We start from the raw sequence: 57,671 nt of genomic DNA on the forward strand, positions 1-57,671 counted from the left end.
CGATCGCCGCCACGCTGCACGAGGCGCGCAGCCGTATCCGCGCAGACCTGCAGCGCACCGGCGGCACCATCCAGCAACTGATCCAGAATGAAGCGACGAATGCCACCCCGGCCTTCGACCGCGATCTGCGCGGGCTTGACTTGTCCGCTCTCGCGGGCCTGGGCCGCCTCATTCATTTCTGCGTGCGGGTCGACGACCTGTATTCACGAACGGTTGTGCGGCGCTGTTTTGGCGACGCTTCCGGACCGCTGTTGCTGCCGGCCTCGCTGATGCAACGGCTGGTCGGCGACGATGCGGTGTTCATCGGCCACGTCGGCAAGTTCCCCGGCATCAAGGTGGGCGAACTGACGATCACGCCCAATTTCGCCAGCGAAGCGGCCTCCGTGTGGCGCGACGTGCGCAACCTGCTGTTCATCACCGGCGGCGTACTGCTGCTCAACGTGCTGGTCTATCTGCCGGTGCGCCGCGCGCTGCTGCCTACCGCCGACATCCTGAACCGGCTCGCGCGCATGGAAAGAGGCGACCTGACGGTGCGCCTGCCGTCCTTCGAACTGGTCGAACTGCAGCGCATCAGCGGGGTGTTCAACCATCTGGCCGACCGCCTGGAACAGACCGTCGCCGAACAGCGGCAACTGGCCCTGCGACTGCTCGACATCCGCGAGGAAGAACGCCGTCATCTGGCGCGCGAACTGCACGACGAACTGGGGCAGTGCCTGACGTCCATCCAGGCCGAGGCGGCCTACGTGCGCGAGTTGGCCGGCGACCGACTGCCGACGCTGCTGCCCAGCGCCGAGGCGATTTCGCGCATCACCGCCCACATGATGGAAGTGCTGCAACTGATCCTGCGCGAACTGCGCCCGGTCGGGCTGGAGGAATTCGGTCTCGCCGCCAGCCTCGAACAACTCGTCGCCAGCCGCAACCGCAGCAGCCACGGCCGCTGCCTGCATGCGCTGACGATAGTCGGCGAGGTCGACACGCTGGCCGACAACCTGAACGTGAGCCTGTACCGCATCGTCCAGGAAAGCCTGACCAACGCGGTCAGGCACGGCGACGCGCGTCACGTCGAGGTATCGCTGCGACGCGACGGCCCGGAACTGCTGTTGCGCATCGATGACGACGGCCTGTCCGACCCCGGCACGGGTTTCAGTGGCGGGCTGGGGATGCTCGGCATGAGCGAGCGCGTGCACGCGCTCGGCGGCACGCTGGTGCTGGCCCCGCTCGAGGGCCGCGGCCTGCGCGTCGAAGTCAGGCTGCGCGTACCGGGTGGGCAGGCGCCGGCCCGCCCGCCGTCGATGCCGCCGCATCCGGAATTCACGCCGGCCGCCAGCGGAGCGCCGGCATGATCCGCCTGTTGCTGGTCGATGACCACGCGGTGGTGCGCGAAGGCTACCGCCGCCTGCTCGAACAGCGCGGCGACCTGCGCATTGAGGCCGAAGCGGCGACCGCGACCGAGGCGCTGGTGGCCTTCCGCAACGTCGGGCCGGATGTCGTCGTGCTCGATCTTTCGCTGCCCGACATGGGTGGCGTCGAACTGATCCGCCGGCTGCTGCAGCGCGATGCGCGCGCCCGCATCCTGGTGTTCAGCATGCATCGCGATCCGCTGTTCGCGACCCAGGCATTGCGCGCCGGCGCCCTGGGTTACGTGACCAAGAGCTGCGCCCCCGAAGTGCTGATCAAGGCGGTGTACCAGGTCGCTGCCCGCCAGCGCGTGCTCAGCCCCGACATTGCGCCCGACATCGCGCTGGCGCTGCTGAGTGACATCGACAATCCGCTCGACGCGCTGTCGCTGCGTGAATTCGAGGTGCTGCGCCTGTTGCTCGATGGCCGTTCGGCCGAAGAGATCGGCCTGTCGCTGCACATCAGCCCGAAGACCGCGCAGAACACGCACTACCAGATCAAGGCCAAGCTCGGCGTGAAGAGCGACATCGACCTGATGCGCATGGCGATCAAGTGGAAATTGGTGCGCGACGACAACGCCGAAGCTTGAGCCGCCGTGCCGTTTCCGCTCAGGCCGATGCGGCGCGCAGCAAGGTCGAGCGCAGCGCCGCCTGCCACTGGCGGATCAGCGCGTCGGGCGCTGCATCGCGGCGCGGTTCGTACCGCTGCGCGGCTTCGTCTGCCGGGTGCATGGCGACGCCGGCGCCACGGGCGGCGAGCAGGGCCGCGCCGAGCGCGGTGGTTTCGGCGGTGGGTGCCACGCGCACCGTGCTGCCCAGCAGGTCGGCCTGCATCTGCATCAGCAGCGCGTTGGCGGTGCCGCCGCCGTCGACGCGCAGTTCGCGCAGGCGTACGCCGGCATCGGCTTCCATCGCCCGCATCACGTCCAGCGTCTGCAGCGCAATGGCTTCGAGCGCGGCGCGGGCGATGTGGGCGCGCGTGGTGCCGCGGGTCAGGCCGTAGATCGCGCCGCGCGCATCGGCCGACCAGTGCGGCGCACCCAGGCCGGTGAAGGCGGGCACGATGGTGACGCCGGCACTGTCCGGCACGCTGGCCGCCAGCGCCTCGATGTCGCCCGAGCGGGCGATCAGCCCCAGTCCGTCGCGCAGCCACTGCACCAGCGCACCGGTCACGAACACGCTGCCTTCGAGCGCGTATTCGATGCGCGCCGACGTCTGCGCCGCACAGGTGGTCAGCAGACCGTGGCGCGACACGATGGCCTGCTCACCGGTATGCATCAGCATGAAACAGCCGGTGCCGTAGGTGTTCTTGGCCAGCCCCGGCGCCGTGCAGCCCTGCCCGTAAAGTGCCGCCTGCTGGTCGCCGGCGATGCCGGTGATCGGCAGCGCGCGGCCGAACAGCGCGGCACCGGTTTCCGCCAGGGCACCGCTGGACGGCACCACGCGCGGCAGCAGCGAACGTGGAATCGAGAACAGTTCGAGCAGGCCGTCGTCCCACTGGCCGGTGTGGATGTCCAGCAACTGGGTGCGGCTGGCGTTGCTCAGGTCGGTCAGGTGCGCGCGCCCGCCGGTGAGCTGCCACACCAGCCAGCTGTCCATCGTGCCGCAGGCCAGTTCGCCGCGCCGCGCGCGTTCGCGGGCACCGGGCACGTGGTCGAGCAGCCAGGCGATCTTGCTGGCCGAGAAGTAGGGGTCGAGCACCAGGCCGGTCTTCGCGCGCACCGCGTCCTCGTGGCCATCGGCCTTGAGGCGGGCGCAGAAGTCGGCGGTGCGCCGGTCCTGCCAGACGATGGCCGGGGCCAGCGGCTCGCCGGTCGCGCGGTCCCACAGCACGACGGTTTCGCGCTGGTTCGTGATGCCGATCGCGGCGATGTCGGTCGGCGCAAGCGCGGCGCGCATCAGCGCCTCCTTCACGCAGTCGACGGTATCGGTCCAGATGCGCCGGGCGTCGTGTTCCACCCAGCCAGGCTGCGGGTAGTGCTGCGGCAGTTCGCGCTGCGCCATCGCAACGATGCCGCCGTCGGTGTCGAACACCAGTGCGCGCGAACTGGTCGTGCCCTGGTCGAGTGCGAGGATGTGGCGCATGTCTTCTCCTTGTCCGCCTGTCGTATCCACGGCAGCGCAGTCATCGGGCGCTACGGGCGGAATGCTAGAATCTGCGGCTGTTTCGCGCAGTTTAGCGCTCTCCTGATCCCCCATTGCCGACCATGACCAGCGCCGACATCCGCTCCGCCTTCCTGAATTTCTTCGCGTCCAAGGGCCACCAGATCGTGGCGTCCAGTTCGCTGGTGCCGCACGAAGACCCGACGTTGCTGTTCACCAACGCCGGCATGAACCAGTTCAAGGACGTGTTCCTCGGCTTCGACAAGCGCAGCTACAACCGCGCGACGACCTCGCAGAAATGCGTGCGCGCCGGCGGCAAGCACAACGACCTGGAAAATGTCGGCTATACCGCGCGCCACCACACCTTCTTTGAAATGCTGGGCAACTTCAGCTTCGGCGACTATTTCAAGCAGGACGCCATCGATTACGCGTGGGAACTGCTGACCGGGGTGTTCAAGCTGCCGGCGGACAAGTTGTGGGTCACGGTGTACGCCGAAGACGACGAAGCCTATGCGATCTGGCGCGACCGCATCGGCGTGCCGGTCGGGCGCATCGTGCGCATCGGCGACAACAAGGGCGCGCGCTATGCGTCCGACAACTTCTGGATGATGGGCGACACCGGCCCGTGCGGCCCGTGCACGGAAATCTTCTACGACCACGGCGAAGACATTCCGGGCGGCCCGCCGGGGTCTCCCGATGAAGACGGCGACCGCTACATCGAAATCTGGAACAACGTGTTCATGCAGTACAACCGTGACGAAGCCGGCGTGCTGCATCCGCTGCCCAAGCCCAGTGTCGACACCGGCATGGGTCTCGAGCGCATCGCCGCCGTGCTGCAGCATGTGCACAGCAATTACGAGATCGACCTGTTCGTCGCGCTGATCGCCGCCGCCGCGCGCGAAACGCACACCACCGATCTCGACAATCCGTCGTTGAAGGTGCTGGCCGACCACATCCGCGCCTGTTCATTCCTGATCGCCGACGGCGTCATCCCGGGTAACGAGGGGCGCGGCTACGTTTTGCGCCGGATCATCCGCCGCGCCATCCGCCACGGCTACAAGCTGGGCGCGCGCGCCGCGTTTTTCCACCGCATGGTGCCGGACCTGGTGGCGCAGATGGGCAGCGCCTATCCGGATCTGGCCGCGGCGCAGCAGAAGGTGATGGACGTGCTGCGGCAGGAGGAGGAGCGCTTCTTCGAAACCATTGCCAACGGCATGGACATCATCGAAGCGGCGCTGGGCGGGCTGGCCGCCAGGGGCGGGCGCGAACTGGATGGCGAAACCGCCTTCAAGCTGCACGACACCTACGGCTTCCCGCTGGACCTGACCGCCGACGTCTGCCGCGAGCGCAACGTGACGGTCGACGATGCCGGCTTCGAGCGCGCGATGGCGCATCAGCGCGAACAGGCGCGCGCCGCCGGCAAGTTCAGGATGGCCTCGGCGCTGGAATACGAGGGCACGGCGACCGTGTTCCGTGGATATGACACGCTTGCCGTCGACGACGCGCGGGTGGTGGCGCTGTACAAGGACGGAACGCCGGTCGCGTCATTGACCGAGGGCGAGCAGGGCGTTGTGGTGCTCGACCGGACACCTTTCTATGCCGAATCCGGTGGCCAGGTCGGTGATCGCGGTGTGCTGCTTTCTCCCTCTCCCGCATCAGCGGGAGAGGGCCGGGGTGAGGGCGTTTTTTCAGCGGATCAAACGCGACCGGCCCTCACCCCCGACCCCTCTCCCGCTGATGCGGGAGAGGGGGGTGTCTGTTTCACCGTCGAGGACACGCTGAAGATCCAGGCGGCGGTGTTCGGCCATCACGGCGTGGTCAGCACCGGCCGTCTGGCGGTCGGCGACACGGTCAGCGCGCGCGTCGATGTGCGCGCCCGCGCCGCGACCGCGCGCAACCACTCGGTCACCCACCTGATGCACAAGGCGTTGCGCGAGGTGCTGGGCGAACATGTGGCGCAGAAGGGTTCGCTGGTCGATGGCGACAAGACGCGCTTCGATTTCGTGCATCACGCGCCGATGACCGATGACGAAATCGCCCGCGTCGAGCGCCTCGTCAATACCGAAATCCTCGCCAACGCGGCGACGCAGGCGCGGGTCATGGGCATCGAGGACGCGCAGAAGACCGGTGCCATGATGCTGTTCGGCGAAAAGTACGGTGACGAGGTGCGCGTGCTCGACATCGGCTCCAGCCGCGAACTGTGCGGCGGCACCCATGTGGCGCGCACCGGCGACATCGGGCTGTTCAAGATCACGGTCGAAGCGGGGGTCGCGGCGGGCGTGCGCCGCGTCGAGGCCATCACCGGCGAAAACGCGGTCGGCTTCGTGCAGGGACAGGACCGGCTGGTCGCACAGGCGGCTGCGGCCTTCAAGGCGCCGCCCGCCGAACTGCCGGCCAAGATTGCGCAGACGCTGGATCACGTGCGTGCGCTGGAAAAGGAGCTGGCCCGGCTGAAGAGCAAGCTGGCATCGAGCCAGGGCGACGATCTGGCGGCGCAGGCCGTGACCATCGGCAGTGCGAAGGTGCTGGCAGCGGTGATGGAAGGTGCCGATGTGCCGGCGTTGCGCGAAACGCTGGACAAGCTGCGCGACAAGCTCGGTTCGGCTGCCATCGTGCTGGCCGCGGTCAACGACGGCAAGGTGAGTTTGATTGCCGGCGTGACGCCGGACCTGACGGCGAAGGTGAAGGCCGGCGAACTGGTCAATTTCGTTGCTGCCCAGGTCGGCGGCAAGGGCGGCGGCAAGGCCGACATGGCGCAAGCCGGCGGCACGCAGCCGGAAAATCTGCCGGCGGCGCTGGCCGGCGTCACCGCATGGGTGGAGAGCAGGCTGTGATGAAACGGATGATGTTCATGACGCTGGCGCTTGCCGCCGGCGCGCTGGTGCAGGCCGGCGAGGGCGCGATGATCGAAGCGACCACCGCGGCCGGCGAGAAGGTGCAGCTGATGCCGGACGGGCGCTGGAAGTTCGTCGATCAGGCGAAGCAGGCCGAGGCGAAGAAGATTGCCGACACCTACCCGGAAAACCATTTGCGCCCGGAAGGCGCACAGGGCGGCTGGTTCGGCACCCGCGTGCTCATGCCGGGCGACAGGGACTACAACCGCGGCACGCTGAATCCGAAGATGCGTTGACCCGGCCCGCCGGAGGCAGCGGGTCACAGCACCAGTTCTGCTCCCGTCGCGTGTTCCGCGCAATACTCGATATCGGGCAGGATGGCCGTGCGGTCGAGGCCGCACAGGTCGGTGATACTGCGGTTCAGGTGTTCGGCGATGTCTTCGGGCTTCACGTCATCATCAATTTCCATCGCGATCTGGGCGGCGACATTGGTCAGTCGCGCGAGACGCGTGGCGCTCTCGTTGTGCGGCTGGCAGTAGTACTGCATGGCCCGCGCGACGTCATCCGGAAAATTCCAGCGGGCGGCCAGTTCGGCACCCACTTCGCAGTGGTTGGTGTGGACCTTCAGCTGCTCGACGGCTGCGCGCTCGCTGACGCTGAGATGATGACAGTCGCGCGCGATTTCTTCGGCCAGCCGTGGAAAGGCGATGTGGATCATCAGCTGGCCCAGCCGGTGCATCAGGCCGGCGACGTAGGCGTTGTCGGCCTTTTCGCCAGCGTGGCGCGCCAGCATTGCGTTGGCGCTGGCGGTCATCAATGCGTGGCGCCAGAAGTCCTTCAGGTCAACACCCGGTACCTTGGGAAATGCGCTGCTCACCCCGGCCGAAATGACCAGCGTGCGCAATACCCGGGTGCCCACCAGCGTGACCGCATGTTCGATCGACCCGATCGTGCGCCGACTGCCGTAGAAGCCTGAATTGGCAATTCGCAGCACGCGTGCGCTGATCACCGGATCGAGCCGGATGTCGGCGATCAACGGCTGCAGGTCGGCATTTTCATGTTTGAGGGTGTCGATCATCTTCTGCACCACCCGTGGAATGACCGGTAGTTGCGCGGTGGCGCTGAAAATGCGTTCCATTGCGTTCATGCAGGCTTCCTTTGTGCGTTCTGGTCATTGGCCGAGCGTTGCCGCCCAGGCCATGGATTCGGAGCTTGCATTCGTGAAATCGGTCAGGCCGAGCGTCGGCAATCGGGTGAGCGTCAGCACGAATTCGTGCGGCGTGTTGTCCTCCCAGTTGCGCATCAGCGTGAGCAGCGCGCCAAGATTGCCCGACCCATCGTTCAGGGCATTGCGGATGGAAACATCGACCGCCAGGGTCTTCAGTATTTCGTCCATCCGCACGCCGAGCAGTGCTGGCAGCAGCGAAAGGATGCCGGTCAGGAACGCGCATTCGGGGTCGCAATCACGGCTGTCGCACCTTTCCGCGAGCAGCTCCATGGTGCGCGCGCGAGTGGCCACCATCGCGAGCAGCGGGCCGCCGGCCTGCTCGCCGCCTTGTGGGCAGAACAGCAACAATTGCAGCCAGCGCTGCAGCTGGGTGCGCCCGAGCAGCGTGATGGCCTCGCGCGCAGAAGATATCTGGTGCCCGCCGTTGCCGATCGAGTTCGATACCCGCATCAGATTCACCAGCAGCGCCGGTTCCTGCTTGATCAGCGGCTCCATTTCCATCGTTTCGGCGTCGCCGATGACGAGCCCAAGCAGTCGAAGCAGCGTCGTTTCACTCGATTTCAGCGCACGTGTGCTCAGCACGCTGGGACGGGCGAAAAAGTAACCCTGGAAGTAGGCAAAGCCCAATTCGTTGCAGCGCTGGGCCTGTTCGGCACTGTCGACCTTTTCTGCCAGAAGCTTCGCCTTGTAGGGTTTGAAGCTTTTGACGATGGCCGGCAGCGTGTCCGGGTCGATGCCCAGCAGGTCGATCTTCACGAAGGACGCAATCTCGATGAGGGGCCGGAAGTCGTCCTCCAGGCTGAGCACGTCGTCAAGCGCCAGGCGGAAGCCCTTGGCCACCAGGTCGCGCGCGCGCTCGATGACCAACGGCGTCGGCGGGATCGTTTCCAGCAGTTCGATGACGATCTTGTCTGGTGGCAGCAACTCGATTGTTTCGGACATCAGCATTTCCTCGCTGACATTGATGAAGCCGAAAGCGCTGCCGAGCGAGTTTTCCAGACCCAGCTCGTTGAATACCGTGGTGATCACGCGGGCGGTCGCACTGACGTCGCTGCTGAATTCCGCATGCTCCATCTGACCGGAACGGAACAGCAACTCGTAGGCGTAAAGCGCACCATTCCGGTCGAGTATGGGCTGGCGACCGACGAAGATGGGGGTTACGTTGTCATTCGACATGTACCGGTTTCGGCATGCCGTACTCAAGATTGAGGGTTTCCCGAGCTTATTTTTCCAACAGGTGCCCATCTCTGCCCACTGCGTCACGGATGGCCGGCCTTGCAGGTCGGCCATCCGCTCAGGGCGTGGCGGGTCAGAACGGCAGTTTCAGCTCCGGCCGGGCACGCAGCAGCACGCCGCGGAAATCGTCCTGGATGCGGGCCAGCGCGGCGTCGGTGTCGGCTTCGAAGCGCAGTACCACGACCGGCGTGGTGTTCGAGGCGCGCATCAGGCCGAAGCCGTCGGCGTACTCGACGCGCAGGCCGTCGATCTTGATGATTTCGCGCGCGCCGTCGAACACCGCCGACTGCTGCATCCCGGCGATCAGCGCGTGCGGTTCGCCCTCGTTCATCTTGAGGTTGAGTTCCGGCGTCGAAATCGCGGTCGGCAGGGCCTTCAGCACGACGTTGCCGTCGGGCGAGGCGGAGAGGATTTCCAGCAGGCGCGCCGCCGCGTACAGGCCGTCGTCGAAGCCGAACCAGCGCTCCTTGAAGAACATGTGGCCACTCATTTCGCCAGCCAGCGCTGCGCCGCTTTCCTTGAGCTTGGCCTTGATCAGCGCGTGACCGGTGTTCCACATGACGGGCTCGCCGCCGTGTTCGCGCACCCAGGGTGCGAGCAGGCGCGTGCATTTCACGTCGTAGACGATCTGTGCGCCGGGCTGGCGCGACAGTACGTCGGCGGCGAACAGCATGAGCTGGCGATCGGGGTAAATGATTTCGCCGTCGCGCGTGACCACGCCCAGGCGGTCGCCGTCGCCGTCGAAGGCGAGACCGATTTCGGCATCACCGGCGGCCAGCACGCGGATCAGGTCTTCCAGGTTTTCCGGCTTGGACGGATCCGGATGATGGTTCGGGAAGTGGCCATCCACTTCGCAGAACAGCGGCGTCACCTGGCAGCCCATGGCTTCGAACAGCTTGGGGCCGATGTCGCCGGCCACGCCATTGCCGCAGTCGATGACGATTTTCATCGGCCGCTTGAGCTTCACGTCGGACGTCACGCGGGCGATGTAGGCATCGCGCACGTCGGCATGGCGGGTGGTGCCCACGCCATGCACCAGATCGTTCTCGATGATGCGCCGGCGCAGGTCCTGGATCATGTCGCCGTACAGCGTCTGGCCGCCGAGCACCATTTTCAGGCCGTTGTAGTCGGGCGGGTTGTGGCTGCCGGTCACGCTGACCGCGCTGTCGGTGCCGAGATCGAAGGCGGCGAAGTACGAAAGCGGCGTCGGCACGCAGCCGATGTCCAGCACGTCGACACCGGCGGCATTGATGCCGGCGGCCAGTGCGCCCGCCAGTTCGGGTCCCGACAGCCGGCCGTCACGGCCGACCGCGATGGTGCGCTGGCCGCGTTTGACGGCTTCGGAGCCGAGCGCGTGGCCGATGGCGCGAACCGCCTCCGCGGTCAGCGTCTTGTCGACGATGCCGCGGATGTCGTAGGCCTTGAAAATTTCGGGTGCGGGGAAGGACATCTGTTTTCCTTTCTCTGGATTCGGGGGCGGCACGGTGCATCGGGTGCCATGCGGCAGCGCGGCAATTATCCGTCGCTTGCCATGACAGTGACGCGTATCAGTGCGCACTTCAGTGCGCAAACCCTCATCCGCCGGTGATCAGGCGCGCGATGAAGGCGCGCGAGGTGGCCGGGCGCAGCGCCTCGCGCTCGCCGTCCATCATGCCGAGGCCGAACACATAGGCGTACAGCAGCAGGCTGCGGCTGGCGGCATCGTCGGCGCCATGGCCGGCAGCGACGAACAGTGCGGCGGCGCATTCGAGTCGCACCGCATCGACGGCGTCGATCACGGTCTGAGCCGCCGCGTCGTGGCGCGCCCAGTCGCGGATCGCCAGTTCCACGCGCATGCCGCGCTGGTTGCGCGCCAGACTGTAGGTGTCGATCACGTGGTGAAGTTGCGCGATCTCGTGGCCGGGCGCACATTGCGTGCGCTGCGTGATGTCGTCGATGCGGCCGGCCCGCCAGTGCTCCAGCAGGGCGTCGAGCAGCGCGCGGCGGTCCTTGAAGTGCCAGTAGAAGCTGCCCTTGGTCAGCCCGAGCTGGCGCGCCAGGCTTTCCACCTTGACGCCGTCGACGCCGCTGTCGGCCAGCGTCTGGGTGGCCGCGCGCAGCCAGGTATCGCGGTCTGTCTGGAGCCGGGGCGTGAGGGGTTCGGGTTCTGGCATGAGGTTATTCCGCTTCCGGGTATTGACCATGGATTCAGGCATACGGTAGCGTACGGACCTGGACATACGCATCCGTATGGACGCGACAGCACCTATCGGCGCAGGAGGCGCGAACGATGAAAGCACTGGTTCCGGTCAAGCGGGTGATCGATTACAACGTGAAGATCCGCGTGGCGGCCGATGGCAGCGGCGTGGAAACCGCCAATGTGAAGATGTCGATGAATCCGTTCGACGAAATCGCGGTGGAAGAAGCGGTGCGGCTGCGTGAAGCCGGCACGGTGAGCGAAGTGGTTGTCGTGTCGTGCGGGACTGCGGCATGCCAGGACACCTTGCGTGCCGCGATGGCGATCGGCGCCGACCGCGCCATCCTGGTCAGCACCGAGGTCGAACTGCAGCCGCTTGCGGTGGCCAAGTTGCTCGCCGCGGTGGCGAAACGCGAAGCGCCGCAGTTGATCGTCTGCGGCAAGCAGGCGATCGACGACGACGCCAACCAGACCGGTCAGATGCTCGCGGCGCTGCTCGGCTGGGGTCAGGCGACCTTCGCGTCGAAGGTGCAGCTGGCCGACGGTCGCGCCGTGGTGACGCGCGAAATCGATGGCGGCCTCGAAACCGTCAGCGTCGCGCTGCCGGCGCTGATCAGCACCGATCTGCGCCTGAACGAGCCGCGCTACGCCAGTCTGCCCAACATCATGAAGGCGAAGAAGAAGCCGCTCGACACGCTGACGCCCGACGAACTGGGCGTGGACGTGACGCCGCGCCTGACGACGCTGCGCGTCGTCGAACCGCCGAAGCGGCAGGCCGGCGTGAAGGTGGCCGACGTCGCCGAACTCGTTGCGAAGCGTCGCACCGAAGCCAGAGTGCTGCGCTGAGGAACCCCTGACATGAACATTCTGGTCATTGCCGAACATGACAACGCCGCGCTGCGCCCGGCGACGTTGAACACGATCACCGCCGCCTTGAAGATCGGTGGTGACATCACCGTGCTGGTCGCCGGCCACGGCTGCGCCGCGGCAGCGAGCGCCGCAGCAGCCGTCGCCGGCGTCACGAAGGTGCTGACTGCCGACTCGCCCCAGTTCGAACATGCGCTGGCGGAAGACGTGGCCGCGCTGGTACTGGCGCTGGCGGCCGACTACAGTCATCTGCTCGCACCGGCCAGCAGCTTCGGCAAGAACTTCATGCCGCGCGTCGCCGCACTGCTCGATGTGGCGCAGGTGTCGGACATCGTGGCGGTCGAATCGGCCGACACCTTCGTGCGCCCGATCTACGCCGGCAATGCGCTGGCCACGGTGCAGAGCCGCGACGCGATGAAGGTCATTACGGTGCGCGCGACCGCGTTCGACCCGGCGCCGGCTGCCGGCGGCGGTGCCGCGATCGAAGCCATCCAGCCACCGGCGGCGACCGGGCTGGCCACTTTCGTGTCGCAGGAACTGTCGCAGTCGGCGCGCCCCGAACTCGGCTCGGCACGCGTCGTCGTGTCCGGCGGACGCGGGCTCGGCAGCGGCGAGGCCTACCACAGCGTGCTCGAACCGCTGGCCGACAAGCTCGGTGCCGCACTCGGCGCCAGCCGTGCCGCGGTTGATTCGGGCTATGCGCCGAACGACTATCAGGTCGGTCAGACCGGCAAGATCGTCGCCCCCGATCTCTATATTGCCGTCGGTCTTTCGGGGGCCATCCAGCACCTGGCCGGCATGAAGGAATCGAAGGTCATCGTCGCCATCAACAAGGACGCCGATGCGCCGATCTTCCAGGTCGCCGACTACGGCCTGGTGGGCGACCTGTTCGAACTGGTGCCGAAGCTGGTTGCGGAGCTGGGGTAGCCGGCGCTGGGGGCAGGTGGGAAGTCGCAGGTAAGTCTTTCGCCGCCGCGTTCGGCGGCGCAGCATCAACGGGCCGCCAGAGCCCCGGAGGAGTGAGCCATGAGTGAATACGTTGCCCCGCTGCGCGACATGCGTTTCGCGCTGGAACTGGCCGGGCTGGCCGAAGTGGTGGCGCTGCCCGGGCTGGAGGATTCGAGCCCCGACGTGGTCGATGCCGTGCTCGACGAGGCCGCGCGCTTCACCTCCGAAGTGCTGTCGCCGCTGAACTGGATCGGCGACCGCGCCGGCGCCACGCTGGGCGCCGATGGCCGCGTGACGCTGCCGGAGGGCTTCAAGGATGCCTACCGGCAGTACGCGGAGAACGGGTGGAACGGCATGGGCTGCGACCCGGCACACGGCGGAGCGGGCATGCCGCATGTAGTGGTCGCGATGATCCAGGAAATGGTGATGGGCGCGAACATGGCATTTTCGCTGTGCCCGCTGCTCACCGCCGGCGCCATCGAAGCGCTGTCGCTGTGTGGTTCGGATGAACAGAAGCACCTGTATCTGGACAGGATGGTGAGCGGCGAATGGACCGGCACCATGAACCTGACCGAGCCGCAGGCCGGCTCCGACCTCGCCGCCGTGCGCACCCGCGCCGAGCCTCAGGCAGACGGCAGTTACCGGGTATTCGGCCAGAAGATCTACATCACCTTCGGCGAACACGAACTGGCTGACAACATCGTGCATCTGGTGCTGGCGCGCACGCCGGGCGCACCCGAGGGCATGAAGGGTATTTCGCTGTTCATCGTGCCCAAATTCGTTCCGGACGCCGACGGCAAGCCGTGCGCGCGCAACGACGTGCGCTGCGTGTCGCTGGAACACAAGCTGGGCATCCACGCCAGCCCGACCTGTGTCATGGCCTACGGCGACGACGGCGGCGCGATCGGCTGGCTGTGCGGCGAGGAGAATCGCGGCATCGAGTACATGTTCATCATGATGAATGCCGCGCGCTATGCGGTCGGCCTGCAGGGCATTGCGGTTGCCGAGCGCGCGTTGCAGGCCGCGATGGACTATGCGCGCGAGCGGGTGCAGGGCACCGAAGCCGGCATGAAGTCGGGCGAGCGGGTCGCCATCATCCGCCACCCGGATGTGCGCCGCATGCTCATGCTGATGAAGTCGCAGGTCGAGGCGATGCGCGCGCTGGCCGCCGTGACGGCGGCCTCGCTGGACCGTGCCGAACATGATCCCGACTCCGAGACGCGCGTTCGCGCGCAGGCTTTCGTCGAACTGATGATTCCGCTGGTCAAGGGCTGGAGCACCGAAACGTCCATCGATATCGCCTCGCTGGGCGTGCAGGTGCACGGCGGCATGGGCTACGTCGAGGAAACCGGTGCGGCGCAGTACCTGCGCGACGCGCGCATCACCACGATCTACGAAGGTACGACCGCCATTCAGGCGAACGACCTGGTCGGCCGCAAGATCGCGCGAGACGGCGGTGCGGCCGCCCGCACGGTGATCGCCGATATGCGCGCGCAGTGCGACGCGCTGGACGCGACCGGTGACGCGGCGCTGGCCGTGATCGCCGCCGCCCTGCGCGACGCAGCGCAGGCGCTGGAGCGCGGCGTGGGTTTCGTCATCGAACATTTCCGCAGCGATGTACGCGCCGTGCTGGCCGGAGCGGTGCCGCTGCTCGGCCTGTTCGGCCGCGCCGCCGGCGGCTGGCAGATGGCGCGCGCCGCGTTGTTGTCGCACCGTCATCTGGCCGGCGGCAGCAACGACGCAGCCTTCCATCGCGCCAAGATCGCCAGCGCCCGCTTCTACGCCGACCATGTGCTGAGCCAGTGTGCCGGCCTGGCGCATGTCGTGTGTCAGGGGGCGGCCGGTACGCTGGACGAGTCGCTGGTCTGAATGACGGCTACATCGACGTCGCCCCGGTCCGCTCCTGCGGTTCCGGCGGTGCCGTGCGTCCGGCGCCCTGGCCGCGCAGTCGGCGGCCAGCATCCGGGCGCGCGATTGCGGTGTTTCGAGGCTGGCGCGGCCGATGGCGCCGTGACATGCTTTTTTCGCAGGAGCGGACCCTGTCCGCGATCAGATCTTCGCGCCTGCCATGTCGCTTGATTACGAACGCATCGCGGACAGGGTCCGCTCCTACGGTTCCGGCGATGCCGTGTCGTCCGGCGCCTTCTGTCGTGCCTTTTCTGCCCTGGCGGCGCGGTCGGCGGCCAGCATCTGTGTGCGCGATTCCGGGGTTTCGAGGCTGACGCGGCCGATGGCGCCATCGCGATAGTCCTGCAGCAGGGTGAACGACGCCTTTTCGTAATCCGGCGCGCCGCCCTTGATGCGGTAGCCGCGCCGGGCGGCGATGTGCTGGATGACCGACACACCGTCCATGTCCGGCGTGCAACCGTAGCGCGCGGTCATCAGTGCCGGGTATTTCGCCTGCAGCAGGTTGCCGAGAAAGGTGGCGACCTCTTCGTCGATGATCGCGTTGCGGCCGATGGCGTGGCTGGCCGCCAGCATCAGGCCGTCGCTTTCGTGCTCGATCTTCGGCCACATCAGGCCGGGTGTGTCGTACAGCGTGAGCCGCGGCGTCAGGTGGATGCGCTGGATGCTCTTGGTGATTGCCGGCTCGTCGCCGGTCGCGGCGACATGCTTCTTCACCAGCGCATTCATCAGCGTCGACTTGCCGACGTTCGGGATGCCCATGATGATGAGGCGCAGCGGTTTGAGGTTGTCGTCGCGGTGCGGCGCGAGCGACTGCGCAAGCTGTTCGATGCGCTTCGCGTCGCCGGGCTTGCGCGCCGAAATCGACACCGCCTTCGTGTTCGGCTGGGCGTTGAAATGCTTCAGCCAGGCTGCCGTCGCCTCCGGGTCGGCGAGGTCGGCCTTGTTCAGCAACTTCAGGCAGGGCCGGTTGCGATGCGTGCGGATGGCGTGGATCAGCGGATTGCTGCTCGCGTCGGGCAGGCGGGCGTCGAGCACCTCGACCACCACGTCGACCGACTTCATCGCGTCGGTCGCGTGCTTGCGCGCGGCGGTCATGTGACCGGGGAACCACTGGATGGACATGTGAGACGGACAACGGAATAAGGCCGCCATTCTACCGGTCGACCGGCTGCGGGCGTGGCGCTGCACAATCGTTCATCGTACGGCCGTGCGAACTGCGAGAATCCTGAAACACAAACCGGCAACGCGACCCGAGGAGAAATCGATGCTCGTCCGACTGATCCAGGCCAGCCGCGTCCAGCCCGATGTCGGTCGAAGCGCTGTTTCAGGCGCTCATCGGCGTGGCGTGCTGGACGTCAACGCGCTGAAGCTGGCGCTCCGCACAGCGCAAGCGAAGCACCGAGCAACGCAGCTCCGGAGTCGGCATCGGCCTGCAGCAGCGCCACGCCAAGATCGGCGCGTTTCCAGGCCGGGTCAAGCGCGATGTCGCGCACCAGATTGAACTGCCCCTGTGCGTCAGGCGTGAACGGGCCGATCAGGGTGCGCACGACGAAGTCGTGCTGCAATGTGCGACCCGCATTCTCGCCGCCTGAAATCTTCGATCCCAGCATGCGTTCATACACGGCGACATAGCCCACCGTGCCGCCGGGCAGCGTGGTGCGCGCGTCGACCTTGAGCAGGTTGCCGCGCACATCGAGCGACAGCATCACGTCAGCGGCCGGTGGCGGCGCCTTGCGCGCCAGCGTCGTGCGCACCGCGTCAGCCGAGCGCCAGCCGCGAAAATCCTCGCCCGACAGCCTGACCTGCGGTGTGTAGACCACGCTGCCACCCTCGGCGCGCGCCAGCCGGCGTTGTCGTGCCGAATGGGCGCCCGACGAGTACGGGTCACGCCAGCCCAGGTAGTCCCAATAGTCGACATGGAAGGCCAGCGGCACGACCTGCTGCGCGTCGGCCGCCTGTTTCAGCGAACGCAGCCAGTCGTCGGCCGGCGGGCAACTGCTGCAGCCCTGCGAGGTGTAGAGCTCGACCACCGGCACCCAGCTGCGGCTGGCCTGGCAGGCCGGCGCGCTCTGCGCGAGGACGACTGGAGCGAACGCAGCAGCCAGCAGGCCTGGCAGGACAGAACGCAGCGACATGGAAGGCCTCCGGCATGGGGACATGCGCAGATGACCGGTGTCGCTGCGCCGACCTTACGTGTCTTTCCAGGACGCCGCTGCATTGACCGGCCGCTGCGTCCTCACATCCGGCGACGACGCAGCAGCGCAAGCACGCCCATGCCGCCCAGCATCGACAGCCACGTCGACGGCTCCGGTACCGGTGCGGCAGCGAGGTTGGCAGCCGCCATCTGCGCACCGATGTAACGGCCGACTTCGCCGGCGCCCTCCGGATCTGCTTCATCGAACGGCTGCGCTTCGTGATCTTCGGGATTGTAGGCGCCCAGATATTCATAGAACTCGTAGCGCCGGATGATCGATTTCTTGCCACCCAGGTCGCCCGCGAGCGGCTTTTCCAGCAGCAGTTCGTCGCCCTCGCCGTTGTCCTTGCCCTCCGGCTTCGCCTGGAACAGCACCCACTCGATTTCCGTTTCCGACTGTTCGCGCGGCACGACTTCGTTGTCGCTCAGCAACTCGTCGAGTTCGACTTCGCGCTCGATCTCCGTCGTGTACACCTTGACCCACTGCGCCTCGCCATACTGCTCGTGCTGCTCCGCAGGTTCCGGCGCAATCACTGCCTGCACCACCGGTGCGGCAGCCGGCTGACCGGGGTCTGCCGGCACCGGATCGATGACCTGCCAGACCGGGGCCGCGATCAGCACATTGCCGCCGACCGGCGTGATCTGCCCGGTCGCCGCATCTCCCTTGAGCCAGCGATACGAGGTGCTGGTTGCGTTCTTTTTAAGGCCGAGGCCGAAGTGCTCACAGCCGCTGCCCGCGTAGCCGGCACCGCCGCCGGACCAGCAACTGTGACCGTCGGTCGGCGAAAAGCTGGTGGGGACAGGCGTCGCGGTCATGAAAGCGCCATTGGCAATATCGTAGGCACTGAGGTAGCGCACGAAGATGCCGCCGGCGAAGCTGTCGACACGTGGACTGCCGTAGCGATTGTAGGTACCGCCGAAGGTGTAGGTCACGTCCGAATCGGCTACCCCATGCAGTTCGATCTCGAAGCCATGCGTTTCCGAGCCGGTGTCGTTGTAGACGTCGAAGTTGCTCAGGCTGCCGTAGACGTTCGGGCTGGCAATGGCCGCGCCAGTACTGCCCGCCAGCAGTGCCACCGCGATCCAGCGTGTGCTGCGGGATGACCTCTTGCTCATGTTTTTATCCTTGTGTTTGACTGGATGGCGTCGGCAGCGCGCGCGGCACGACGCACGGCGCGAGTTTGCTGACGTAGATCAATCGTCGTACGCAGACAAAAACCCTGCATTAAGCAGGGGTTAACGAGCGGCGGTGGCGACGCTGGGCGCTTGCGGGTGTGCTCTGACGCCTCAGGCGTACTCGACCGAACCGTCCGAGCGCGGGTCGGCAGCACCTTCGATCCGGCCGTCGGCGTGGCGAACGATGAGGCCGGCGTGACCGGCGCTTTCGTCGAACTCGAGCAGCGACTCGACCACATGACCCCGCTTGCGCAACGCGTCGAACACCTCGGGCGCAAAGCGCGACTCCAGTTTCAGGGTGTCGCTGTCCGAGCCCCAGGTCCGGCCGAGCAGCCAGCGCGGTGCCGCGACTGCGGCGGTCACGCTGTCACCGAACAACAGGTGGCGCAGCAGCACGGCGGCCTGGAACTGCGGCTGTCCGTCGCCACCCATCGAACCGTAGACAACCGTGCGTCCGTCGGCCAGTTGCGCCATCGGCGGGTTCAGCGTGTGGAAGGGCTTGCGGCAGGGCTCCAGCGCATTGAGCGCGCCGATCGCCAGCGAAAAGCTGATGCCGCGGTTCTGCCACAGCACGCCGGTGTCACCCGCGATCACACCGCTGCCGAACTCGTGGTAGATGCTCTGGATGAAGCTCACTGCGCGGCCTTCCGCGTCAACCACGCCCATCCACACCGTATCGCCCGGCGCACCGCTGACCCAGCCACCGGCGCGCTGCAGGTCGATGCCATCGGCCAGCATGTCGAGACACTCGTCGGACAGCAGCGACTGCGCGTCCGTGCGCATACGGGCCGGATCGGTCAGGTGACGGTCGCGGATCACGAAGGCCTGGCGCGTCGCCTCGACCACGCGATGGACGAATTCGGCAGACTGCCCGTGCAGACCGTCGAGTCCGAGGCGGTCGAGCTGGCCGAGTATCAGCAGCGACAGCAGGCCCTGGGTGGGCGGCGGCGTGTTGTAGACGTGGCCCAGGCTGTGCTCGAGCTTCAACGGCGTGCGCCACTGCGCGCGATGCGTGAGGAAGTCGGACAGGCGCAACGGGCTGCCGGCGGCGCCCAGCGCGGAGGCCATGCGGCGCGCCAGGTCGCCGCGGTAGAAATCTTCGAGTCCGGCGCGCGCCAGCTGGGCGAGCGTGTCGGCCAGACGTGGCTGACACAGCACATCGCCGGCCTGCAGCACCCTTTTGTCCGGCATGAAATGCGCGGCGAAGCCGGGCTGGTGGCGCAGTTCTTCCTGTTTCATGTGCAGCCCGTGTGCCAAGCTGCGCGAAACCGGCATGCCGGTCCGCGCATGGTGTTCGGCATCGCGCAGCAGGCGCGACAGCGGCAGGCGCCCACCTGCCTGGGCCGCCGCTTCGAGTGCCAGCTGCCAGCCCGACACGGTGCCGGCCATCGTCAGTGCGGCAAGCGGACCGCGGGTCGGCAGGCGGTTGCGCACGTCGTGGTCGGCGTACCAGGTACGACTGGCGATTACCGCCGCGGCGCCGCATGCGTCGATCGCGCGCGGCGGCTGGCCCGGTTCGGCGATCAGCCAGAAACCGTCTCCGCCGAGCGCGTTCATGTGCGGATAGACGACGGCGATGGTCGCGGCGGCGGCGATCATGGCTTCGATCGCATTGCCGCCTTCGCGCAGCACGTCGCGCGCCGATTCGCTGGCCAGGTGATGGGGGGCGACCGCGATGCCGCGGGCAGTGGGTTTCATCGGGGCATCTCCATGGGCGGCCGCGCGGGCGGTTTCGAATGCCCCCGTATGGTGCATCAAGCGGCATCGCTTGCGCGGCTTTCCGGCATATTCGAGGCCAACCCGCCGCTGCAACGCGGTTACCGTCGCTTTGCAGGCGTCGCGGCTGGCGGCATGCATCTTGCGTTCTGCAGGCACCGTCGGTGCCGTGCTGCGCCTTACCCTGCTTACGGATTCAAACGATGCGTCAGAAGTCTTCGCTGCGGTTATCGCTGTCTGCCTTGCGCGCCCGAGTGCGGCTTGCCTGGCTCGAATTCAGGTACCCGGCGCTGCGCCGGCGCAACCAGGCCTATTTCAAGGTGTGGCTCGGCCGTCTCGTGCTGTGGGGCGGCGCCGTCGTGGTGGGCATGCTCGCCGTCGGCTTTGCGCAGTTGTCGGACCTGGCCATCCACCACTTCCGGGACATGGCAAGCGAGAACCCGTGGTGGCCCTTCCTGCTGACGCCGCTTGGCGGTGCACTGTGCGTGTGGGCGACGCGGCGCTGGTTTCCCGGTGCCGAAGGCAGCGGCATTCCGCAGACCATTGCCGAAATGTCGCGCCCGGAAGATCGAAGCTGGAAGCCGCTGCTGTCGCTGCGCATCATCGTCGGCAAGATTGTCATCGGCGCGGCGGCCGTTGGCAGCGGATTTTCGCTGGGCCGGGAAGGTCCGACCGTGCAGGTCGGGGCGTCGATGCTCAATGCGCTGCACCGGCTGCTGCCGGGCGGCCTGCACATTCCGCGTACCCACATGCTGGTCGCCGGCGGTGCGGCCGGCATCGCTGCGGCATTCAACACGCCGCTGGCCGGCATCGTGTTCGCCATCGAAACGCTGTCGCGCAATGTCGAGTCGCGCATGAGCGGTCTCATCATCACCGCCATCGTGCTGGCCGGCATCGTGTCGCAGGCCTTTCTCGGCAAGGCGAGCTACTTCGGCCAGATCGCCATCGCCGGTACCGACCGTGAAATGGCGCTTGCCGTGGCGATCACCGCGCTGGTGTGCGGCGTCGCGGGCGGCCTGTTCTCGCGCATGCTCATCATCAGTTCGACGTCGTGGAAGGGACGGATGGCGGATTATCGACGCGACCATCCGATCCGCTTTGCCGCCGGCTGCGGCCTGCTGGTCGCCGCACTGGGCTACGTCACCGGCGGCACCAGCTTCGGCAGCGGCTACGGCGAAACCCGTGCGCTGCTCGAAGGCGACACGTCACTGGAGTGGTACTACGGCCCGGCCAAATTCCTCGCCACGCTGATCGCCTACCTGTCCGGCCTGCCGGGCGGCATCTTTGCGCCCAGCCTTGCGATCGGTGCCGGCATCGGCCACGACCTTGCGCCGCTGATCGGCCAGCAGGACGCGCCCGGCATGCTGCTGGTGCTGTGCATGGCCGGCTTTCTCGCCGCGGTGACCCAGTCGCCGATCACCTCCTTCATCATCGTGATGGAAATGGTCGACGGCTATTCGGTGGTGATCGGCCTGATGGCGGTATCGCTGCTGTCATCGGGGGTATCTCGCATCTTCAGCCAGCCGCTGTATGAAACGGTGGCACGGCACATGGTGGCGCGCAACGGCGGACCGATCGTGGCGCAGCGGGAGGAAAAGCCGTAGATGACCCGTCCGGGTCAGTGCGCGGCGTTATTGAACTCGCGAGCACCGAAAGCCCGCCACCCTGCCGGCACGACGGAACACAGCGCAAAACGATGTCCGTTGGTCACGATGATCAGGTGCTCACGCCGGGCTGCGGAGATGACGTCAGCCACGCGATCATCGGCTGAGATGCTGCGCAGGCCGATGGCGGCTAACGGTTTGACGTCCGGGGTTGTGTCAGCGGCGGTCGTGCGGCCGTCTGCCTTGCGCCCGGGTTTTTCGATGCTGTGTGCTGCGCGTTGCGCAGGGTGGTGACGTCTTGCCTCGCGCATGTTCGACCCCGTTGAAGTCAGGCCCCCGGGCGCATGCCCGGTGAATCCGGACCTGCCGTATCAGGGCAGGCCTGATTCAATTAGCGGTCGCCATGCGTAAAGCCTGAGCGCCGATCTGCATCAATCGGCGCTGCGTGACGCTTGTTCACATGCCCTGCACCAGAGGCTGCAGCGCCGCAGACGATAGGCCATCACGCGACACACCCTGAACACCAGGCATCACACGCCACCCCTGGTCGATGCGCCGGTTTCAACCATTTTTTGCGCACCGGCCACGAAGGCCCGGGCCTTGTCGTCTTCCGGCTTCGTCAGGTCGATGTCCGATGGCGGAATCACCACGCCGCGTTGTGCCGCGGGGCGTGCGTCGATGACATCGAGCCAGCGCTTCAGGTGCGGCAGTTCGTCGATGTTCAGGCCCGACCAGGGATAGGTGCGCACCCACGCCCAGTTCGCGATGTCGGCGATCGAATAGTCGCCGGCGAGGAATTCGTGGTCTTTCAGGTGACCGTCCAGCACGCGGAACAGCCGCATCGATTCGCCCTGATAGCGGTCGATGACCGGTGGCAGCTTCTCCGGGAAGTAGCGGAAGAACACATTGGCCTGACCCATCATCGGGCCGACGCCGCCCATCTGGAACATCAGCCACTGCAGCACGCGCGAACGGCCCTTCATGTCCAACGGCATCAAGCGGCCGGTTTTTTCCGCCAGATAGATCAGGATGGCGCCGGATTCGAATACCGCGAAGTCGTCTTCCGCGCGATCGATGATGGCCGGAATGCGACCGTTCGGATTGATCGCGAGGAACCAAGGTTCCTTCTGGTCGCGCGCCGACAGCGACAGCGCATGCACCGTGTAGGGCAGCGCAAGCTCCTCCAGCGCGATGGAAACTTTGTGGCCGTTGGGTGTGGCGGCGGTGTAGAGATCGATCATGATGTTCCCTTCGTTGGAATGGCTGACCTGCGGGTGGTCTCTGCGCCGCAGTGTAGCCTCCACCTTGCGTCGGAGCGAATTGACGGACGCGCCTGCGCACCGGACAAAAAAAACGCCCCCGGCCAGGCGGCCGGAGGCGTTTTTCGCAACGAAGCCGTGAAGCTTAGTTTGCGGCGAACGGGTGCGTGGCCGAACCCTTCTTGGCAACCACTTCAGCAGCGGTCGGGGTGCCGGCGACTGCGCGAGCGATCGATTCCTTGACTGCGCGGTAGTTGTAATCCTGGATCTTTGCGTCGTCTTCGGCCATCCAGTGGATGAACACGCCAACGCAGATGAACAGGTTGTCGGCTTCGTCAGCCGGGATCGTGCCGTCAGCAACGCTGTCGGCGACGGCCATTGCAACGCCGCGCTGTGCCGGGCCAAACATCTGGACAGCCTGCTTGGCGCCCTTGATGGTGACCTTGTTGAACATGACCGTTGCCGGCTTGCACAGCAGGTTCGGTGCAACGACGGCCAGCAGGGACGTGAAACCGTCCTTGTTGTTGACCAGGGCGTTGGCGAAAGCGGATTCAGCAGCGCTGCCACGCGGGCCCATGATCAGGTCGATGTGAGCGACTTCATTGCCGTCACCGACCAGGGATTCACCAACACACAGACCATTAATCTTCGCCATATTGAATCTCCTCATTACTAGGCAAGTTATAGGGGTTTACCCCCTGTGGTAGCCCGCGTTCCGGGTTACGAAACACAGGATAAAAACTTCGTTGTGGTGCGTTTGTGGTGCATTCCTGCTTTTAGTTTCGTCGCGGCCGCTTCAGGCGCCGGAAGCGGCCTGAACATTGGCCAGAAAGGCCGTCACAACGGTCAGGTCTGCGCTCGTTCCGGGATTGATGCCTGCCGTTTTCAGACGTTCATCCCATTCCATCAGCGTGTTTTGCATCATAACCGGATCATCCGCCCGTTCAAACCTGTCCAGCAGGCGTATCGCCGTGTTGCGCACCGATAGCGCCGTTTCCGGACCATGTTTGCGCATGATGTGGGTGTCGGGAATCAATGCGAGACAGAACATGAACACTGTGGCCGCCGCCCATGCTTCACTGCACCATCGCTCACGCGCCGCCAGATGCACCGGCAGCAGGTGGCGGCGCACCAGTTCGTATCGGTTTGAGTACAGCGACGCGATGCTGTCGCGGTGTGCAGCAAGCTGCATTGCCTGCAGCAGCGTGATCCGCGCATCGCCCGCCACGTCGTGATCGTCGCGTCGGCCCAGTCCGGCCGGCTGCGCAAGACGGATTGCCTCATAGGCGTGTGACGCGTCGGTGACAGTGAGGCCGGTCAATGTGCGCTGCAGCGATGCGCACAGGCTCTCGTCCGGCTGGCGGTGCAGCGCAGCATGGGCGATCGGTGCGCAGCCCAGCACGATGCCCAGATTGGTGTTGCATCCGACCGCCTGCCAGGTTGCGCGCATCGCGCCTTCGATGCGTTCGCCGACAGTCGCGTCCGCGCGACAGATCGGTCCGGCGGCTGCTTCGGCGCTGGCGATGAAATCGGCCACCTGCATGCGATGACCGGCGCCATGACGGCCGACATTGCCCGGCTTGAGCGCCTCGACGTCCAGCCGGCACGCGTGCACGAAGGCACTTTCCAGTTCCGCCTGAAGCGCAATCCGTACGGTGTCAGGCGGCGGCGTCATCAGCATGCGATCTCGCCCGCTGCCGGGCAGCGGCGAAGCAGGTCGTCTGCCAGCGCCTGCGCGATGTTCAGGCTGGTGACGCCCTGCAGCCCCTTCCAGGCCGGGATGCTGTTCACTTCAAGCACGGTGAGACGGCCGTGGTCGTCGCGCAGGATGTCGACGCCGGCATAGTCCATGCCGGTGGCGCGGGCCGCGTCGACGGCCAGCCGGGTCAGCGCTTCGTCTGGCGGAATGGCTTCGCAGCGTCCGCCCTGCGACACATTGTTCAGCCAGCTGCGGCCCTTGCGCAGCATGCCCGCGACCGGCTTGCCGTCGATCACCATGACGCGCCAGTCGCTCCACTCGCCCAGTGCGTCGCGCGAGCGGGCGCTGTAGCGCTGCATGTACCAGACGTGGCCGACGCTTTCCGCGTCGGGCAGCGCATCGCCGGCCGTCAGGCGCACGATGCCTTCACCCTGCGAGCCGAACAGCGGCTTGACCAGCACGTCGTGGCCGGCGGCGAATTCGCGCATCAGCACCGCGCGCGCCTCGCTTTCGCTCTCGGCCACCCAGGTCGGCGGCGTCGGAATGCCGGCGTGGTGCAGCAGCACGCTGGTCATCGCCTTGTCGACGCTCTTTTCGATGGCGCGGGCGTGGTTGTAGACCGGAATGCCCAGTTCGCCCAGGTAGTGCAGGAAGTCCATGCGCAGCACCACCTGCTGCAGCGTGCCACCGGCCACCCCGCGCACGAAAACGGCCTGCGGCAGCTTCTGTTCGAAGCCGGGCATCAGCACGCCCGACACGCCGCGCTGCAGGTCGATGTGGCACTCGCCCAGACTGACATAGCGCGCCAGCAGGCCGCGCGCCCGGAAAGCCTCGACCAGGCGCTTGCCGTGCCAGCCCGGCTCGTCGGTCACGATGGCGATGTCGGCCTGCTGCGCACCCATGACGCTTACTGGCCCTCGCCGAACGAACGGGCGAGCAGTTCGGTGTTGATCTGGCCGGCACGGAAGCTTTTGCCGGTGCGCAGATTGCTGACGATGACGCGCGCCGGGGCGAACAGCATCGGGTCGATCTTGTAGAAATCGTACTTCACTTCCTTGAACACCTCGGCGAACGGACGGCCGTAGTCGCGCGACGAGGAAGAAGGCAGTTTCTGCGCCAGATCGGCCGCCGAATCGTCGTCGCTGTCTACATAGAGCTGTGCCACGCCGCCGAACAGGATGGCGTCGTTGGTGCGACCCATGGCGTTCAGGAAATCGGGCGCCGGCGGTGCGACCGGTGCGCTGGCGGAACCGTCGACCACCTGGGACAGCGGGAAGCCCAGCGCATGTACCTTGTGCAGTGCCACTTCGAGTACGCGGCCGACCACCTGCACCGTGCCGGCCAGGCTGCGCGTCGGCGTCAGGATCAGCGTGACGGCATCGTCCGCGACACCGCAGTCGCGGCGGATCTTGGCCAGCACTTCGGCCGGTGGCTGGCGATCGACTTCCAGCACCAGCACGGCGTGCTTCGCATCGTCCTTGTAGCCCAGTTCTGCAAACAGCGGCTCCTTGACCGCCAGCGCGCGACCGGGGCCGGAACCGAGCGCATGGAAGGCGTCCTTGCCTTCACCGTGCGACAGGCTCCAGCCGGCGTACTGGCTGGCCAGGCAGGCGACGACCGGATGCGTCGAATGCACGTTGATGGTCAGCGGCCAGTGTGCATCGCGGGTGTTGAATGTTGCGGTGCCCAGACCACCCATGCAGATTTCGGTGATGCGGCGACCGGCTTCGATGCCGCCGTGGCAGTGGATGCCGGCATCGATGACGCGGCCGCCGCCGGGCAGGGCATCAACCTTGACGCGCAGCGCATCGGCGTCGCGCACCAGGCCTTCGACCAGATCCATCACGTATCGGCCCACGCTGGGCTGGGCACCGGTCAGGACCGGTCCGTGTTCTGCAGTGCTCATGCGCTTCTCCTCGGAATGACAAGATCGTTGTTATGGTCTGTTGCAACTGCTCCGGCGGACGGTGCGATCCGGTGCAGCACTTCTTCATGGCGTTGCTGCAACTGCGTGCGAACGCTGTTTTCATCATGGCCCGCGGCGTGTGCCATGCAGACCGGTGTTGCCCTCGCGACAAGGCTGCCGGCAACCGGCAGGTCGGTGCAGCCGTCCGGCCACCGGATGCCGTCACCGACGATCAGGTCGTGCGGTGCATAGACCACGCGCAGGCCGCGCCGCGTGTCCGACGGTGACAGCACCACATCGATCAGTTGCCCGGCACAGGCGGCCACATGAGCTGCGAACAGGCCGCCTTCAACCCGGTTCTCGTACAGCGCGAGTGTTGCGGTCGGCCGCGGGTTGATTTCCAGCAGCACGTGACGGCCGCCCCGCAGCACCAGATCGGCACCGTTCAGTCCGCGCAGTCCGAACGCCTGCACGATGGCGTTGACATCGCGCTCCAGCGCGGCCAGCTGCGCGTCGTCGAGCGGCAGGTCACTCACCGCTTCGTACCAGGCGTACGGCCCGGCAATCGCCCCGGGAAACTGCCGGCTGACGCCGACGATGCGGCCGCGATCGCCATTGGCGAGAAACAGCACCGACGCCGGCACGCCCGCCACGTATTCCTGTGCATGCCAGCCGGGCGGAATCGCCTCGCCGGCCCACGCTGGTCGTACATGTGCGCCGCCGCAGGCACCGGTCTGTTTCATCAGCCAGCCCTCGGGCGCCCGACCTTCACTGCGCATCGCCGCAAAGCGCACGCCCGCCTGCTGCAGGCCGGCAGCCAGCGTGTCCGGCGCCTTGCAGCGCTGTACGGTCGCCGCAGCGTTGCCGATGCGCGGGGCGGATGGGTGGAGTGCGGTGTCCAGCGCGGCAAGCAGGTCGGGCCGGCGCTCGAAGCCCGATCCGGCAACGACACCGTCCCAGCGCCCGGCCAAACCGGCGATCAGCGACGGCAGGTCGTCACCGAAGGCGCCATCGCGAAAACCGGCCCTGACGGTACGTCGGGCAAGCGCCACCGTGTCGGTGTCGGCAAACGGATCCATCACGTCGCAGGTCCAGCCCGCCGTGACGCAAGACTGCGCCAGCGCGCGCGCGCTGCCCGACACGATGAGCCAGTGCGGCACCGGCGTGGCTTTCAGCGTGCGTTCAGGCCACCAGTTCGCGGGCGGTGGCAAAGGCGTCGCGGAAATCGAGATAGACCGGCTTGTCGGTATTGATCATGCGCTGGAACAATCCGCGCTGGCACAGGTACTTCACGTTGCCGATGGCCAGCGCGCCGATGCCGACCGCCTTGCCCGAACCCGCCTCCAGCGGCTTGCCGTCGTCCATCACGCCCAGGCCTTCGACGCCGGCCGGCGGCACGGCGTTCACGTCGGCGGCCACCAGCAGGGAGGTTGCGGACATCAGCTGCGCCTTGCTCAGCACCTGGATGCCGGCCTTGGCCGTGCACAGGATGATGTTGGCCTGCGGCATCAGGTTTTCCTTCTGTTCGTTCGAACCGGCCTCGACCGGCAGCACCGACGAGCCGTAGCGGGTATTCACCACTTCGGACGCGACGCGGGCGCGCATGGCGCTCGAGTGGCTGCCCACCAGCACCTTGGCGCCCGCGCTCGATGCGAGTACGGCTGCGGCGGTACCCACCGGGCCGGTGCCGCCCAGCACGAGCACGGTCTTGCCTTCGAGTTCGGTGTTGTGCGCCTTGCGCAACTGGCGTTCGACACAGGCGACCAGCGCGGCCGCGGTGGTGAACGCGCCGCTCGGATCGGCGAATACCGACACCTCGAACGGCGGCACCATCGCATTGCGGCAGGCGTCCAGCATGTCGGCCGCCAGACCGATGTCGCGGCCACCGATGAACAGGCCGGTGCGCTTCACGCCATTCGGGCCGCGCGAAAAGATCGCGTCCTGCGTCAAACCGTAGATCTGGTCGAGGCCGACGCCGGAATAGGGCATCAGAACCTGGTAGCCCGCATCACACGCCATGTTCACGTCGAACGGGCTGATGTTGTTGGTCGGGCTGAACATGTGAAGGATGTAGGGGTTTTCCATGGTCTGTCTCACTCTTTCCGCCCGAAGGCTGCGTACTCTGGTTACGTCGTTGTCAGGTGCGTGCATGCGTGGGCCACAGGTGTGCCCGGTACTTATTCACGGCTGGTTGCGGCAGCAGTTGAAGTCTGTCGCGATGTCCACTGCGCGCCTTCGTTGCGCGCAGCACAAATCATCAGTTCGAGCCCGGCTGCATCCGCGTAGCGTTCGCGCACCGCCGCGACCATGGCCTGTGCATCGGCCTCGGATGCGGCCAGCGCGAAGCCGGTCGGTCCCCACGAACTCTGGCCGATGCAGGCCGCGCCCAGTTCCTGCAGCGTGAGCGCAACCTCGCCGACCCGCTTGCTGGTGTAGCGGCCACCCTGTGCCGGCGAAAAATAGTCGCCGACGCAGTGCTGCAATTCATTGATCGCGGCGCCGAACAGGTCGATGTCTTCCTCGGCCAGCGCCGGCAGTGCGCGCATCAGCACCAACCGGCTGAGCCGGTCGGCCACCCCAGGCGCGTAGGGCGGCAGCACGCGGAAAGCTTCCTTCTCGGCGCTGCCGTGCAGGCCGCTGCACGCGTGATCGAAAATCAGCACCATGCGCCAGGTGGCGGGAAAGCGCATCTGCGCAATGATGGGCGGCGGCGCATCCACGGCGCCGCGACCGCCATCGACGATGAAGCCGCCGTCATCAAAACTGCCGATGCCGATGCCGGACCGGGCGCCCCGATCGAGCAGGCTGGCCACTTCGCGTGAATCCAGATTGAGTCCGTATAGCCGGGCCAGTGCCATGCCGACCGCGAGGGCAAGCTGGGTGCCGGAGCCCAGGCCCGAATGCGACGGAATGGCATCGGTCAGCGTGATGCGTGCCGGCGGCAGGTCGAAGCGCGTGCTCAGGTCAAGGGCGTAGCGATGGGCGCGTTCGGCGTCGTGGCCGGTCACCTGAAGCGTGTCGGCCGGCTCGATCTCGACCACGGTGTTCAGCCCGTTCAGCGTCAGGCCGACGCTGCCGAAGCGCCGCCCCATGCTGCCGTCGAGATCGATGAAGCCCAGGTGCAGACGCGCGGGGGCCCGGACGGTCAGGGCGGCGGCGGTTGCGTGTCTTGGGTTCATCGCGTCAATCATGGTCCGAAGAGCGTTGATTATCCCAAATTCGCCCGCAACACAGGGAAGGCTTGGGTCATGTGGTGCAGCGGCGGAGTCCGGTGCCGCCGGGCGACGTCGTTTTCGGATCGTGCTGTATCGCATGTGAAACAGACTGATCTCACGCGTTCGTCGTGGCTTCGATGCTGCACTGCGGCATCGGAAGGTCGGTCCGCAACGGCTTTTTGCATGTTGTATCGTGGCGAATGCTGCCTGTGACCCAACTGATGAAACGGATGATTCATGACCGATGAAGCGACTTCGACTGTCGTCACCGAGGTGGCCTGCCCGCTGTGCGGCCACGCCTGCGACGACCTGAGCGTCGATACCGCCGGCGCTGCGCTGGCGGTGGTGGCCCATGGCTGCGATCGGGCGGTCAGCGGATTTGCCCGCCTGGGCGCCGGTTCGACTGCCGCGACGCCGCGCATCGCCGGCGCTCCGGCCACGCTGGACGAAGCCTGTGCCGAAGCAGCCCGCCTGCTCGCCGCGTCGGCCCAGCCGGTGTTCGGCGGCATGGCGCTCGATGTGAGTGGCGCACGCGGTGCGATGGATCTGGTCGATCGGGCCGGCGGTGTCATCGACCACATGAACAATGAATTCGGCTGGCGCGCCAGTCGCGCGGTCCAGGACGGCGGCGGCATCAACACCACGCTGGCCGAAGTGAAGAATCGCGCCGACCTGATCCTGCTGGTCGGCACCGATGCGGTCAGCGCGCAGCCGCGCTTCTTCGAGCGCTGCGTGTGGGTGAAGGAAACGATGTTCGACCTGCAGCCGGCCAGCCGGCGCATCGTCTATCTCGGCGGCGGACTCGATACGCAGCCGGGCCACTCGCCGGACGGGCGTGCGCCCGACGTGTTCGACTTCGAGCCCGGCCGCATGCCCGAAGCGCTGTCGGTGCTCAACGCGCTGGCGGCGCAGCAGCCGGTAGCCGGCGACGCACCGCTGGGTATTGCGCTGGCGCGCTGGCAGGCACTGGCCGATGCGCTGCTTGGCGCGAAGTACAGCGTGGTCGTGTGGACCGGACCGGCATTCGAGGTGTCGCAGCTCGACCTGAATGTCGGCGCCATCGTGTCGCTGGTGCGTCGGCTCAATGTGACCACCCGCTGCAACAGCCTGCCGCTGGCCGGCAATGACGGCGACCTGTCGATGGGCGCTGTGCATACCTGGCAGACCGGCTATCCGATGCGCACCAGTTATGCCAGCGGCGCGCCGAAGTTCGACCCGCTGCACAACGGCATCGACCGCCTGCTGGCGACCGGTGAAGCGGATGCACTGGTGTGGATGTCCAGCCTGAACGACCTGCAGGCGCCGCCGGTCACCGACGTGCCGACCATCGTCATCGCTCCGCCGTCGCTGAAGCTGGCCGCCGAGCCGCAGGTGTACATTCCGGTCGCCACGCCGGGCATGCATCACACCGGTCATTTCGTGCGTACCGACAAGGTCGTGACGTTGCCGCTGCAGGCCTTGCGCAGGAGCGCGCTGCCGGCCGCCGGCGAAGTGGCGGTCGTCATCGCCACCCGTATGAAGGAGATGCAGTCGTGAGCGTCATCAAGCTGACCGGCGGCCGGGTGATCGATCCGGCAAATGGCGTCGACGATCAGGTGCGCGACCTCTACATCCGCGATGGCCGGCTGATCGCCGCGCCGGACGCGAATGACAGGATCAGCGCCGAGTACAACATTTCCGGCCGCATCGTCATGTCGGGCGCGATCGACATGCACAGTCACATCGGTGGCGGCAAGGTGAACATCGCGCGCGAAATGCTGCCGGAAGACCATCGCGGCGATCCGGTCGAGCGTACCGAACTGACGCGTTCCAGCTGCGGCCACGCCGCGCCGGGCACCCTGGCGGCCGGTTACCGTTATGCCGAAATGGGCTACACCGCGGCGTTCGAGCCGGCGTTGCTGCCGGTCAATGCGCGCCAGGCCCACATGGAAATGGGCGATACGCCGATGCTGGACACTGGCGGCTACGCCATGCTCGGCAGCGATGATTTCCTGCTGCGCATGCTGGCGGCGAAGGAAGACCAGCAGGCGATCAACGATTACGTGGCGTGGACGCTGCACGCGACGCAGACGGTCGGCATCAAGGTGGTGAACCCGGGTGCGATTTCCGCCTTCAAGTTCAACCAGCGCAAGCTCGACCTCGACGAACAGAACGCCTTCTACGGCATCACGCCGCGCGAGATCGTCAAGGTGCTGTCGCGTGCCGTACATGACCTGGGGGTGGCCAAGCCGTTGCACGTGCATGCCAGCAATCTGGGCGTGCCGGGCAATGTGGACACCACGCTGGGCACGATGGACGCGGCCGAAGGCCTGCCGGTCCACCTGACGCACATCCAGTTCCACAGCTACGGCACCGAGGGCGAGCGCAAGTTTTCGAGTGCTGCGGCCCGCATTGCCGAGGCGATCAACCAGAAGAAGAACGTGTCGGCCGACGTCGGCCAGATCCTGTTCGGCCAGACGGTGACCGCGTCCGGCGACAACATGGTGCAGTACCGCAACGCCGGTCACGGCTCGCCGAAGAAGTCGGTCATCATGGATATCGAGTGCGACGCCGGCTGCGGTGTGGTGCCGTTCAAGTACAAGGACCAGAACTTCGTCAATGCGCTGCAGTGGGCCATCGGTCTGGAAATCTTCCTGATGGTCGATGACCCGTGGCGCATCTTCCTGACCACCGACCACCCGAACGGCGCGCCGTTCACGACCTATCCGCACCTGATCAAGCTGCTGATGGACCGCAGCTTCCGCAATGCCATGCTCGACACGATCAACCCGGATGCGCGCGCGATGAGCAATCTGGCGGGTCTCGACCGCGAATACTCGCTGTACGAAATCGCGATCATGACGCGCGCCGGTCCGGCCAAGCTGATCGGCCTGGCCGATCGCGGTCATCTGGCGCCGGGCGCGGCGGCCGACATCGTGGTCTACAAGGAAGATGCCGACCGCGAGCGCATGTTCGAAAAGCCGGAACTGGTGTTCAAGGACGGCGAACTGGTGGTGCGCGACGGCCGCATCGTCAAGGTGGTGCGCGGCGGCACGCACGCCGTGAAGCCCGAATTCGACATCGGCATCGAAAAGAAGATCAAACCCTATTTCGAACGTTTCCATTCGGTGCGCATGAACAATTTCAAGATCAGTGACGACGAACTGTGCGAGTGCGGCGGCGGCTCGAAGCTGATCGCCCATGCCTGCCGGAAGCGGGGTTGAACCGATGATCATCAATGGCGTAGCAATCGACGACACCTTTGCCGAAGCATTCGGCATGCGGGGCATCCGCCTCATCATCACGGCCTACAACGAAACCTGGGCCCTGCATTCGGCCAATGCGCTGACCGGATTCGCGACCTCGGTCATCGCCTGCGGTGCCGAGGCGGGCATCGAACGCATGATGTCGCCGGACGAAACGCCGGACGGCCGTCCGGGCGTGTCCGTGCTGGTGTTTGCGGTGTCGAGCAAGGAACTGATCAAGCAGATCGAGCGGCGGGTCGGCCAGTGCGTGCTGACCAGCCCGACCAGCGCCATCTTTGCCGGACTGGACGAAGGCGACCCGGTGCCCATGGGCAAGACACTGCGCTACTTCGGCGACGGCTTCCAGACTTCGAAGCAGATCGCCGGCAAGCGCTACTGGCGCATTCCGGTGATGGATGGCGAATTCCTCGTGCAGGACACGGCGCGCATGGTGAAGGCGGTCGGCGGCGGCAACTTCCTGGTGCTCGCAGATACCCAGGTGCAGGCGCTCGAAGCGTGCGAGGCGGCCATCGTCGACATGCGCAAGCTGCGCGAAATCGTCATGCCCTTCCCGGGTGGTGTCGTGCGTTCCGGCTCCAAGGTGGGCTCCAAGTACAAGGCGCTGTCGGCTTCGACCAATGACGCCTTCTGCCCGACGCTGCGCGGCGCGACAAAGTCCGAACTCGACGAGCGCATCGGCGCGGTGCTCGAAATCGTCATCGACGGCCTGACCGACGCGTCGGTGAAAAAGGCGATGGAGGTCGGCATGCGCGCGGTGTGCCGGATCGGTGCCGCCGGCGGCATCCGCCGCCTGTCGGCCGGCAATTACGGCGGCAAGCTCGGTCAGTTCCAGTACCACCTGCGGGAGATCCTGAAATGAGCGCCCTGACATTCACGCTGCGCAGCGCACCGGCCCAGCGCGTCGATGCCGGCATGCTGACGCCCACCGCACTGGCGGGGCAGGCGGTGTCCGACATCGCGGCCATCATGCTGAAGCTCGGCAAGCGGGCGCTGCGCGCGGACGAGCTGTTCGACATCGCCGGCGACGACACGACCGACATCGTGTTCCGTGGTGACTGCAGCAAGCTCGAACGCATCGGCGCCGGCATGAAGTCCGGCCGCGTCACCGTCGACGGCGACGCCGGACCTTACGTCGGTCAGGGGCTGCTGGGCGGCACGATCACGGTCGCCGGTTCGGCCGGCGCGTTCTGCGCGACCGGCATGAAGGGCGGTCGCATCGACATCGTGGGCAATGTCGGCGAATCGGCTGGCGGCGCCATTCCGGGTGAAATGAAAGGCATGGCTGGCGGCCTGTTGCTGGTCGGCGGCAACGCCGGCGACCGTCTGGGCGACCGCATGCGGCGCGGCCAGATACTGGTCGGCGGCAATGCCGGCGACTACTGCGGCACCCGCATGATCGCCGGCACGATCGCCGTGGCCGGCACGCTGGGCGCCTATCCGGCATACGGCATGAAGCGCGGCACGCTCATCCTCAACGCGCTGCCGGCGCAGATGCTGCCCACCATCGTCGATTGCGGTGCGCACCGGCTCGGTTTCCTCAGCCTGCTGTACGCGAGCTGGAAAGGTCTGCCCGGACCGTTCGGCGCGCTCGACGCCAGCGCCTGCACGGTGCGCCGCTACATGGGCGACATGGCGGTCGGCGGACGCGGCGAACTGCTCGTGCGCGGCTGATGACGGCGGGCTGGTGGCCTGACTCGGCCTTCGGTCGGGTCAGGCGCAACGCAGCCGGGCGGCTGGTCGTGACGGATGCGCTGCTGCGCGACTGGCTGGCAAGGCCCGAACTGGCGCTCGTGGCGGACAGCTGCGACGCCGAGCGTGCGCTGGTTTCCAGCCTGCTCGGTGAGCCGGCGCGCATCGTTGATCATTCCGAAATCGCCTCGATTGCCGACGCAGACGCGCGCGACAACTGGTTCGCCTTCATCGCCTTCCGCGACCGCGTGCTCGCCCGGCCGGATATCGAGTCCGCCTGGCTGGAGTTGTTTCTCGACGGCCTGAGCGGCATCGCGCCACTGTTCGTGCCGCAGCTCACGCAGCTCATCCTGCACGGCCTGCTCGAAGACTGCACCGGCAATGACGGCGCGCTGATGTGGCGCGCAGCCGAACTGTTCTTCCGCAGCCAGCGCGCCACGCCGCACGCCGGGCGCATCCTGATGGCGGACGCCGAAGTGCTCGGCGACTACGCCGAAACCGGCGGCTTCGGCAATATCGGGCGGCTGATCCGCCAGGCCGGGGCGATTCCGCGCGCGGCCGAACTCGACGTGCTCGACGCCGGCAACGCCGCTGAACTGTATGCGCGCGCCGGGCGCCGCGCCGTGCTGCCGCTGAATTTCGGCCAGCCGGCGCTGGACGCGCTGTGTCGCGTGATGGAGCGCTGGATCGCCCACTTCTACGGCGCTGCCGTCCGCATCACGCCGCAGCAGGACATCCGCGACGACCAGTGGGCCTGGCACATCGGACTTGACCACGAGGCGATGGACCTTCTGAACACGCTGTATGAAGGCGGCGAACTGGCGCCGGACCGCCTGTCGCGCATCGTCGCACTGTTCCGGCTCGATTTTCTCGATGTGCGCGACATGCGCGCCGAACTGCGCCGTGACGGTGCGGCGCGTCCGGTCTGGCTGGCACTGGCCATGGATGAAAACGGTCTGGTACAGATGAAGCCGCAGAATCTGCTGCTCAACCTGCCGCTGACCGGCACACACTGAAGTCCATCGGGCGTGCGCTGGCGCCCTGTTTGTTCCCTCATCCCCCCGGGTTTTCAGTTTTTTTTTGATCGCCCTCAAGCTTGCCTGCAGTTTCTGAGCGCGCAAATGAAATCGTCGCGTTGCGCGTTTAGGATTGTGTCGAAACCCGAAGGAGCCTTGAAATGCGGCATCAGACGGACAATCCGGTAGGGCCGGAAAGCTGGCACGCGCTCACCGGCGCAGCGACGCTGGATTCGGTCGGCAGCGCGCGCGATGCCGGACTGACAGCCGACGAGGCGGCGCGCCGACTCGCGGCCGATGGCCCCAACAGCCTGCCCGTGCCGGCGCGGCGCAGTGTTGTGCAACGCCTGCTTTCGCAGTTCGAAAACGTGCTCATTCGCGTCCTGATCGTCGCTGCCGTGGTGACGGCGCTGCTCGGGCACCTGCTGGACAGCGCGGTCATCGCCGGCGTGGTGCTCATCAATGCACTGATCGGCTTTCTGCAGGAGGGCAAGGCCGAAGCGGCGCTCGACGCCATCCGGAAAATGCTTTCGCCGCGTGCGCAGGTGCTGCGCGGTGGGCGCCGGATCGATCTGCCTGCAACGGAACTGGTCCGGGGCGACATCGTGTTTCTCGCGTCCGGCGATCGTGTTCCTGCCGATCTGAGGCTGCTCGACGTGCGCAACCTGCGCATCGACGAGTCCGCGCTGACCGGCGAGTCGGTGGCGGTCGACAAGCACACGGAGGTCTGTGCGGGGGACGCGGCACTCGGTGATCGCCGGTCGATGGCTTTTTCCGGCACGCTGGTGACCTACGGCCAGGGAACAGGCGTTGCGGTCGCGACCGGCGCAAGCACACAGATCGGCCACATCAGCACCCTCCTTGCTGGGGTGCAGGCGCTGGCGACACCGTTGACACGCAGGATGGCGGCCTTCAGCGCCTGGCTGACCTGGACCATTCTCGGGGTGGCCACACTGGCGTTCGCCTTCGGCATCCTGGTCCATGATTTTTCGATGGCCGACATGTTCCTCGCCGCGGTCGGTATCGCCGTCGCGGCAATCCCGGAGGGGTTGCCCGCCATCATGACCGTGACGCTGGCCATCGGCGTTCAGCGCATGGCGAAGCGTCACGCGATCATCCGGCGCCTGCCGGCGGTCGAGGCGCTGGGTTCGGTCACGGTCATCTGTTCGGACAAGACGGGCACGCTGACGCGAAACGAAATGACCGTGCAGCGTGTCGTCACGGCGCGCGACACCTTCCAGGTAAGCGGTGCGGGTTATGCGCCACAGGGCGGGTTTTCGCGCGACGATGGCGAATGCGAACTTGCCGACTGCCCCGAACTGATCGAGATCGGCCGTACCGCGCTGCTGTGCAATGACGCCGCGCTGAACCCGGATGGCGAGGGCAGATGGGTGCTGGCGGGCGATCCGACCGAAGGTGCGCTGATCGCGCTGGCACTCAAGGCCGGCCTCGATGCAGGACGCGAAGCAGATATGTTGCCGCGCATCGACACCATTCCGTTCGAATCCGAACACCGCTTCATGGCCACGCTGCATCACGATCACCAGGGCCACGCTTTCATTCTGCTGAAAGGGGCGCCCGAGCGCGTGTTCGAACTTTGCCGCACACAACGCGAGGGCGGAGATGAGAAGCCGCTTCAGTTGCGCGACTGGCATGCCGGCAGCGATATCGTGGCGAGCGAGGGCATGCGTCTGCTCGCGCTGGCCATCAAGCCGATGGACACTTCGTTGAGCGCGCTGACATTTGCCGACGTCGAAGCCGGCGGCTTCACATTGCTTGCGCTGCTCGGCCTCGCCGACCCGCCGCGCGAGGAGGCGGTTGCCGCGGTGGCGCGCTGCCGCGGTGCCGGCATCGACGTGCGCATGATCACTGGCGATCATGCGGTCACGGCCCGCGCGATTGGCGAACAACCAGGGCTGGGCGACACGGTCCGCGTACTCGCCGGCCCGCAGATCGAACGCATGGATGACGCGCAATTGCGCATCGCCGTGGCCGACACCGAAATATTTGCGCGCGCCAGTCCGGAGCACAAGCTGCGTATCGTGCAGGCGCTGCAGGCCAATGGCGAGGTGGTGGCGATGACCGGCGACGGCGTCAATGACGCACCTGCCCTGAAACGTGCCGATGTCGGCGTGGCCATGGGTGACAAAGGCACCGAAGCCGCCAAGGAGGCGGCCGGAATGGTACTGGCCGACGACAATTTCGCGTCGATTGCTGCAGCGGTGGAAGAGGGCCGCACGGTATTCGACAATATCCGCAAGGCGGTCATATTCATCCTGCCGACCGGCGGCGGGCAGGCCGGCATTCTGGTCACGGCCATCCTGCTCGGCCTGACGCTGCCGATCACGCCGGCGCAGATCCTGTGGGTGAACATGGTGACTGCCGTCACCCTGTCGCTCGCACTGGCGTTCGAAACACCGGAACCGGACATCATGCGCCGCCCGCCGAGAAGCCCGGACGAACCGCTGCTGACCGGGTTCCTGCTGTGGCGCATCGCGTTCGTGTCGCTGCTGCTGGTGACCGGCGGTCTGACCCTGTTCCTGCGCACGCTCGATGAAGGTGGTTCAATGGAACTGGCGCGCACGGTCGCCGTAAACACACACGCTGGTTTTCGGTGAAATGGTCTATCTGTTCAATGTGCGCCACCTCACCGCAAGTTCGCTGACCTTCAAAGGTGTCACGGGCAACCGCTATGTGCTGCTCGCCATTCTTTTGCTGCTGGTGCTGCAGGGGCTGTTCAACTATCTGCCGGCAGCACAGATGCTGTTCGGCACCGCGCCTCCGCAGATGAGCGACTGGTGGCCGGTTCTGGTGTTCGGTGCGCTGCTGATGGTCATCCTCGAACTCGAGAAACTGGCGGTTCGCTCATGGGCACGCCGCGGACAGCAGGGAGGCTGACCTCATGGAACCGCTCTTTCACCTTCTTGGCGGTCTCGGCCTGTTCCTGCTCGGCATGGGGTTCATGACGGACGGACTCAAACTGGCTGCCGGCCCCGCGCTGGAGCGCATTCTGTCCGACTGGACGCGCACACGGCTGCGCGCACTGCTGTCCGGCGTGCTGGTGACCGGGCTGGTGCAATCGTCGAGTGCGGTGACGGTCGCCACCATCGGCTTCGTCAATGCGGGCCTGCTGACACTCGGTCAGTCCATGTGGGTCATTTTCGGCAGCAATGTGGGCACCACGATGACCGGCTGGCTGGTTGCGCTGGTCGGCTTCAAGATGCCGATCGAGCTGTTCGCGTTGCCGCTCATCGGTGTCGGCATGCTGCTGCGTCTCACCGGCGAAGGGTCGCGCCGCGGGGCGATCGGCATGACGATCGCCGGCTTCGGTGCGTTGTTCCTCGGTATCGATGTGTTGCGGGAGGCATTCGGAGGTCTCGGGTCCGCTGTCAGTTTCGACGCCTGGGCAGCCGGAGGAGCCGGCGGTGTGCTGTCCGCCGTACTCGTCGGGATCGTATTGACCACGCTCATGCAGTCATCGAGTGCCGCGATGGCCGTCGTGCTGACGGCCGTGGCGGGTGGCGTGGTGCCCTTGTCGGTGGCCGCCGCCGGCGTGATCGGCGTCAACCTCGGTACCACCATCACGGCGATCATCGCCGCACTGGGCGCGACACCGAATGCCCGTCGCACGGCTGCGGCACATGTGGCGTTCAATCTGATCACCGCGGTCGTTGCCCTGCTGTGTCTTCCGGTATTGCTTGCGCTGGTCGCGTGGATGACGGATGTGCTGGAACTCGAGCCGACGGCGACCACCGTTCTCGCGACGTTCCACACCACGTTCAATGTGCTCGGCGTGCTGCTGATGTGGCCCCTGTCCCTGCGGCTGGAGCGTGCCCTGTCGGCGCGTTTCGTTACACCCGACGAAGACGCCGGACGTCCGCAGCACCTCGACGCGAACGTACTTTCGGTACCGACGCTGGCGCTGGATGCACTGGCGCTGGAGGCGCGCCGGGTCGGCGCGATGGCCAGAGGGATGGTGCTGTCGGCGATCGATGGCGCAACGCCCGCATCGCTCGCGCACCAGCGCGAGGCGTTCGACCGACTTACGCGGGCGGTCGCCGGATTCGTCGTCAGCATCCACCGCAGCACGATGAGTGCAGCCAGCGGCGAGCGCCTGCCGCGCGTCCTGCGCGAGTTGCGGTACTACGAAACGGTGGCCCGCATGGCATCCGTGATGGCGGAGCCGGTTCCTTCGGGACCGCTTCCGGACGACGTGGTCCGCTGCGAGACGCACTTTCGTGCACAGGTACGCGACTGGCTCGCGTTGGTGCTGCCCGCGGGGGATGCGGCCAGTCTGCCAGCCGCCGCAGTGCTGCCCGATGCGCTGGTTGCCGGCTATGCCGCCCTGAAGGACGCGATTCTGCGTGCCGCCGCTGCCGACGCGCTGGACATCGTGCGCATGGATGCCCTGCTGGAGCGCGCACGCGCCATGCGGCTTGCAGCGGAACAGGCCGGAAAGGCGCTGCAGCTCCTGCACCGGATCGAAATGAATGACGAAGCGATGAGTCCGGATGAAAGCCGGATGCATCTGATTGCCGAATGAGGCAGCATGCATCCGGCGTCGTGGCGCGTCGAAGACGGTTGTTTACGTCGGCGATCCCGTCTGCCGGATGCGGGATCGACAGTGAGGCAAGGATGCGGGAGATATATGTTTCATGGTGACTGAAGGGATGCAACCCAGCGTGTTCGCCGAAATGGCACTGCTGCTCGGGCTGACCACGGCCGCTGGTGCGCTGGCCGTGCGTCTGCGCCAGCCGGTGCTGATCGCCTACATCGTGGTCGGCATACTGGCCGGGCCGGCGGCTTTCGGATTTGTCCAGGCGCATGACCAGATCGATCTGCTGGCGCAGATAGGCGTGGCGGTGCTGCTGTTCGTGGTCGGACTCAAGCTCGATCTGGCTCATGTCAGGCGCATCGGTCCCGTTGCGCTGGCAACCGGTCTGGGTCAGCTGTGCTTCACGATATTCTTCGGTTTCATCCTGGTGCTGCTGCTCGGCAGGGGCGCGATGGAAGCGCTTTATGTCGCGGTTGCACTGACCTTCTCCAGCACCATCATCATCGTCAAGCTGCTGTCCGACAAACGGGAGCTCGATTCGCTGCACGGACGCATCGCGGTCGGCTTCCTGATCGTGCAGGACATCGCGGTCGTGCTGGCCATGATGGCCATGAGTGCGCTGCGCGGCGCCGGCGATGCGGGCGCCGCGGAAGTCGTGCTGTCGCTGCTCGCGCGGGTGTCGGGTGCCGCGCTGATGATCTTCGTGCTGATGCGCTACATCCTGCCGCCGCTGGTGCGCACCATGGCGCGCTCGCAGGAGCTGCTGCTGCTGTTTGCGATCGCCTGGGGAACCGGCCTTGCCGCACTGGGCGAGTGGGCCGGCTTCTCGAAAGAGGCCGGCGCCTTCGTGGCGGGTTTTTCGCTGGCGTCGACCCCTTACCGTGAAGCCATGAGCGCCCGCCTGACCGGCGTGCGTGACTTCCTTCTGCTGTTCTTCTTCATCGATCTCGGCGCCCGGCTCGATCTGTCGACGCTGGGCGATGAAGTCGTGCCGGCGATGGTGCTCAGCGCCTTCGTACTGATCGGCAACCCGCTGATCGTGATGGCCATCATGGGGTACATGGGCTATCGCAAGCGCACCGGCTTTCTGGCCGGTCTGACCGTTGCGCAGATCAGCGAGTTTTCCATCGTGTTCGTCGCCATGGGCATCACGCTGGGTCACGTCGGCCGCGAGGCGCTGGGGCTGACGACGCTGGTCGGGCTGGTCACCATCGCACTGTCTACCTACATGATCATTCACGCACAGCCGCTGTTCGAGAGGCTGTCACCCTGGCTGTCGATATTCGAGCGCAAGCATCCGTATCGCGAGGTGACGGTCGAAAGCGGGGTCGAGCGCTCCGGTACGACCGACGTGATGGTGTTCGGGCTCGGCCGCTACGGCAAACGCCTTGCGCTGCAACTTGCCGACGCCGGCTTGACCGTGCGCGGCATCGACTTCGATCCGGAGGTGGTGCTTGAGTTGCGCGGGCGCGGAGTACAGGTGGATTTCGGCGATGCGCAGGACCCGCATTTCCTCGACAGCCTGCCGCTCGACACAATCCAGTGGGCGATCAGTACGCTGCCTGATTTCGAATCCAACCGCGAGTGGCTGGCGGCGCTGAGGGCGCGCCACTTTGCCGGCGAGGTGGCGATCGTGGCCCGTGACGATGTGCAGGGTGAGCAGCTCAAGCGCGCGGGTGCCCCGATCGTGCTGTATCCGTTCCGCAATGCGGTGGATTATGTTGCGGAACACCTGTCCGATTTGATACGCAAGAAGGGAGGAGCGACATGAAGCCAATCCGTAACATTCTCGCGGCAACTGATCTTTCGGCGCCGGCCCGCGAGGCGCTTGCCCGTGCATTCCAGCTCGCTGCGGAGACGGGTGCCCGGCTGACGCTGATGCATGCAGTCAGCAGCGGGGTGATGGCGATGCTGCATGAATTGCTCGGCACCGGCGCACCGACGGTCGAGCAGCGCATCGTCGATGATGCCTGCAACACGCTGCGTGACCTCGCCGACGAACTGGGGCGGGCGCATGGGGTATCCGCCGCAGTGCGGGTGTCGACCGGCGCCGTCGTGCAGGAAATCGTCGGCCAGCTCGATGAACTCGCTGCCGATCTGCTGGTGGTCGGGGCGCGCGGTGAGGATTTCATGCGTCACCTGATGCTGGGTTCGACCGCAGAGCGCATGCTCGGGGTGATGACGAAGCCGGTGCTGGTGGTACGCCAGCCACCTCATGCACCGTACCGGCGCGTGCTCGTGCCGGTTGATTTCTCGATGGCGTCCGGACCGTCGCTGCAGGCTGTACGCGTGCTCGCGCCGCGCGCCGAAATCATTCTGCTGCACGCCTTCGAACTGCCGTTCGAAGGCAAGCTGCGTTATGCAGGCATCGACGACGCGGCAATACATGCGCTGCGGATCGCCGAGCGCAGCTCGGCTTTCCAGCACATGGAAGCGCTGCAGGCAAGCGCCGGCATTGCCGACCAGTCGCGCATCATCGTTCGCCACGGAGATGCGTGTTCACTCATTCGCGAAGTACAGCAGCAGGAACACTGTGATCTGATTGCGCTCGGCAAGCAGGGTCGCAACCGTATCAAGGAAATGCTGCTGGGCAGCGTGACCCGCCATGTCCTTTCGGAATCCGACTGCGATGTGCTGGTCGTCGGCGATTCGAGCGCGGGGTGACGTTGACCCGATGCGGGTAGATATCGCGGCCCGTCGTCCCGGGCCTGCTGCGGCAAGCATGTCGTCGTCGCTACGGTGAGCCGGATTCAGGCTGCGCAGCGTGAGCGGCGCAGCACCCATCAGCACGGATGGTTGCCGCAGGGCAGGGCGAACGAAAACACGGCACCCTGGCCGGGTGTCGATGTCGCCGTTACCCGACCGCCGTGTCGCTCGACGATGCGGCGTACGATGGACAGGCCGATGCCGCAGCCCGGATGGTCCTTCCGGCCATGCAGCCGGGTGAACGGCTCGAACAGCCGGTGCGCCTGCTCGGGCGGAAAGCCTTCTCCGTTGTCTTCGGTTTCGAACACCCATTCATCGCCCTCCCGCACACAGCGCACATGGACCGAAGGCGCGGCGCGACTGCTGCTGAACTTCACCGCATTGCCGAGCAGGTTGAGCCACACCTGCCTCAGTAGCGCGCCATCGCCGTCCACCACGGGCAATGCTGCGACATGAAAGCATTCGGGGCGGGCCGGCCCTGCATCGCACAGCTGGGTCACGCATTCCTGCACCAGCGCCATCATGTTCACCGGCTGGAAGTCCACGGGCTGGATGCGCGCAAACGACAGATTCAGCAGTTCGTCTATCAGGTCCGACATCGTGTTGGCGCCGTCGCAGATCTGTCTGAGCAGGCGCTGGCCGTGCTCGTCGAGTAGCGCCGCATGGTCTTCGCGCAGGATGTTGGCGTAGCCATTGATGGCGCGCAGCGGCGCGCGCAGATCGTGCGAGACCGAATAACTGAAGCTTTCCAGTTCGCGGTTGCGCGCTTCGAGGTCGGCGGTCCGCTCCGCGACGCGCGTTTCGAGCTGCTGATTGAGTGCCAGCAAGGCGCGTTCGTCCTCGGTCAGCTGCTTCACCAGACGGCCGATCGATTGCGACAGCTGCGCAATTTCGTCGCGTCCGTCGAGTCGTGGCAGTACCACGTCACGCTCACCTTCGGCGAGCCGGTCGGCCGCCAGCGCAATGTTGCGCATCGGCCTCGCCAGCCGGTCCGCCACGGCCCAGCCCAGCGTCATGCAGAGCAGGCCGGCAACCAGCCCGATCAGCCACAGGGTGTAACGCATCGAGGTCGCGTAGGCATTCGCGACGTCGAGCGGCTGGCGAACGACCACCATCCAGCCCGGGTTGCTGACATCGCCGATGCCCTCGCTGCGTGCATGGGCGGTCACATAGTCCTTGTCGTCATCCCATCGAATGACGCGGTAGCCCGGTTGATCGGTCGCGTCATTCAGCACCTGCGGCATCAGGAGTGATACCAGATTCGCGGGTGCCAGCAATGCGCGCCGGTCGGCACCCACCACGAATACCTCGGCCTCCCGCAGCTGTTGCAGCGGTTTGAGCAGTGTGCGCTCGATCTCGCGCGCCCAGTGCCAGCTCAGATATGCGCCCAGTACACCGCTGAACCTTCCGTCAGGATCGAACAGCGGCGCGGTGACGTCGACAAAGCGCCAGGTGCTGCCATCTTCGTTCACGGGCAACAGCGGGGCCAGCAGCGCGGCGTCGCGCACATTGCCGACGAAAGGCTGCCCCCCGAGCGACTGCCGGAACCACGGCCGTTCCGACACGTCGGCGCCTTCCAGCAGGCCGCCGGTCGCTGCGCGAACGATGCCATTCGGGTCGGCCACACCTATCCAGGTGTAGTGACGGTTGCGCGCCTGCATGCTTTCCAGCTCAGCACGCTGCTGCATGGCCGGAGCCTGATCGCCGATCAGGCCCTCCCGGGTCGCGAGCGTGCGGATTTCGTTGCTGCGCTCGAAGAGGTCGCGGTCCATCGTGACGGCCATGCGGTCGGCCAGTTCGGTAAGCGCCCGACCTGCTTCGCGTTCGAGCGCATTCGACGCCAGCCAGCCGGCAAGCAGGCCCAGCAGGATGGATACGACCAATGCAAGTCCGCCGAAGGCGATCCCCATGCGTGCCCGCAACGAGCGGCGCGGATCAATCACCTGAAAACCTCGGTCGATCGGCGCCGCGGGCAGGGTTGGCGGGGGGTACGGCAAGGCGAGAGGACGGGGCAGGATGGTTCCCTGCAAGGACGCGCGACGCAGCCTGGCGCCCAGCAGGCCGCGTACGCGGCGTCGAAGCGGCTTCACCCGAAGGTTCAGGCGCCGGGAAACGAAGACCGTATCGACGGCGAGGACTTTCAATACAGGGCAGGCGATCAACTGAGATTTTCAGGACAAGTGATGGCATCGGTCGTCAGTCCGAAAGAAGCGGGGTGCGGAACCGATGACTGCATCGCAGCCTGATGCACTGCAATCGTAAAGGCCCCCGCGAAAACCGCATTCCCGGACTATAGGACATCCACATGAACACGCGAATGTCGTATGTCAAACAAGGTTTCGGGTGATCAGAACCAGGCGTTGAGCGTGACGCTGCCGAAACGGCGCCAGTAGCCACTGCCGCCGCCCGGCGAGCCCGCTTCGCTGTCGGACATGCCGGCGGCCGCACGCAGCTGCCAGCCGGGCCCGAGGTCGTAGGCGACCCAGCCTTCGAGCAGATAGTTGCGACCGGATGCGCCGTTGCCGTCGCCATCGGTTTCGTCGTAGCGGCCGAACGCGGCCTTGGCGTAGTAGCTCCACGGGCGGACGTCGTCGTAGATCGACATGAAGGCCCGGTATTCGAGATAGCGGTCCGGGTTGTAGTAGCCGCGATTGGCGCGGCTGACGTCCCATGGCCGGCTGTTTTCGAACCGGTTGCCTTCGAAGCCCAGCCGGATCTGCGGACGCGTCCACAGCGCGTAGTCGCCGCGCCACGCAATGCGGGTGCGCTGGTTGTTGTCGTCGAATTCGAGCCGCGCGAAGCTCCCGGCGAAGCTCCAGCGCGGTGTCGGCGTGTAGGTCGCACCGACTGAAATATCGCGGAAACTCACTTCGTTGCGCAGTGCGCTGATGGTGTCGATGATGCCGCTTCCGGTTTCTGCGTCAATGCGCCACAGATCCGCGGGAACGTAGCGCAGGCGCGCTCGCCATACGGTGCTCTGCCAGCCGTCGTAATCCCGTCGGCCGAGCGTGAAACCGGGCCACAGTGTGCCGCGCCCGCCGCGCACCTCACCCAGGCGCAGGCCGTAGGTCGCGCTGATTTCGCTGCCGCTGACCGTGCGACGCGGCGAGCGCGTGCCGGTTTCGTAGCCGCTGATCTGCGGCAGGCGCACGCCGAGCTCGAACAGTTCGGTCGGCGAACGTCGCCAGCCGGCCAGCGCGAACGGCGTGACGATGCGCAACCGGTCGGCGTCGTCCGACCAGTCGATGCCGGCCGAAGCGTAGTGCTGCGTATCGCGCCGGATGCGGAAATCGCGCAGCCACAGCGCACCCTCGTCGGTGACATCGGTCAGCAGCGGCATGGCTTCGTCGGCGTAGCCGGCCCAGTACAGGGCGCGCGCTTTCGCCACGTTCAGGCCGGGATCTGCAGACGTATCCATCCGGTCGAATTCGCCGACCGCTGCGCGATGCCGACCGGAGAAGTTTTCGGACTGCGCCAGACCGAGCCGCGCATCGGCATCGTCCGGATCGGCCTGCAGCAGGGCGGCATAGATTTCCCGCGCACCCGCCGGGTCGTCCGACCAAAGCAGCGCGCGCGCAAGACCGCGCTGTGCACCGCGGTCGTCCGGCTGGTCGGCGAGCAGCTTGCGCCACGCTTCGGCAGCGCAGGGGTGGCGGTCCAGCGCGGCGCAGGCCTGCGCAAGACCGCGCCAGGTTTCGGGCAGACCTATCCCTTCGGCATGCGCTTCCGAGAACAGCGTACGGGCCCCTGCGGCATCGCCAGACCACAAGGTCTGCCAGGCCAGCGGCAGCAACCAGTCGGTGCGCCGCTCCGGCGCCAGTTGAAGCGCTTGCCGCCAGGCGAGCGCCGACTCTGCGTTGCGGTCGGCATAACCCAGCACGCGCGCTATCTCCGCCGTGCGCGTCGCATCCGCACGGTCGACCTGTGCCAGTTGTGCATAGATGTCCAGCGCACCGGCGTAGTCCTGCGCTGCGGTGCGCGAACGTGCCAGACCGAGCAGGGATTCGATCAGGCCGCGCCTACTGTCGTTGACCGATGTCGCATCGGACCAGCCATTCATCCGCTGCTGGAACAGCGCCGCGGCGCGTTCGAATCGACCCGCCCAGAGCGACTGCCAGGCGAGTGAAGGGAGGATGTCTGCCTGCCGGGGCGGCGCACTGTGCAGGGCGCGCTCGTACAGGTCGGCGGCTGCTGCGTTGCGGTCGGCAAACCCTTCGACCCGCGCCGCTTCGATCAGCAGGTCGGTGTCGTCCGGAAACTGGCTCACCAGCCCGCGGTAGAGGTCGATCGCGGGCGCATAGTCGCGTGCCTCGACCAGTCGTCGCGCTTCCTCGCGCTGCGGGTGGACCGCGAACGCAGGCTGCGCTGCGGCCAGCGAAAGCGTCAGGGTCACGGCGAGTGCAAGGGCAGGCAGTGCGCGCGTCATAAAACAGGTTGCTGCGGGCGATTCGTATAACAAAAGTATCAGGCCTCGCGCCCGGTGCGCGGCGTGTTCCACGTGATGGACTGTCGCGCAGGCGCAACAAACAGGTGGTGCAGCGACATGCAGGTGGTGATCGCAAGGAAGGCCCAGTAAACAAGCGGATAGAAAACGGCGTAGGGAAAGTAGCGCCAGATTCCACGGTCATACCGGTGGTCGATCAGCGTACCCAGAGCGAGCTGTATCAGACACAGCGTGGCGATTGCCATGCCCCACAGATTGGGTAGCGGCGATGCGCCGACCGGTGGGAAACCGATCGCCCAGGAAGCGATCCACAACGCGGTCATCGCGACGAACACGATGGCCCAGCTGATCGACAGCACCGATTCGATGAACATCGGCCACATGCGGCGGTAACGCCAGTGCAGGATGACGTCGCGATGGCGGCGCAGCACCTGCATCAGGCCGCGCGCCCAGCGCAGCCGCTGCCGGAACAGTGCCCGGAAGTGCGTCGGCACCGTCATCCACACGATGGCGTGCGGCTCGTAGCGGATGTCGTGAAAGTGGCGCTGCAGCTTCCAGGTGAGTTCGATGTCTTCGGTCGGCATGTCGGGCGAAAAGCCGCCGACCGACTGCACGGCGCTCTTGCGGAAGGCGGCCACCACGCCCGACACGGTGACGATGCGGCCCCAGATGCGCTGCGAACGTCGCAGCAGGCTGACGATGGACGTGAATTCGATCGCCTGAAGCCGGCTCAGGAAGTTGTCGACGTTGCGCACCCGCGGGTTGCCGGTGACCGCCGCGACGCGGGCACTCAGGAAGTGCGGTACCAGATGCCACAGGATGTCGGGCTCGGGTTCCGCATCGGCGTCCATGATGAGCACGATGTCGCCGCGCAGCATCGGCAGCGCGTCGTTCAGCGCCATCGCCTTGCCTTCGTTGATGCGCTTGTCGATCAGGCGCACCCGGCCGGTCTGCACGAACGGCAGCACCTGGCGTACCGTGCCGTCGCGGGAACCGTCATTGACCACCACGATTTCGTAGTCCGGGTAGTCGACCGCGCACACCGCGACCAGGGAGCGCGCGATCACAGCGTCTTCGTTGTGCGCCGGAATCAGTATGCTGACCGGCGGAGCGAAGCTGCGGTCGGGCGGTGTTGCGTCCGGTTCGTCACGTTCCCAGCGAAACACGAAGAACAGCGACGTGGTGATCCACACCAGGCTGGAAATGATGGGGTAGGCAGCAAAGAAGAACAGCGCCACCGAGTAGGTTCCGGTGTACTGAAAGCTGATCAGCAGGCCTTCAAGTGGGTGCATGACGGCGGGTCAGCCCTTGGCGAACAGTCGCGACACTCCTGGATCGACGCTGCGCGGCGCGAGGCAGCGATACAGCTTTCGGGAATCGACGACGCCGATCACGGTGATGCGTGCGGTGCGCAGCATGTCCCAGTCGGCCACCACCGGGCGCCCGGCCCAGTCCTGCAGGTATTCGGCCTTCGTGTCGGGCAACCGGCGCCGGGGGCCCTTGAGCTTGAAAATCGCGAGGTTGTGCAGCACCCAGTACAGCGTCACCGCAGGGCTGATGACCAATGTGGCAACGATCATCCAGGCCAGTACGCCATAGTCGGGCAGGTCGCGACCGACCAGCAGCCAGGCCCAGCCGAACAGCAGCCACCCTGCGCCGAGGACAACGACATGCACAAGCCGCTGACCCGCGCTGCGCAGGGGCTCACGGCGCATCAGGCACGTCGCCGGGCGGCAACGGCGATCAGGCCCAGCCCACCCAGCAGCATCCACCAGGTGGCGGGTTCCGGTACCGGCAGCGGCTGCGTCAGGCTGAGCAGGTTTTCGGTCGGCACGAGCGACCAGTCGGCGGCTCCCTCACGCAACCAGCGCAGATCGACCACGCCGGCTTCGAGCCGGTTGTAGGCGCCAAGCTGGAAGCGGTACAGGCCGACGTCGAGCAGGATGTCCTGGTCGAAGCCCAGGCGGTCACGCGGATTCACGCCGTCCTTGACCAGCGACAGCGTCGCGCCGTCTGCGCCGTACAGGTTGAAGAAAAAGCCGTCGTCGTAAAGAACGCCGAAGTTGTAGAGGCTTTTTTCGGTGATGCGGATGTAGCCGTCGAAGCGCGACAGCCAGTTGGTCTGTGGCTCGCTCAGCGGCAGCGGCAATGTGCTGCCCCACTGAGACGAATACATGTCGTTGTAGAGCGCGTTGCCGAAATTCACCTGGCTCGCGATACCGGTCCAGCGCTCGATCACAGCGGATTGTCCGACCGGCTGGTCGATCAGCGCATGCCAGTCGGCGATGCCCCATATGCCGGTGCCCCATGCAAAGGTGGAAACCGGCTGCCCGCTGCCGAAAGTCTGCGTGGCTTCATCCCACAGCACGGTGCTGCCCTGCCAGTTGTCATCGATCTTGACGAACAGCGCATCGGAGCCGCCACCCGTGCCATAACTTCCGGGCAGTGCAGGGGCCAGGTCGACGGCGAAGGCGGCGAGCGGTGCCGCCAAGGCCGTCGCCAGCAATGACGAGAGTGATTTTTTCATGAATGTGGTGTCCGGATTGAGCGAAGTCCTGCAGCATCGGACGCGTGCGTTACTGCGCCATGACTGCGTTTCGGACCGATTATGTAATACAACTTAGGTTATGTGTCTGCCGGAAGGCAGGACACCCGTCACAGCGGTCGTCGTGCAGGCCTGCGGGAATGCCAACTATTGTTACAACGAGCCTGCCGGACCGCATTCGGGCGCTGTGGTCGGGCGCGGCAGCGCATGCTCGCACCAGGTTGGCACTCGCACGCCGCACCCTCCGGGTCCGTTCTGCACCGCGTCGACGCTGCCGTTATACTTCGCCGCGATTTGTGTACGGCCGACATCCTCCTGCGCCAGGCCGGCAGATGTGTCCGCGCCAACACACCGTTCAATACCCAGTGACCGTCACGCCATGACCGCCGAAAAGCCCCTGATCCGTCCGTTGCGGCCCTCTTTTTCTTCCGGGCCGTGCGTGAAGCGCCCCGGCTGGACGCCGGCGGCGCTGGGCGATGCGTTCATCGGCCGTTCGCACCGTGCACCGCAGGGTCTGGCCAGGCTGAAAGAGGTCATCGACCTCAGCCGTGCCGTACTCGGCGTGCCTGACGACTACCGGATCGCCATCGTGCCCGGCTCGGATACCGGCGCGGTCGAAATGGCGCTGTGGTCGCTGCTCGGCGAACGCGACGTCGACTGTCTGGCGTGGGAAACCTTCGGCCAGAGCTGGGTGACGGACGTCGACAGCGTGTTGAAACTGGCGGGCGCCCGAACGTTTGTCGCACCGTTCGGCAGCCTGCCCGACCTGAACGCCGTCAGCTGGGAGCACGACGTGGTGTTCACGTGGAACGGCACGACCAGCGGCGTGCGCGTGCCGCACGGCGACTGGATTGCCGACGACCGCAGCGGCCTGTCGATCTGCGACGCCACGTCGGCCGCCTTTGCGATGGAGCTGCCGTGGCCGAAGCTCGACGTGACCACGTGGTCATGGCAGAAGGTGCTCGGCGGCGAGGCTGCGCACGGCATGATCGTGCTCAGCCCGCGCGCGGTCGAGCGGCTCGAGCGCCATGTGCCTGCGTGGCCGGTGCCGAAGCTGTTCCGCATGACCAACAAGGCGGGCCTGATCGAAGACCTTTTTGCCGGCAGCACGATCAACACGCCGTCGATGCTGTGTGTCGAGGATCAGATCGATGCGCTGCGCTGGGCGGCGTCCGTCGGCGGTCTGCCCGGTCTGATCGCGCGCAGCCTGGCCAGCTTCGACGTGCTGGCGCGCTGGATCGATCGCAGTCACTGGGCGGCCTTCCTGGCCGAACACCCGGCGACCCGCTCGAACACCTCGGTCTGTCTGAAGATTGTTGATCCGTGGTTCACCGAGCAGCCGCCGGCCACGCAGTGGGCGCGGGTACGCCGCATGTGCGCGCTGCTCGAACAGGAAGAGGCCGCCTTCGACGTTGCGGCCTACCGCGATGCGCCACCCGGCTTCCGCATCTGGTGCGGCGCCACGGTTGACGTCGCCGATGTCGTCGCCCTGACGCCCTGGCTGGATTGGGCCTATGAAACCGTGAAGCAGGAATCCTCCGAATGAACCGCGCCATCCTGTTCGACTGTGACAGCACGCTGTCGACGATTGAAGGCATCGACGTGCTGGCCGAACAGGCCGGTGTGGTCGATCAGGTCGTGCCGCTGACCACCGCGGCGATGGACGGCCGGCTGAAACTCGAAGACGCCTACGCGGCGCGACTGGACCTGATACGCCCGGACGCCGCCGCCATCGAGGCGCTCGGCCAGCACTACATCGATACGCGGGTGGCGGGCGCGTGCAAGGCGGTCGCCGCACTGCGCGCACTGGGCTGGCAGGTGCATGTGGTCAGTGGTGGCATCCGGCAGGCGGTGCTGGCGCTGGCGCGCCATCTCGGCGTGCCGGACGAGCGCGTGCATGCGGTCGACCTGCAGTTCGACGAAGCCGGTGCTTACGCCGGCTTCGACCGCAGTTCTCCTCTGGCGCGCAGTGGCGGCAAGGCCGAGGTGTGCCGGGCGGTGCTGGGCGAGGTGGACAGCGTCGTCATGGTGGGCGACGGCATCACCGATCTGGAAGCCGGCGACGCCGGTGCAACGGTGATCGGCTTCGGCGGTGTCGTGCGGCGCGACATCGTCGCGCGCCGCGCGCATCACTTCATCGATCGTGCCGACCTGCGGGAAGTCGTGAAGCTGGTCGCCACACCGGAAGAATTCGACCGCGTCGACCTGCTGCTGCGCTGAGCGTCAGCGCGCCGCGCCGGTGCGGCGCAGCGGCCCGAAGCACTGCTTCACCTCCGGTGCCACGCACACGATGTGCTGGTCACCCTCCGGGTTGAACTTCACGTACACGGTGTAAAGCCGGTTCGTGTCGTCTTCTTTCGAGCCCGCGCAATCCGTGCCGCCGTGGTCCTTCAGGATGGTCGCCTCCAGCTTGTAGAAGCCGGTGTCCGATCCCTTCGGATCGAATACATACGCCATTTCGCTGCGCTCTTCGCCGCTGTGCACCGAACCGCTGCCATCGATGCGGTACTCGTAGGTTTCGCTGCACTGCGCCGGATCGGTCCAGCTCCAGGCACCAGCGAGCTGCGGCACGGGCGAGGCTGCGCGCTCGGCATCGGCCGGGACGGCCAGGGCGGTCTGTGCGGCAAGCAGGCCGAAGGACAGCAGGCAGGCGAGCTTCAGGGAAGTTGAGGGCATGATGGACTCCGTTGCGGGACGTGTGGGTGATCGGCTGGACGACGCATTCTGGCAATCGCTGCATTTTCCGACACGGGCGCCGTGCACGAGTTCGTGCGGAGCGGAACGATTTCGCGCGGCGATGTCGAAATGCCGGGATATCTTCCCAGACATGGCGCTTTACCCGAAACCGGCGCCTACCGAGCCCCGAAGGATGCACACATGGTTGACAGCGCAATCATTGCCCACCTGTTCAGCGTGGCGGCAGCCCTGTCGGGTTACCCGGCGATAGCCGAACCGGATCGACCGCTGCTGCGGCTCATGACGCCCGCGGCGCTGGTCGAGGAAGTGTGCCCGGACGCGCCGTCGGAGTGCGAGGAACTGGTCGCCTTGTACGACCGTGAGCGCCACCAGGTGCTGATACGCTCGGATCTTGACCTGCAGGACGCAGCCGACAATTCCTTCCTGGTGCACGAGTTCGTCCATGTGCTCGAAGCGCGTCAGAAGGGGGCGGCGTATCAGCAGGACTGCATGGCCACGCTGCGTTCCGAGCGCGAAGCCTACCGCGCGCAGAACATCTATCTCGACCGCGAGGGGCGCCTGGAACGGCATGGCGGCATGCTCGCCCACCGCGTGTGTGCGGCCGACCAGCCGGGCGGCAGCGGCACCATGAAACTCGAAATGGCGCCCGCCGGCCCGCGCGATGAACAGGCGCTCGAAGCTTTCATGCAGGACCTGAACCGGCGCGACGCGTCACCGGCGCTGCGCCGGTGACGGTCGACCGGCGGCGTCACAGCAGTACGCGCTCGATGCCGCCGTTGTTGGCCTGGTCGATGTAGCGCTCCGCCCAGTCGGCGCCGAGCAGGTGGCGCGCCATTTCGACCACGATGTAGTCGGCCTGCGTGGCGCTGTCGTTGTCGTACCGTGACAGGCCCTGCAGGCAGGACGGGCAGGACGTCAGGATCTTCACGTCCCCCTTGAAACCGTCCGCGCGTTGCACGTCGGCGCCCTTGCGCATCTCTTCTTCCTTGCGGAAGCGCACCTGGGTGGAAATGTCCGGCCGGCTGACTGCCAGCGTGCCGCTTTCGCCGCAGCAGCGATCGTTCAGCGTCACCTTCGAACCGTCCGCCGTGCCGATCAGCTGATTGACCACCTTGAGCGGCGCGTGCGTTTTCATCGGCGTGTGGCAGGGGTCGTGATACATGTAGCGCACGCCTTCGACGCCTTCGAGCTTCAGGCCCTTTTCCATCAGGTACTCGTGGATGTCGAGCAACCGGCAGCCGGGGAAGATCTTGTCGAATTCGTACTTCTGCAACTGGTCCATGCAGGTGCCGCAGGACACGATGACCGTCTTGATGTCGAGATAATTCAGCGTGTTGGCCACACGGTGGAACAGCACGCGATTCGACGTGCTGATCTGCTGGCCCTTCTCGGCTTCGCCGCCGGCGGTCTGCGGATAGCCGCAGCACAGATAGCCCGGCGGCAGCACGGTCTGCGCGCCGACGTGGTACAGCATCGCCTGCGTGGCCAGCCCGACCTGCGAAAACAGCCGTTCCGAACCGCAGCCGGGGAAGTAGAACACCGCTTCCTGCTCTTCCGACGCGCGCTTCGGATTGCGGATGACCGGCACGATGGCCGCGTCCTCGATGTCGAGCAGCGCGCGCGAGGTGCGTTTCGGCAGCTTGCCCGGCATCGGCTTGTTGATGAAGTGGATCACCTGCGCCTTGATCGGCGGCCGACCGAGTGTCGGCGGCGGGTTCTTCGTCTGCCGGTCGATCAGGCCGAGCGCCTTGCCCACCGTGTGGCCGAGCCGCTGCGCCTTGTAGCCGATACCCATCATCGCCACGCGCAGTGCCTTGATGGTGGCCGGATCGGTCGCGTTCAGGAAGGCCATCGACGCTGCCGTGCCCGGGTTGAACTTGCGCTTGCCCTGCTTGCGCAGCGCGTTGCGCATGGCGATCGACACGTCGCCGAAGTCGATGTCGACCGGACAGGGGTTGGCGCACTTGTGGCACACCGTGCAGTGGTCGGCGACGTCGCTGAATTCGTCGAAGTGGCGCAGCGACACGCCGCGCCGCGTCTGTTCTTCGTACAGGAAGGCCTCGATCAGCAGCGAGGTGGCGAGGATCTTGTTGCGCGGCGAGTACAGCAGGTTGGCGCGCGGCACATGGGTCGAACACACCGGCTTGCACTTGCCGCAGCGCAGGCAGTCCTTGATCGACGTGGCGATCTGGCCGACGTCGCTCATTTCCATGATCAGCGATTCGGTGCCGAGCAGCGAGAACGACGGCGTATAGGCGCGCGACAGGTCACCACCCGGCAGCAGCTTGCCGGCGTTGAAATGGCCATCCGGATCGACGCGCCGCTTGTAGTCGATGAAAGGTGCCAGTTCGTCGTCGGTCAGGAATTCCAGCTTGGTGATGCCGATGCCGTGCTCGCCCGAAATGACGCCACCGAGCGAACGCGCCAGCGCCATGATGCGGGCGACCGCCGCATTGGCTTCCTGCAGCATGTCGTAGTTGTCGGAATTCACCGGGATGTTGGTGTGCACATTGCCGTCGCCGGCGTGCATGTGCAGCGCGACGAACACCCGGCTGCGCAGAACGGCCTTCTGTTCGGCCTCGATGCGTTCGAGGATGGGCCGGTACATCGCACCGTCGAAAATCTCTTCCAGCAGCGGCTTCAATTCGCGCTTCCACGACACGCGCACCGAATAGTCCTGCAGCCGGTGGAACAGCGTCGGCGACGCCGCCCGGTTGAGCAGCGGACCGACTTCGACACCGAGCGAGCGAATGATTGCCTCGGCACGTTCCAGCGGCATGTCTAGGTTGTCGCGCAGCCACTGCCAGCGTCCGCGCACTGCGGCCACCTGCTGCAGCGCCTGCGTGCGGCGGTCGCCGAGCAGCTGGTCGGCGTCGATGTTGGCGTCACCCGCGTGCAGCGGCAGCTCGCCGCGCAGCAGCGTCACCAGTGCATCGCAGAAGCGCAGCTTGCTGGCGATCGACAGTTCGATGTTGATGCGTTCGATGCCGTCGCAATAGTCACCCATGCGCGGCAGCGGAATCACCACGTCTTCGTTGATCTTGAACGCGTTGGTGTGGCGCGCGATGGCGGCGGTGCGGGCGCGGTCGAGCCAGAAGGTCTTGCGCGATTCGGCCGACACCGCGATGAAGCCTTCGGCGCCGCGCTGGTTGCACAGGCGCACGACTTCCGACGCGGCCGCCATCACCGTCGTTTCGTCGTCGCCGACGATGTCGCCGATCAGCACCATCTTCGGCCGGCCGTGGCGGCGCGCCTTGGTGGCGTAACCGACGGCACGCACATAGCGCTCGTCGAGGTGCTCGAGGCCCGCGAGCAGCACGCGCGCATTGCCGGCCTTGGGCAGGGCGTCGAGGTAATCCTTGATTTCGACGATCGCCGGCACTGCCTCGCGCACCTGGCCGAAAAATTCGAGACAGACGGTGCGGGTGACCGGCGGCAGCTTGTGCAGGATCCAGCGCGCGCTGGTGATCAGGCCGTCGCACCCTTCCTTCTGCACACCGGGCAGGCCGGACAGGAATTTGTCGGTGACGTCCTTGCCGAGGCCTTCCTTGCGGAAACGCGCGCCAGGCACTTCGAGCGTTTCGGCATCGCCGCGCGGCGTCCTGCCATCGGCCTCGAAGTGCTGGATGGAAAAGCGCACCAGCGCCGCGTCGTGGATCTTGCCGAGATTGTGGTCGAGCCGGGTCACTTCGAGCGGAAAGCCGTCGGCATCGACCATGCGCCAGCTCGCGAGGTTGTCGAGCGCGGTGCCCCACAGCACGGCCTTCTTGCCGCCGGCATTGGTCGCGATGTTGCCGCCGATGCACGAGGCGTCGGCCGACGTCGGATCACAGGCGAACACCAGTCCGGCGTGTTCCGCCGCGTCCATCACGCGTCGCGTCACCACGCCGGCGCCGGTGCGGATGGTGGCGTAGGGCGTTGCCAGACCGGGCAGCACGGTCGATTCGACCGGTCCGATATCGATCAGCTTTTCGGTATTGATGACCGCCGACGTCGCGGTCAGCGGCACCGCGCTGCCGGTGTATCCGGTACCGCCGCCGCGCGGGATGATGGTCAGCCCGAGTTCGATGCAGCCGCGTACCAGCGGCGCAATTTCATCTTCGGTATCCGGATACAGCACGACCATCGGGTATTCGACCCGCCAGTCGGTGGCATCGGTCACGTGCGACACGCGCGCCAGGCCGTCAAAGGCGATGTTCGCCTCTCGCGTGTGGCGCCCGAGCACCTTGACGATGCGCCGGCGCAGCGCGCGCACGGTGGCGAAATGCGCCGCGAACGCGTCAACCGCGGCGCGCGCGGCCAGCAGCAGCTCGCCCACCTTGCGGTCGCGTTCCAGCGTCGCCGCATCACCACTGCGCTGGCGGCGCTGCTCGATCTCGCCCAGTCGATGGTGCATTGCACCGACCAGCGCAGCCTGCCGCTTCGGATTGTCGAGCAGGTCGTCTTCGAGGTAGGGATTGCGCTGCACCACCCAGATGTCGCCCAGCACTTCGTACAACATGCGCGCGGAGCGGCCGGTCAGACGTTCGCCGCGCAGGCTGGCGAGCGTGTCCCACAGCGGCGCACCGAGCAGCCGGATCACGATTTCGCGATCGGACAGCGAGGTGTAGTTGTACGGTATTTCGCGCAGTCGGGTAGGTTCGCGCGAAGCTTGCAAATCGATGAGCGCGGTAGCGGATTCCATCAACAAGCCGTGTAGAGATTCGGGGACGCATTATACGTCCGCTGGTTGTGCACTGCGCCAGACTGGAAACGATATGCGCCGATAACCGTCCACCGGCAGTCCGCATTGCTGCCCGGACCGGACTTTCGCCGGTCCGCCGCTTCACTTCGACTTCAGGATGTCTCTTGGATACCCTCACACACGCCCTGTCCGGCGCACTGCTCGGACGCCTGCTCGCCCGACCTTCCGATCCCGCAAGGCCGGGGCCGGAACCGTGGCAGATGGTGGTCGCCGGCGCAGCGGCCGCGACCTTCCCTGACCTCGATTTCGTGCTTGGCTACGTGTCGGAGCTGACCTATCTGCGCGGCCACCGCGGTGTGACGCATTCCTTTGTGCTGCTGCCGCTGTGGGGGCTGCTGATTGCCTGGCTGCTGGCGCGGCTGCCGAAAATGCGCGCGCAAGGCGTCGACTGGCGTTCCTTTTACGTCGTGGTGTGCGCCGGCATCGGCATCCACATCCTCGGCGACCTGATCACGCAGTTCGGCACGATGATCCTGGCGCCTTTTTCCGATCGTCGCTTTGGCTGGGGCACCACGTTCATCATCGACCTGCCACTGACCGGGCTGCTCGTTTCAGGGCTGGTGG

47 protein-coding genes (2 of these 47 cut by a window edge) are annotated in these 57,671 nt (G+C 66.2%); 22 read left to right on the forward strand and 25 right to left on the reverse strand.

The genetic code is table 11. The annotated features are described in order from the left end of the window. Together Q8Q80_RS13365 and Q8Q80_RS13370 are read left to right on the forward strand one after the other, a co-directional pair. Positions 1-1,343, forward strand: the 3' portion of a protein-coding gene (locus Q8Q80_RS13365) for a histidine kinase (protein ID WP_305633384.1). It extends 73 nt beyond the left edge of the window; the window shows 1,343 of its 1,416 coding nt (coding positions 74-1,416); its start codon lies beyond the left edge, outside the window; it ends in the stop codon at positions 1,341-1,343. Next, positions 1,340-1,987 carry a response regulator transcription factor gene (locus tag Q8Q80_RS13370; protein WP_305633385.1) on the forward strand — a complete coding sequence of 216 codons (648 nt, stop codon included), beginning with the start codon at positions 1,340-1,342 and terminating at the stop codon, positions 1,985-1,987. The genes Q8Q80_RS13365 and Q8Q80_RS13370 overlap by 4 nt, the downstream gene beginning before the upstream one ends. 19 nt (positions 1,988-2,006) lie before the next feature. On the opposite strand, the gene glpK is transcribed toward Q8Q80_RS13370, so the two are convergent. After that, entirely contained in the window at positions 2,007-3,482 is a 1,476-nt protein-coding gene (gene glpK, locus Q8Q80_RS13375; RefSeq protein WP_305633386.1) for a glycerol kinase GlpK, read from the reverse strand. Between the two features lie 122 nt (positions 3,483-3,604). Between glpK and alaS the strand changes: the two genes are divergently transcribed. Both alaS and Q8Q80_RS13385 read left to right on the forward strand, forming a co-directional pair. Continuing rightward, positions 3,605-6,334, forward strand: a complete 2,730-nt coding sequence (gene alaS / locus Q8Q80_RS13380; RefSeq protein WP_305633387.1) for an alanine--tRNA ligase — start codon at positions 3,605-3,607, stop codon at positions 6,332-6,334. Further along, positions 6,334-6,630 (forward strand): hypothetical protein, encoded by a 297-nt coding sequence (locus Q8Q80_RS13385; protein WP_305633388.1) that lies wholly within the window; start codon positions 6,334-6,336, stop codon positions 6,628-6,630. The genes alaS and Q8Q80_RS13385 overlap by 1 nt, the downstream gene beginning before the upstream one ends. A 23-nt stretch (positions 6,631-6,653) precedes the next feature. Here Q8Q80_RS13385 and Q8Q80_RS13390 read toward each other — a convergent pair whose 3' ends face one another. The 4 genes from Q8Q80_RS13390 to Q8Q80_RS13405 all read right to left on the reverse strand — a co-directional run bounded on the left by Q8Q80_RS13390 (position 6,654) and on the right by Q8Q80_RS13405 (position 10,951). Further along, positions 6,654-7,481 (reverse strand): HDOD domain-containing protein, encoded by an 828-nt coding sequence (locus Q8Q80_RS13390; protein WP_305633389.1) that lies wholly within the window; start codon positions 7,479-7,481, stop codon positions 6,654-6,656. A gap of 24 nt (positions 7,482-7,505) precedes the next feature. After that, a complete protein-coding gene (locus Q8Q80_RS13395; protein ID WP_305633390.1) occupies positions 7,506-8,738 on the reverse strand; it encodes an EAL and HDOD domain-containing protein in 1,233 nt (410 codons plus the stop codon). Positions 8,739-8,871: 133 nt separating this feature from the next. Then, entirely contained in the window at positions 8,872-10,248 is a 1,377-nt protein-coding gene (locus Q8Q80_RS13400; RefSeq protein WP_305633391.1) for a phosphomannomutase/phosphoglucomutase, read from the reverse strand. Between the two features lie 124 nt (positions 10,249-10,372). Continuing rightward, positions 10,373-10,951 carry a TetR/AcrR family transcriptional regulator gene (locus Q8Q80_RS13405; protein ID WP_305633392.1) on the reverse strand — a complete coding sequence of 193 codons (579 nt, stop codon included), beginning with the start codon at positions 10,949-10,951 and terminating at the stop codon, positions 10,373-10,375. Between the two features lie 116 nt (positions 10,952-11,067). Between Q8Q80_RS13405 and Q8Q80_RS13410 the strand changes: the two genes are divergently transcribed. From Q8Q80_RS13410 to Q8Q80_RS13420, 3 genes are all read left to right on the forward strand, one after another. Then, a complete protein-coding gene (locus tag Q8Q80_RS13410) occupies positions 11,068-11,820 on the forward strand; it encodes an electron transfer flavoprotein subunit beta/FixA family protein (protein ID WP_305633393.1) in 753 nt (250 codons plus the stop codon). Between the two features lie 12 nt (positions 11,821-11,832). After that, positions 11,833-12,768 (forward strand): electron transfer flavoprotein subunit alpha/FixB family protein, encoded by a 936-nt coding sequence (locus Q8Q80_RS13415; protein ID WP_305633394.1) that lies wholly within the window; start codon positions 11,833-11,835, stop codon positions 12,766-12,768. A 99-nt stretch (positions 12,769-12,867) separates the two neighbouring features. Beyond that, positions 12,868-14,658 carry an acyl-CoA dehydrogenase gene (locus Q8Q80_RS13420; RefSeq protein WP_305633395.1) on the forward strand — a complete coding sequence of 597 codons (1,791 nt, stop codon included), beginning with the start codon at positions 12,868-12,870 and terminating at the stop codon, positions 14,656-14,658. Positions 14,659-14,898: 240 nt separating this feature from the next. On the opposite strand, the gene ylqF is transcribed toward Q8Q80_RS13420, so the two are convergent. The 4 genes from ylqF to Q8Q80_RS13440 form a co-directional block, all read right to left on the reverse strand. Next, entirely contained in the window at positions 14,899-15,819 is a 921-nt protein-coding gene (gene ylqF / locus Q8Q80_RS13425) for a ribosome biogenesis GTPase YlqF (RefSeq protein ID WP_305633396.1), read from the reverse strand. Positions 15,820-16,052: 233 nt separating this feature from the next. Next, entirely contained in the window at positions 16,053-16,832 is a 780-nt protein-coding gene (locus Q8Q80_RS13430; RefSeq protein ID WP_305633397.1) for a thioredoxin family protein, read from the reverse strand. 101 nt (positions 16,833-16,933) lie between these two features. Next, a complete protein-coding gene (locus tag Q8Q80_RS13435; protein WP_305633398.1) occupies positions 16,934-18,007 on the reverse strand; it encodes a PEP-CTERM sorting domain-containing protein in 1,074 nt (357 codons plus the stop codon). A gap of 171 nt (positions 18,008-18,178) precedes the next feature. Then, positions 18,179-19,765 carry a gamma-glutamyltransferase family protein gene (locus Q8Q80_RS13440; RefSeq protein WP_305633399.1) on the reverse strand — a complete coding sequence of 529 codons (1,587 nt, stop codon included), beginning with the start codon at positions 19,763-19,765 and terminating at the stop codon, positions 18,179-18,181. Between the two features lie 221 nt (positions 19,766-19,986). On the opposite strand from Q8Q80_RS13440, the gene Q8Q80_RS13445 reads away from it, so the two are divergent. After that, a complete protein-coding gene (locus Q8Q80_RS13445) occupies positions 19,987-21,387 on the forward strand; it encodes a chloride channel protein (RefSeq protein WP_305633400.1) in 1,401 nt (466 codons plus the stop codon). A gap of 14 nt (positions 21,388-21,401) precedes the next feature. Here Q8Q80_RS13445 and Q8Q80_RS13450 read toward each other — a convergent pair whose 3' ends face one another. The 9 genes from Q8Q80_RS13450 to Q8Q80_RS13490 form a co-directional block, all read right to left on the reverse strand. Further along, the gene (locus Q8Q80_RS13450; protein WP_305633401.1) at positions 21,402-21,698 is read right to left on the reverse strand and encodes a hypothetical protein; all 297 of its coding nucleotides are present in this window, start codon (positions 21,696-21,698) and stop codon (positions 21,402-21,404) included. 219 nt (positions 21,699-21,917) lie between these two features. Then, positions 21,918-22,628, reverse strand: coding sequence for a glutathione S-transferase family protein (locus tag Q8Q80_RS13455; RefSeq protein ID WP_305633402.1), 711 nt, complete (start codon positions 22,626-22,628; stop codon positions 21,918-21,920). 163 nt (positions 22,629-22,791) lie between these two features. Further along, positions 22,792-23,301, reverse strand: a complete 510-nt coding sequence (fae, locus tag Q8Q80_RS13460; RefSeq protein WP_069040068.1) for a formaldehyde-activating enzyme — start codon at positions 23,299-23,301, stop codon at positions 22,792-22,794. A gap of 141 nt (positions 23,302-23,442) precedes the next feature. Beyond that, positions 23,443-24,327 (reverse strand): triphosphoribosyl-dephospho-CoA synthase, encoded by an 885-nt coding sequence (locus Q8Q80_RS13465; protein WP_305633403.1) that lies wholly within the window; start codon positions 24,325-24,327, stop codon positions 23,443-23,445. After that, the gene (locus Q8Q80_RS13470) at positions 24,321-25,247 is read right to left on the reverse strand and encodes a RimK family alpha-L-glutamate ligase (RefSeq protein ID WP_305633404.1); all 927 of its coding nucleotides are present in this window, start codon (positions 25,245-25,247) and stop codon (positions 24,321-24,323) included. Before Q8Q80_RS13470 ends, Q8Q80_RS13465 begins: the two co-directional genes overlap by 7 nt. Before the next feature lie 5 nt (positions 25,248-25,252). Next, a complete protein-coding gene (gene mch / locus Q8Q80_RS13475) occupies positions 25,253-26,251 on the reverse strand; it encodes a methenyltetrahydromethanopterin cyclohydrolase (protein WP_305633405.1) in 999 nt (332 codons plus the stop codon). Next, complete coding sequence (locus Q8Q80_RS13480; protein WP_305633406.1) at positions 26,248-27,462, reverse strand: ATP-grasp domain-containing protein; 1,215 nt, start codon at positions 27,460-27,462, stop codon at positions 26,248-26,250. The genes mch and Q8Q80_RS13480 overlap by 4 nt, the downstream gene beginning before the upstream one ends. Next, on the reverse strand, positions 27,434-28,336 hold the full coding sequence (locus Q8Q80_RS13485) for an NAD(P)-dependent methylenetetrahydromethanopterin dehydrogenase (protein ID WP_257078839.1): 903 nt from the start codon (positions 28,334-28,336) through the stop codon (positions 27,434-27,436). Before Q8Q80_RS13485 ends, Q8Q80_RS13480 begins: the two co-directional genes overlap by 29 nt. Positions 28,337-28,428: 92 nt before the next feature. After that, positions 28,429-29,430 carry a beta-ribofuranosylaminobenzene 5'-phosphate synthase family protein gene (locus tag Q8Q80_RS13490; RefSeq protein ID WP_305633407.1) on the reverse strand — a complete coding sequence of 334 codons (1,002 nt, stop codon included), beginning with the start codon at positions 29,428-29,430 and terminating at the stop codon, positions 28,429-28,431. A 273-nt stretch (positions 29,431-29,703) separates the two neighbouring features. On the opposite strand from Q8Q80_RS13490, the gene Q8Q80_RS13495 reads away from it, so the two are divergent. The 10 genes from Q8Q80_RS13495 to Q8Q80_RS13540 all read left to right on the forward strand — a co-directional run bounded on the left by Q8Q80_RS13495 (position 29,704) and on the right by Q8Q80_RS13540 (position 42,635). Beyond that, positions 29,704-31,002 carry a formyltransferase gene (locus Q8Q80_RS13495; protein ID WP_305633408.1) on the forward strand — a complete coding sequence of 433 codons (1,299 nt, stop codon included), beginning with the start codon at positions 29,704-29,706 and terminating at the stop codon, positions 31,000-31,002. Beyond that, positions 30,999-32,669, forward strand: coding sequence for a formylmethanofuran dehydrogenase subunit A (locus Q8Q80_RS13500; protein ID WP_257094919.1), 1,671 nt, complete (start codon positions 30,999-31,001; stop codon positions 32,667-32,669). The genes Q8Q80_RS13495 and Q8Q80_RS13500 overlap by 4 nt, the downstream gene beginning before the upstream one ends. A 4-nt stretch (positions 32,670-32,673) precedes the next feature. Further along, positions 32,674-33,570 carry a formylmethanofuran--tetrahydromethanopterin N-formyltransferase gene (fhcD, locus tag Q8Q80_RS13505; protein ID WP_305633470.1) on the forward strand — a complete coding sequence of 299 codons (897 nt, stop codon included), beginning with the start codon at positions 32,674-32,676 and terminating at the stop codon, positions 33,568-33,570. Then, the gene (locus tag Q8Q80_RS13510; RefSeq protein ID WP_305633409.1) at positions 33,567-34,382 is read left to right on the forward strand and encodes a formylmethanofuran dehydrogenase subunit C; all 816 of its coding nucleotides are present in this window, start codon (positions 33,567-33,569) and stop codon (positions 34,380-34,382) included. The genes fhcD and Q8Q80_RS13510 overlap by 4 nt, the downstream gene beginning before the upstream one ends. Continuing rightward, a complete protein-coding gene (locus tag Q8Q80_RS13515) occupies positions 34,382-35,416 on the forward strand; it encodes a DUF6352 family protein (RefSeq protein ID WP_305633410.1) in 1,035 nt (344 codons plus the stop codon). Before Q8Q80_RS13510 ends, Q8Q80_RS13515 begins: the two co-directional genes overlap by 1 nt. A 161-nt stretch (positions 35,417-35,577) precedes the next feature. Continuing rightward, positions 35,578-38,034 carry an HAD-IC family P-type ATPase gene (locus tag Q8Q80_RS13520; protein WP_305633411.1) on the forward strand — a complete coding sequence of 819 codons (2,457 nt, stop codon included), beginning with the start codon at positions 35,578-35,580 and terminating at the stop codon, positions 38,032-38,034. A gap of 1 nt (position 38,035) precedes the next feature. Beyond that, positions 38,036-38,314 (forward strand): cation transporting ATPase C-terminal domain-containing protein, encoded by a 279-nt coding sequence (locus Q8Q80_RS13525; protein ID WP_305633412.1) that lies wholly within the window; start codon positions 38,036-38,038, stop codon positions 38,312-38,314. Between the two features lie 4 nt (positions 38,315-38,318). After that, the gene (locus tag Q8Q80_RS13530) at positions 38,319-39,959 is read left to right on the forward strand and encodes a Na/Pi cotransporter family protein (protein ID WP_305633413.1); all 1,641 of its coding nucleotides are present in this window, start codon (positions 38,319-38,321) and stop codon (positions 39,957-39,959) included. A gap of 112 nt (positions 39,960-40,071) precedes the next feature. After that, the gene (locus Q8Q80_RS13535; RefSeq protein WP_305633414.1) at positions 40,072-41,742 is read left to right on the forward strand and encodes a cation:proton antiporter; all 1,671 of its coding nucleotides are present in this window, start codon (positions 40,072-40,074) and stop codon (positions 41,740-41,742) included. Continuing rightward, a complete protein-coding gene (locus Q8Q80_RS13540; protein ID WP_305633415.1) occupies positions 41,739-42,635 on the forward strand; it encodes a universal stress protein in 897 nt (298 codons plus the stop codon). The genes Q8Q80_RS13535 and Q8Q80_RS13540 overlap by 4 nt, the downstream gene beginning before the upstream one ends. A 119-nt stretch (positions 42,636-42,754) precedes the next feature. Here the strand turns inward: Q8Q80_RS13540 and Q8Q80_RS13545 are convergent, their stop codons facing one another. From Q8Q80_RS13545 to Q8Q80_RS13565, 5 genes are all read right to left on the reverse strand, one after another. Then, entirely contained in the window at positions 42,755-44,620 is a 1,866-nt protein-coding gene (locus tag Q8Q80_RS13545; RefSeq protein ID WP_305633416.1) for an ATP-binding protein, read from the reverse strand. A 404-nt stretch (positions 44,621-45,024) separates the two neighbouring features. After that, entirely contained in the window at positions 45,025-47,070 is a 2,046-nt protein-coding gene (locus tag Q8Q80_RS13550) for a tetratricopeptide repeat protein (protein ID WP_305633417.1), read from the reverse strand. Between the two features lie 71 nt (positions 47,071-47,141). Beyond that, entirely contained in the window at positions 47,142-48,413 is a 1,272-nt protein-coding gene (locus Q8Q80_RS13555; protein WP_305633418.1) for a glycosyltransferase, read from the reverse strand. A 9-nt stretch (positions 48,414-48,422) separates the two neighbouring features. Then, the gene (locus tag Q8Q80_RS13560) at positions 48,423-48,836 is read right to left on the reverse strand and encodes a hypothetical protein (RefSeq protein WP_305633419.1); all 414 of its coding nucleotides are present in this window, start codon (positions 48,834-48,836) and stop codon (positions 48,423-48,425) included. Then, a complete protein-coding gene (locus tag Q8Q80_RS13565) occupies positions 48,836-49,648 on the reverse strand; it encodes a PEPxxWA-CTERM sorting domain-containing protein (RefSeq protein WP_305633420.1) in 813 nt (270 codons plus the stop codon). Before Q8Q80_RS13565 ends, Q8Q80_RS13560 begins: the two co-directional genes overlap by 1 nt. A 397-nt stretch (positions 49,649-50,045) precedes the next feature. Here Q8Q80_RS13565 and Q8Q80_RS13570 point away from each other — a divergent pair, with 397 nt between their 5' ends. Together Q8Q80_RS13570 and Q8Q80_RS13575 are read left to right on the forward strand one after the other, a co-directional pair. After that, on the forward strand, positions 50,046-51,212 hold the full coding sequence (locus Q8Q80_RS13570) for a phosphoserine transaminase (protein WP_305633421.1): 1,167 nt from the start codon (positions 50,046-50,048) through the stop codon (positions 51,210-51,212). After that, positions 51,209-51,886 (forward strand): HAD-IB family phosphatase, encoded by a 678-nt coding sequence (locus tag Q8Q80_RS13575; RefSeq protein WP_305633422.1) that lies wholly within the window; start codon positions 51,209-51,211, stop codon positions 51,884-51,886. The genes Q8Q80_RS13570 and Q8Q80_RS13575 overlap by 4 nt, the downstream gene beginning before the upstream one ends. A 3-nt stretch (positions 51,887-51,889) precedes the next feature. Here Q8Q80_RS13575 and Q8Q80_RS13580 read toward each other — a convergent pair whose 3' ends face one another. Beyond that, positions 51,890-52,342 carry a hypothetical protein gene (locus Q8Q80_RS13580; RefSeq protein WP_305633423.1) on the reverse strand — a complete coding sequence of 151 codons (453 nt, stop codon included), beginning with the start codon at positions 52,340-52,342 and terminating at the stop codon, positions 51,890-51,892. A 201-nt stretch (positions 52,343-52,543) separates the two neighbouring features. Between Q8Q80_RS13580 and Q8Q80_RS13585 the strand changes: the two genes are divergently transcribed. Next, positions 52,544-53,095, forward strand: coding sequence for a hypothetical protein (locus tag Q8Q80_RS13585; RefSeq protein WP_305633424.1), 552 nt, complete (start codon positions 52,544-52,546; stop codon positions 53,093-53,095). 16 nt (positions 53,096-53,111) lie between these two features. Here the strand turns inward: Q8Q80_RS13585 and Q8Q80_RS13590 are convergent, their stop codons facing one another. After that, a complete protein-coding gene (locus Q8Q80_RS13590) occupies positions 53,112-57,047 on the reverse strand; it encodes an FAD/FMN-binding oxidoreductase (RefSeq protein ID WP_305633425.1) in 3,936 nt (1,311 codons plus the stop codon). 164 nt (positions 57,048-57,211) lie between these two features. On the opposite strand from Q8Q80_RS13590, the gene Q8Q80_RS13595 reads away from it, so the two are divergent. After that, positions 57,212-57,671: the 5' portion of a metal-dependent hydrolase gene (locus Q8Q80_RS13595; protein ID WP_305633426.1), read on the forward strand. The gene runs 617 nt beyond the window's last position; 460 of the gene's 1,077 nt are visible here — the first part of the coding sequence; the start codon lies at positions 57,212-57,214; its stop codon lies off the right edge, out of view.

Source organism: Methyloversatilis sp., assembly GCF_030698125.1.
In the GTDB taxonomy this organism is placed as follows: Bacteria; Pseudomonadota; Gammaproteobacteria; order Burkholderiales; family Rhodocyclaceae; genus Methyloversatilis.

Bases quoted from the DNA above. Each gene is read 5' to 3' on its own strand.
- alaS (WP_305633387.1), top strand. From the start codon at position 3,605: ATGACCAGCGCCGACATCCGCTCCGCCTTCCTGAATTTCTTCGCGTCC.
- glpK (WP_305633386.1), bottom strand. From the start codon at position 3,482: ATGCGCCACATCCTCGCACTCGACCAGGGCACGACCAGTTCGCGCGCA.
- Q8Q80_RS13445 (WP_305633400.1), top strand. From the start codon at position 19,987: ATGCGTCAGAAGTCTTCGCTGCGGTTATCGCTGTCTGCCTTGCGCGCC.
- Q8Q80_RS13435 (WP_305633398.1), bottom strand. From the start codon at position 18,007: ATGAGCAAGAGGTCATCCCGCAGCACACGCTGGATCGCGGTGGCACTG.
- Q8Q80_RS13525 (WP_305633412.1), top strand. From the start codon at position 38,036: ATGGTCTATCTGTTCAATGTGCGCCACCTCACCGCAAGTTCGCTGACC.
- Q8Q80_RS13530 (WP_305633413.1), top strand. From the start codon at position 38,319: ATGGAACCGCTCTTTCACCTTCTTGGCGGTCTCGGCCTGTTCCTGCTC.
- Q8Q80_RS13580 (WP_305633423.1), bottom strand. From the start codon at position 52,342: ATGCCCTCAACTTCCCTGAAGCTCGCCTGCCTGCTGTCCTTCGGCCTG.
- Q8Q80_RS13510 (WP_305633409.1), top strand. From the start codon at position 33,567: ATGAGCGCCCTGACATTCACGCTGCGCAGCGCACCGGCCCAGCGCGTC.
- Q8Q80_RS13590 (WP_305633425.1), bottom strand. From the start codon at position 57,047: ATGGAATCCGCTACCGCGCTCATCGATTTGCAAGCTTCGCGCGAACCT.
- Q8Q80_RS13410 (WP_305633393.1), top strand. From the start codon at position 11,068: ATGAAAGCACTGGTTCCGGTCAAGCGGGTGATCGATTACAACGTGAAG.
- Q8Q80_RS13560 (WP_305633419.1), bottom strand. From the start codon at position 48,836: ATGCGCCGTGAGCCCCTGCGCAGCGCGGGTCAGCGGCTTGTGCATGTC.
- Q8Q80_RS13535 (WP_305633414.1), top strand. From the start codon at position 40,072: ATGGTGACTGAAGGGATGCAACCCAGCGTGTTCGCCGAAATGGCACTG.
- Q8Q80_RS13390 (WP_305633389.1), bottom strand. From the start codon at position 7,481: ATGAACGCAATGGAACGCATTTTCAGCGCCACCGCGCAACTACCGGTC.
- Q8Q80_RS13415 (WP_305633394.1), top strand. From the start codon at position 11,833: ATGAACATTCTGGTCATTGCCGAACATGACAACGCCGCGCTGCGCCCG.
- fhcD (WP_305633470.1), top strand. From the start codon at position 32,674: ATGATCATCAATGGCGTAGCAATCGACGACACCTTTGCCGAAGCATTC.
- Q8Q80_RS13465 (WP_305633403.1), bottom strand. From the start codon at position 24,327: ATGCTGATGACGCCGCCGCCTGACACCGTACGGATTGCGCTTCAGGCG.
- Q8Q80_RS13570 (WP_305633421.1), top strand. From the start codon at position 50,046: ATGACCGCCGAAAAGCCCCTGATCCGTCCGTTGCGGCCCTCTTTTTCT.
- Q8Q80_RS13520 (WP_305633411.1), top strand. From the start codon at position 35,578: ATGCGGCATCAGACGGACAATCCGGTAGGGCCGGAAAGCTGGCACGCG.
- Q8Q80_RS13485 (WP_257078839.1), bottom strand. From the start codon at position 28,336: ATGGAAAACCCCTACATCCTTCACATGTTCAGCCCGACCAACAACATC.
- Q8Q80_RS13440 (WP_305633399.1), bottom strand. From the start codon at position 19,765: ATGAAACCCACTGCCCGCGGCATCGCGGTCGCCCCCCATCACCTGGCC.
- Q8Q80_RS13370 (WP_305633385.1), top strand. From the start codon at position 1,340: ATGATCCGCCTGTTGCTGGTCGATGACCACGCGGTGGTGCGCGAAGGC.
- Q8Q80_RS13420 (WP_305633395.1), top strand. From the start codon at position 12,868: ATGAGTGAATACGTTGCCCCGCTGCGCGACATGCGTTTCGCGCTGGAA.
- mch (WP_305633405.1), bottom strand. From the start codon at position 26,251: ATGAGCACTGCAGAACACGGACCGGTCCTGACCGGTGCCCAGCCCAGC.
- Q8Q80_RS13495 (WP_305633408.1), top strand. From the start codon at position 29,704: ATGACCGATGAAGCGACTTCGACTGTCGTCACCGAGGTGGCCTGCCCG.
- Q8Q80_RS13455 (WP_305633402.1), bottom strand. From the start codon at position 22,628: ATGATCGATCTCTACACCGCCGCCACACCCAACGGCCACAAAGTTTCC.
- Q8Q80_RS13395 (WP_305633390.1), bottom strand. From the start codon at position 8,738: ATGTCGAATGACAACGTAACCCCCATCTTCGTCGGTCGCCAGCCCATA.
- Q8Q80_RS13470 (WP_305633404.1), bottom strand. From the start codon at position 25,247: ATGGGTGCGCAGCAGGCCGACATCGCCATCGTGACCGACGAGCCGGGC.
- Q8Q80_RS13400 (WP_305633391.1), bottom strand. From the start codon at position 10,248: ATGTCCTTCCCCGCACCCGAAATTTTCAAGGCCTACGACATCCGCGGC.
- Q8Q80_RS13585 (WP_305633424.1), top strand. From the start codon at position 52,544: ATGGTTGACAGCGCAATCATTGCCCACCTGTTCAGCGTGGCGGCAGCC.
- Q8Q80_RS13450 (WP_305633401.1), bottom strand. From the start codon at position 21,698: ATGCGCGAGGCAAGACGTCACCACCCTGCGCAACGCGCAGCACACAGC.
- fae (WP_069040068.1), bottom strand. From the start codon at position 23,301: ATGGCGAAGATTAATGGTCTGTGTGTTGGTGAATCCCTGGTCGGTGAC.
- Q8Q80_RS13515 (WP_305633410.1), top strand. From the start codon at position 34,382: ATGACGGCGGGCTGGTGGCCTGACTCGGCCTTCGGTCGGGTCAGGCGC.
- Q8Q80_RS13385 (WP_305633388.1), top strand. From the start codon at position 6,334: ATGAAACGGATGATGTTCATGACGCTGGCGCTTGCCGCCGGCGCGCTG.
- Q8Q80_RS13575 (WP_305633422.1), top strand. From the start codon at position 51,209: ATGAACCGCGCCATCCTGTTCGACTGTGACAGCACGCTGTCGACGATT.
- Q8Q80_RS13540 (WP_305633415.1), top strand. From the start codon at position 41,739: ATGAAGCCAATCCGTAACATTCTCGCGGCAACTGATCTTTCGGCGCCG.
- Q8Q80_RS13405 (WP_305633392.1), bottom strand. From the start codon at position 10,951: ATGCCAGAACCCGAACCCCTCACGCCCCGGCTCCAGACAGACCGCGAT.
- Q8Q80_RS13555 (WP_305633418.1), bottom strand. From the start codon at position 48,413: ATGCACCCACTTGAAGGCCTGCTGATCAGCTTTCAGTACACCGGAACC.
- Q8Q80_RS13490 (WP_305633407.1), bottom strand. From the start codon at position 29,430: ATGAACCCAAGACACGCAACCGCCGCCGCCCTGACCGTCCGGGCCCCC.
- Q8Q80_RS13430 (WP_305633397.1), bottom strand. From the start codon at position 16,832: ATGTCGCTGCGTTCTGTCCTGCCAGGCCTGCTGGCTGCTGCGTTCGCT.
- Q8Q80_RS13565 (WP_305633420.1), bottom strand. From the start codon at position 49,648: ATGAAAAAATCACTCTCGTCATTGCTGGCGACGGCCTTGGCGGCACCG.
- ylqF (WP_305633396.1), bottom strand. From the start codon at position 15,819: ATGTCCATCCAGTGGTTCCCCGGTCACATGACCGCCGCGCGCAAGCAC.